The sequence below is a fragment of the Streptomyces sporangiiformans genome (assembly GCF_005768555.2).
In the GTDB taxonomy this organism is placed as follows: Bacteria; Actinomycetota; Actinomycetes; order Streptomycetales; family Streptomycetaceae; genus Streptomyces; species Streptomyces sporangiiformans.
This window is the reverse complement of record NZ_VCHX02000145.1, coordinates 1-57,671: the sequence shown is the minus strand read 5'-3', so window position 1 is coordinate 57,671 and position 57,671 is coordinate 1. Positions and strand designations below refer to the sequence as shown.

At 70.5% G+C, this 57,671-nt stretch carries 49 protein-coding genes and 1 pseudogene (1 of these 50 running past the window's edge); 16 read left to right on the top strand and 34 right to left on the bottom strand.

The features are described 5' to 3' along the window. Together FGD71_RS22035 and FGD71_RS22030 are read right to left on the bottom strand one after the other, a co-directional pair. Nucleotides 1-161, bottom strand: partial view of an L-lactate permease gene (locus tag FGD71_RS22035; RefSeq protein ID WP_119102217.1) — the 5' portion only. 1,456 nt of this gene lie to the left of the window's left edge; only the first 161 of its 1,617 coding nucleotides appear in the window; it begins with the start codon at nt 159-161; its stop codon lies beyond the left edge, outside the window. A gap of 192 nt (nt 162-353) precedes the next feature. Next, a complete protein-coding gene (locus FGD71_RS22030) occupies nt 354-776 on the bottom strand; it encodes a DUF3499 domain-containing protein (RefSeq protein WP_119102216.1) in 423 nt (140 codons plus the stop codon). Nucleotides 777-1,125: 349 nt separating this feature from the next. On the opposite strand from FGD71_RS22030, the gene FGD71_RS22025 reads away from it, so the two are divergent. Continuing rightward, nucleotides 1,126-1,587 carry a metallopeptidase family protein gene (locus FGD71_RS22025; RefSeq protein WP_119102215.1) on the top strand — a complete coding sequence of 154 codons (462 nt, stop codon included), beginning with the start codon at nt 1,126-1,128 and terminating at the stop codon, nt 1,585-1,587. Nucleotides 1,588-1,659: 72 nt separating this feature from the next. On the opposite strand, the gene FGD71_RS22020 is transcribed toward FGD71_RS22025, so the two are convergent. From FGD71_RS22020 to FGD71_RS22010, 3 genes are all read right to left on the bottom strand, one after another. After that, a complete protein-coding gene (locus FGD71_RS22020) occupies nt 1,660-3,159 on the bottom strand; it encodes a DUF5719 family protein (protein ID WP_119102214.1) in 1,500 nt (499 codons plus the stop codon). Then, nucleotides 3,156-6,944, bottom strand: coding sequence for a glycosyltransferase family 2 protein (locus tag FGD71_RS22015; RefSeq protein ID WP_119102213.1), 3,789 nt, complete (start codon nt 6,942-6,944; stop codon nt 3,156-3,158). Before FGD71_RS22015 ends, FGD71_RS22020 begins: the two co-directional genes overlap by 4 nt. Nucleotides 6,945-7,116: 172 nt before the next feature. Further along, on the bottom strand, nt 7,117-7,380 hold the full coding sequence (locus FGD71_RS22010; RefSeq protein ID WP_119102212.1) for a WhiB family transcriptional regulator: 264 nt from the start codon (nt 7,378-7,380) through the stop codon (nt 7,117-7,119). Nucleotides 7,381-8,096: 716 nt separating this feature from the next. Between FGD71_RS22010 and FGD71_RS21995 the strand changes: the two genes are divergently transcribed. From FGD71_RS21995 to FGD71_RS21980, 4 genes are all read left to right on the top strand, one after another. Then, nucleotides 8,097-8,609: a cysteine dioxygenase gene (locus tag FGD71_RS21995; protein WP_119102210.1), complete on the top strand. Its 513-nt coding sequence runs from the start codon at nt 8,097-8,099 to the stop codon at nt 8,607-8,609. 34 nt (nt 8,610-8,643) lie between these two features. Beyond that, the gene (gene cofD, locus FGD71_RS21990) at nt 8,644-9,603 is read left to right on the top strand and encodes a 2-phospho-L-lactate transferase (protein ID WP_119102209.1); all 960 of its coding nucleotides are present in this window, start codon (nt 8,644-8,646) and stop codon (nt 9,601-9,603) included. 194 nt (nt 9,604-9,797) lie between these two features. Next, nucleotides 9,798-11,141 (top strand): coenzyme F420-0:L-glutamate ligase, encoded by a 1,344-nt coding sequence (locus FGD71_RS21985; protein WP_119102234.1) that lies wholly within the window; start codon nt 9,798-9,800, stop codon nt 11,139-11,141. Between the two features lie 77 nt (nt 11,142-11,218). Further along, entirely contained in the window at nt 11,219-12,241 is a 1,023-nt protein-coding gene (locus FGD71_RS21980; protein WP_119102208.1) for a DNA-3-methyladenine glycosylase family protein, read from the top strand. A 93-nt stretch (nt 12,242-12,334) separates the two neighbouring features. Here FGD71_RS21980 and manB read toward each other — a convergent pair whose 3' ends face one another. Beyond that, nucleotides 12,335-13,417 (bottom strand): mannose-1-phosphate guanylyltransferase, encoded by a 1,083-nt coding sequence (gene manB, locus FGD71_RS21975; protein ID WP_119102207.1) that lies wholly within the window; start codon nt 13,415-13,417, stop codon nt 12,335-12,337. Between the two features lie 177 nt (nt 13,418-13,594). Beyond that, complete coding sequence (locus FGD71_RS21970) at nt 13,595-14,944, bottom strand: peptidoglycan recognition protein family protein (RefSeq protein ID WP_240436706.1); 1,350 nt, start codon at nt 14,942-14,944, stop codon at nt 13,595-13,597. A 129-nt stretch (nt 14,945-15,073) separates the two neighbouring features. On the opposite strand from FGD71_RS21970, the gene FGD71_RS21965 reads away from it, so the two are divergent. The 4 genes from FGD71_RS21965 (at nt 15,074) to FGD71_RS21950 (ending at nt 21,168) form a co-directional block, all read left to right on the top strand. Beyond that, nucleotides 15,074-15,829, top strand: coding sequence for a TIGR03089 family protein (locus FGD71_RS21965; protein ID WP_119102233.1), 756 nt, complete (start codon nt 15,074-15,076; stop codon nt 15,827-15,829). Nucleotides 15,830-16,103: 274 nt separating this feature from the next. Beyond that, nucleotides 16,104-17,414 carry an LCP family protein gene (locus tag FGD71_RS21960; protein ID WP_119102205.1) on the top strand — a complete coding sequence of 437 codons (1,311 nt, stop codon included), beginning with the start codon at nt 16,104-16,106 and terminating at the stop codon, nt 17,412-17,414. A gap of 242 nt (nt 17,415-17,656) precedes the next feature. Beyond that, complete coding sequence (locus tag FGD71_RS21955; protein ID WP_119102204.1) at nt 17,657-19,429, top strand: LCP family protein; 1,773 nt, start codon at nt 17,657-17,659, stop codon at nt 19,427-19,429. An 80-nt stretch (nt 19,430-19,509) separates the two neighbouring features. Further along, a complete protein-coding gene (locus FGD71_RS21950) occupies nt 19,510-21,168 on the top strand; it encodes an LCP family protein (protein WP_119102203.1) in 1,659 nt (552 codons plus the stop codon). A 71-nt stretch (nt 21,169-21,239) separates the two neighbouring features. Here the strand turns inward: FGD71_RS21950 and FGD71_RS21945 are convergent, their stop codons facing one another. Next, nucleotides 21,240-22,292 (bottom strand): glycosyltransferase family 2 protein, encoded by a 1,053-nt coding sequence (locus tag FGD71_RS21945; RefSeq protein ID WP_119102202.1) that lies wholly within the window; start codon nt 22,290-22,292, stop codon nt 21,240-21,242. Between the two features lie 200 nt (nt 22,293-22,492). On the opposite strand from FGD71_RS21945, the gene FGD71_RS21940 reads away from it, so the two are divergent. From FGD71_RS21940 to FGD71_RS21930, 3 genes are all read left to right on the top strand, one after another. Then, nucleotides 22,493-23,944 carry an LCP family protein gene (locus FGD71_RS21940; protein WP_478131071.1) on the top strand — a complete coding sequence of 484 codons (1,452 nt, stop codon included), beginning with the start codon at nt 22,493-22,495 and terminating at the stop codon, nt 23,942-23,944. A 250-nt stretch (nt 23,945-24,194) separates the two neighbouring features. Then, the gene (locus FGD71_RS21935; RefSeq protein WP_119102200.1) at nt 24,195-25,493 is read left to right on the top strand and encodes an LCP family protein; all 1,299 of its coding nucleotides are present in this window, start codon (nt 24,195-24,197) and stop codon (nt 25,491-25,493) included. A 135-nt stretch (nt 25,494-25,628) separates the two neighbouring features. Then, a complete protein-coding gene (locus FGD71_RS21930; RefSeq protein ID WP_119102199.1) occupies nt 25,629-26,327 on the top strand; it encodes a hypothetical protein in 699 nt (232 codons plus the stop codon). Nucleotides 26,328-26,433: 106 nt separating this feature from the next. On the opposite strand, the gene FGD71_RS21925 is transcribed toward FGD71_RS21930, so the two are convergent. Then, complete coding sequence (locus FGD71_RS21925; protein ID WP_119102198.1) at nt 26,434-27,591, bottom strand: acyl-CoA dehydrogenase; 1,158 nt, start codon at nt 27,589-27,591, stop codon at nt 26,434-26,436. A gap of 259 nt (nt 27,592-27,850) precedes the next feature. Between FGD71_RS21925 and FGD71_RS21920 the strand changes: the two genes are divergently transcribed. Then, on the top strand, nt 27,851-29,194 hold the full coding sequence (locus FGD71_RS21920) for a UDP-glucose dehydrogenase family protein (protein WP_119102197.1): 1,344 nt from the start codon (nt 27,851-27,853) through the stop codon (nt 29,192-29,194). 247 nt (nt 29,195-29,441) lie between these two features. On the opposite strand, the gene FGD71_RS21915 is transcribed toward FGD71_RS21920, so the two are convergent. Further along, nucleotides 29,442-29,945 carry a CGNR zinc finger domain-containing protein gene (locus FGD71_RS21915; protein ID WP_119102196.1) on the bottom strand — a complete coding sequence of 168 codons (504 nt, stop codon included), beginning with the start codon at nt 29,943-29,945 and terminating at the stop codon, nt 29,442-29,444. Between the two features lie 88 nt (nt 29,946-30,033). Between FGD71_RS21915 and FGD71_RS21910 the strand changes: the two genes are divergently transcribed. Next, complete coding sequence (locus FGD71_RS21910; RefSeq protein ID WP_119102195.1) at nt 30,034-30,393, top strand: VOC family protein; 360 nt, start codon at nt 30,034-30,036, stop codon at nt 30,391-30,393. A gap of 79 nt (nt 30,394-30,472) precedes the next feature. Here FGD71_RS21910 and FGD71_RS21905 read toward each other — a convergent pair whose 3' ends face one another. From FGD71_RS21905 to FGD71_RS21855, 11 genes are all read right to left on the bottom strand, one after another. After that, complete coding sequence (locus FGD71_RS21905; RefSeq protein ID WP_119102194.1) at nt 30,473-31,015, bottom strand: GNAT family N-acetyltransferase; 543 nt, start codon at nt 31,013-31,015, stop codon at nt 30,473-30,475. A gap of 74 nt (nt 31,016-31,089) precedes the next feature. Continuing rightward, nucleotides 31,090-32,394 (bottom strand): RNA polymerase sigma factor, encoded by a 1,305-nt coding sequence (locus FGD71_RS21900; RefSeq protein WP_119102193.1) that lies wholly within the window; start codon nt 32,392-32,394, stop codon nt 31,090-31,092. 76 nt (nt 32,395-32,470) lie between these two features. Beyond that, the gene (locus FGD71_RS21895) at nt 32,471-33,553 is read right to left on the bottom strand and encodes an LCP family protein (RefSeq protein ID WP_119102192.1); all 1,083 of its coding nucleotides are present in this window, start codon (nt 33,551-33,553) and stop codon (nt 32,471-32,473) included. 85 nt (nt 33,554-33,638) lie between these two features. Further along, nucleotides 33,639-34,694 carry a LacI family DNA-binding transcriptional regulator gene (locus FGD71_RS21890; protein WP_240436704.1) on the bottom strand — a complete coding sequence of 352 codons (1,056 nt, stop codon included), beginning with the start codon at nt 34,692-34,694 and terminating at the stop codon, nt 33,639-33,641. A 13-nt stretch (nt 34,695-34,707) separates the two neighbouring features. Further along, on the bottom strand, nt 34,708-36,954 hold the full coding sequence (locus tag FGD71_RS21885) for a beta-xylosidase/alpha-l-arabinosidase (protein WP_119102190.1): 2,247 nt from the start codon (nt 36,952-36,954) through the stop codon (nt 34,708-34,710). 35 nt (nt 36,955-36,989) lie between these two features. Next, nucleotides 36,990-37,754: a carbohydrate ABC transporter permease gene (locus FGD71_RS21880; RefSeq protein WP_240436708.1), complete on the bottom strand. Its 765-nt coding sequence runs from the start codon at nt 37,752-37,754 to the stop codon at nt 36,990-36,992. 134 nt (nt 37,755-37,888) lie between these two features. Then, nucleotides 37,889-38,917, bottom strand: a complete 1,029-nt coding sequence (locus FGD71_RS21875) for a carbohydrate ABC transporter permease (RefSeq protein ID WP_119102189.1) — start codon at nt 38,915-38,917, stop codon at nt 37,889-37,891. A gap of 9 nt (nt 38,918-38,926) precedes the next feature. Further along, nucleotides 38,927-40,219, bottom strand: a complete 1,293-nt coding sequence (locus FGD71_RS21870; RefSeq protein ID WP_119102231.1) for an extracellular solute-binding protein — start codon at nt 40,217-40,219, stop codon at nt 38,927-38,929. 149 nt (nt 40,220-40,368) lie between these two features. Continuing rightward, a complete protein-coding gene (locus FGD71_RS21865; protein WP_119102188.1) occupies nt 40,369-41,397 on the bottom strand; it encodes a LacI family DNA-binding transcriptional regulator in 1,029 nt (342 codons plus the stop codon). A gap of 89 nt (nt 41,398-41,486) precedes the next feature. Further along, a complete protein-coding gene (locus FGD71_RS21860; RefSeq protein ID WP_119102187.1) occupies nt 41,487-41,618 on the bottom strand; it encodes a DUF397 domain-containing protein in 132 nt (43 codons plus the stop codon). A 14-nt stretch (nt 41,619-41,632) separates the two neighbouring features. Beyond that, the gene (locus FGD71_RS21855; protein WP_119102186.1) at nt 41,633-42,463 is read right to left on the bottom strand and encodes a helix-turn-helix domain-containing protein; all 831 of its coding nucleotides are present in this window, start codon (nt 42,461-42,463) and stop codon (nt 41,633-41,635) included. A gap of 116 nt (nt 42,464-42,579) precedes the next feature. On the opposite strand from FGD71_RS21855, the gene FGD71_RS21850 reads away from it, so the two are divergent. After that, nucleotides 42,580-43,026: an ATP-binding protein gene (locus FGD71_RS21850; protein WP_119102185.1), complete on the top strand. Its 447-nt coding sequence runs from the start codon at nt 42,580-42,582 to the stop codon at nt 43,024-43,026. A gap of 279 nt (nt 43,027-43,305) precedes the next feature. Here FGD71_RS21850 and FGD71_RS49715 read toward each other — a convergent pair whose 3' ends face one another. The 8 genes and pseudogenes from FGD71_RS49715 to tsaB all read right to left on the bottom strand — a co-directional run bounded on the left by FGD71_RS49715 (nt 43,306) and on the right by tsaB (nt 51,557). Continuing rightward, nucleotides 43,306-43,431 (bottom strand): hypothetical protein, encoded by a 126-nt coding sequence (locus FGD71_RS49715; protein WP_276147152.1) that lies wholly within the window; start codon nt 43,429-43,431, stop codon nt 43,306-43,308. Between the two features lie 89 nt (nt 43,432-43,520). Further along, nucleotides 43,521-43,976, bottom strand: a complete 456-nt coding sequence (locus FGD71_RS21845) for a hypothetical protein (protein WP_140935927.1) — start codon at nt 43,974-43,976, stop codon at nt 43,521-43,523. A gap of 1 nt (nt 43,977) precedes the next feature. Continuing rightward, nucleotides 43,978-44,319 carry a polymorphic toxin type 43 domain-containing protein gene (locus tag FGD71_RS49010; RefSeq protein WP_240436707.1) on the bottom strand — a complete coding sequence of 114 codons (342 nt, stop codon included), beginning with the start codon at nt 44,317-44,319 and terminating at the stop codon, nt 43,978-43,980. A gap of 34 nt (nt 44,320-44,353) precedes the next feature. Beyond that, nucleotides 44,354-48,439: pseudogene (locus FGD71_RS21840) on the bottom strand (RICIN domain-containing protein); the annotation flags it as partial. Between the two features lie 611 nt (nt 48,440-49,050). Then, nucleotides 49,051-49,308: a hypothetical protein gene (locus FGD71_RS21835; RefSeq protein WP_119102184.1), complete on the bottom strand. Its 258-nt coding sequence runs from the start codon at nt 49,306-49,308 to the stop codon at nt 49,051-49,053. Then, nucleotides 49,305-50,396 carry a tRNA (adenosine(37)-N6)-threonylcarbamoyltransferase complex transferase subunit TsaD gene (gene tsaD / locus FGD71_RS21830; RefSeq protein WP_119102183.1) on the bottom strand — a complete coding sequence of 364 codons (1,092 nt, stop codon included), beginning with the start codon at nt 50,394-50,396 and terminating at the stop codon, nt 49,305-49,307. Before tsaD ends, FGD71_RS21835 begins: the two co-directional genes overlap by 4 nt. After that, nucleotides 50,389-50,886 (bottom strand): ribosomal protein S18-alanine N-acetyltransferase, encoded by a 498-nt coding sequence (gene rimI / locus FGD71_RS21825; RefSeq protein WP_119102230.1) that lies wholly within the window; start codon nt 50,884-50,886, stop codon nt 50,389-50,391. The genes tsaD and rimI overlap by 8 nt, the downstream gene beginning before the upstream one ends. Before the next feature lie 17 nt (nt 50,887-50,903). Then, nucleotides 50,904-51,557 (bottom strand): tRNA (adenosine(37)-N6)-threonylcarbamoyltransferase complex dimerization subunit type 1 TsaB, encoded by a 654-nt coding sequence (tsaB, locus tag FGD71_RS21820; protein WP_119102182.1) that lies wholly within the window; start codon nt 51,555-51,557, stop codon nt 50,904-50,906. A gap of 110 nt (nt 51,558-51,667) precedes the next feature. Here tsaB and FGD71_RS21815 point away from each other — a divergent pair, with 110 nt between their 5' ends. Further along, entirely contained in the window at nt 51,668-52,219 is a 552-nt protein-coding gene (locus tag FGD71_RS21815) for a L,D-transpeptidase (RefSeq protein ID WP_162931195.1), read from the top strand. Nucleotides 52,220-52,266: 47 nt separating this feature from the next. Here the strand turns inward: FGD71_RS21815 and FGD71_RS47465 are convergent, their stop codons facing one another. The 5 genes from FGD71_RS47465 to FGD71_RS21795 form a co-directional block, all read right to left on the bottom strand. Then, nucleotides 52,267-52,440 carry a hypothetical protein gene (locus FGD71_RS47465; RefSeq protein WP_162931194.1) on the bottom strand — a complete coding sequence of 58 codons (174 nt, stop codon included), beginning with the start codon at nt 52,438-52,440 and terminating at the stop codon, nt 52,267-52,269. A 186-nt stretch (nt 52,441-52,626) separates the two neighbouring features. Beyond that, the gene (gene tsaE / locus FGD71_RS21810; protein WP_119102180.1) at nt 52,627-53,154 is read right to left on the bottom strand and encodes a tRNA (adenosine(37)-N6)-threonylcarbamoyltransferase complex ATPase subunit type 1 TsaE; all 528 of its coding nucleotides are present in this window, start codon (nt 53,152-53,154) and stop codon (nt 52,627-52,629) included. Then, nucleotides 53,120-54,352, bottom strand: coding sequence for an alpha/beta fold hydrolase (locus FGD71_RS21805; RefSeq protein WP_119102179.1), 1,233 nt, complete (start codon nt 54,350-54,352; stop codon nt 53,120-53,122). The genes tsaE and FGD71_RS21805 overlap by 35 nt, the downstream gene beginning before the upstream one ends. Continuing rightward, nucleotides 54,349-55,593, bottom strand: a complete 1,245-nt coding sequence (gene alr / locus FGD71_RS21800; protein ID WP_119102178.1) for an alanine racemase — start codon at nt 55,591-55,593, stop codon at nt 54,349-54,351. Before alr ends, FGD71_RS21805 begins: the two co-directional genes overlap by 4 nt. A 309-nt stretch (nt 55,594-55,902) precedes the next feature. Beyond that, entirely contained in the window at nt 55,903-57,369 is a 1,467-nt protein-coding gene (locus FGD71_RS21795) for an NAD(P)H-hydrate dehydratase (RefSeq protein ID WP_119102177.1), read from the bottom strand. Nucleotides 57,370-57,671 lie beyond the last annotated feature (302 nt).

Genomic DNA, 57,671 nt, shown 5'->3' with positions numbered 1-57,671 from the left:
AGGGCGACCAGGGCCGCCGCCGCGAGGCCGATGAGTCCGGCCAGGTGCGCCTTCATGCGGACGCCGCCGAGCAGGACCAGGACGATGACGAGGGGCAGGGTCGCGACGAGGGCGGACAGGCCGAGCGAATCGGCCACGGGCTCCAGTTCCTGGACGTACACAGAACCTCCCCGGGATTCCGCTATGCGGAAAGTGATTTCTCACGGGTGGGGAAAATGGTCGTGTCCGCGCCAAGCGCACGTCAATGCTCGCACAGCACCGAGTGAAATGTGCACAGTACATGCACGGAGACGTACACCGAGTGAAGTTCCCGCCGGGGAAGGGGTGTTCGGAGGGGAGCCCAGAGGGGAGGTTCAGGAGTCGGGCGAGCGCAGCACCCGCAGGTGACCGCGGCGCGCGACCTCCATCGGGTCCGCCCCTCGCGCCTCGCCGGCGGCGCGCGCCGCGCGCTCCTGCGGGCGGGCCGCCTCACGCACGGCGTTGGCGAGCGCCTCCAGGTCGTCTCCGCTGGGGCGGGCCGGACCGGAAGCGTCGGCGAGCCGGACGACCTCCCACCCGCGCGGGGCGGTGAGGCGCTCGGAGTGCTCGGCGCACAGGTCGTAGCAGTGGGGTTCGGCGTAGGTGGCGAGCGGGCCGAGGACCGCGGTCGAGTCGGCGTAGACGTACGTCAGCGTCGCGACGGCGGGACGGCCGCAAGCGGTGCGCGAACAGCGACGTACAGGGCTCACGACGTTGGACGGTACCGCACTCTTGAGCGGGCTGCGACGACTCTCCACGAGGTCACTCCACCGTGTCGTGCTGTGAGGCGGAACACACGGCATTTCGAACCGGCCTTACTGACCTGCGAGTACGACCTTGGTCGAGATACCGGACGGTCACATCCTGGTCACCATCCGACATAAACCCGTTCAATTGCCATGAGTTCGAAGCTCTTGGGGAGAAACGAAATCGAGCCCAAGCTTGGCTGGAATGGTCACCAAGCGGCAAGAGATGTCACCGCCGCAAGCGGTCGCCGGGGCGTCGGCCCTCGGGCCGCGGCGCTGACGGGAGGCGAGGCGGACACTGATCGGCCGGCCGCGTGGAGGCCGGGCAAGGGCACCGCGCGAGGATTACGCTTCGTCAGTGATGGACAATCCCGTACCCCCCGTACCGCCCCGCGCCGCCGACCCCCGGCCCCGCCGCCGCGACCGCCACGGCCGCGGGATGCGTGGACCCGTCGCGCCGCCCCAGGTGCCGCTCTCCGCGAGCCGGGCCGAGGTGTTCGCGGATCTGGTGCAGGACTCCGTGGAGCGGCTCGAGCGGCGCTGGCCGCAGCTCGCCGACATCGAGTTCGTGGTACTGGAGGTGCCGCGCCTGGACCCAGGTCGCGGCGGGGGCTGGGCCGACGAGGCGGTCCCCCTGGGCGGCACGATCGCGGCACAGGAGGGCCGTCCCGCCCGCGTGGTCGTCTACCGCCGCCCGGTCGAGATCCGCACCAAGGCACGCGACGAGCGAGCCGCCCTGGTCCACGAGGTCGTGGTGGAGCAGGTGGCCGAGCTTCTGGGCCTGACACCGGAGACCGTGGACCCCCGATACGGCGAGGACTGACGCGCGGGGAGGCACATCCGCCGAAGCCGCCCTGCTTCCGCGGCGGCGCCCCGCTCCGTACCGTCCCCTACTTCACTTCTGCAGCACCGACAGATCCTGCTGGGCGTCCGGCACGGCCACCGTCCCCCGGTCGTCCGGCAGCGTCTGCACCGTGACCATCGGTACCCCCTCTGCGGAGATCGCGAGGGTCCGCGCGGCGTAGACGGGGCCCCCGGAGACCGGCTCGACGGTCAGCGCGTACGTGCCCTTGAGACCGCTGGGGACGGGCGGCTCGATGTCCTGGGTGGTGCCGCCCTTGACCGTGTACGTCTTGGTCGCGGGCGTCCCTGCCTTGCTGCCCGCGGAGGCGGTGACCTTGACCTTGGCGCTGCGGCCGGGCGCGACCAGGGAGAGCGTGGAGCCCTTGGAGCGGTTGTCGGCGGACGTCGCGCGCGTGCCCACGGGCCTCGTGGCCGGAATGAACGCCGTCTCCTGCTTGTCGCCCTTGCCGCGCACGATCCGCAGCGCGGCCACGACCGGCACGGACTCCTCCGTCGGCGTCAGCATCAAGGAGCCCGCCTCGCCGCGCGTGACGTCGCCGAGGTCGACGGATGCCGTCATGCCCGCCTTCACATGCAGCGTCTCCGCCCCGGCGGGCGTGATCGGCCCGGACGGCGAAGCGAGCCGCACCTTCAGGTCGGCGTCCCTGTCGCCGGGCGCGAAGGCGACCAGGCGCACGGACGTGGCGTCCTTCGGGATACCCGGCAGAACGAGGCTGCCGGCCGGATCGGTGGAGGCGGCGAGCCAGTCGCCGCCGAGCTTGTCGTCGAGAGCCTGGACGGCGGCGGCGACCCGGCCGCTGCGCACGGTCACATGCACGGTCAGGTTGGTCTGCGGCTCGTCCGCGAGCGTGGACAGCAGCACCGGCTCCGTGGAGTGCGGCTGGACCTGAATGCCCTCCCCCACCGTCGACTTGAGGGCACCGTCCTTGCCGTACAGCTCGATGTCCACGACGGCGGCGGAGTCGTCGGGGTTGGTGAGGTGCACGTAGTCGCTGCGCTCCTCGGCGGTGCTGGCGCCCGGGAACCAGAAGTCCGTGTCCGGTGACGTGCAGTTGGTGCCGAGCAGCCCACGGCCGGTGCCCACCGGGACCTCGGTGGTCTGCTGGACGGTCCAGCCGGGCGCGTAGCTGCCCTCGGCGGTTCCGATCAGCGCGGGCGAGTCGGCGCCCGAGGCCTCGCCGGTGACGGGCTTGCCCGGCTCCTTCGGCTCCAGGACGGGCTTCTTGCCCTTTTCGGGCTTGTCGCCCTTCTGGGACCCGCCGTCGGCCGACTTCTCGCCCGCGAAGGCGAGTTCAGCCCGGCCGCTCGTGTCCGCGCCCTTCGTGACGGGCGTGTAGGACGTGTACGCGGTCTCGGCGACGTCCGAGATGCTGGGAGCCGGGCAGAGCAGGCTCGTGCGCTCCACGGGCATTTGGGCGGCCGCTTTCGCCGTGTCCCCACCGGAGGCGTCCGGCTCGGTGAGAGACGCGAATCCGGCGACGGCGGCGAGCGCGGCCACGCCGGCGATCAGGGACACGGTGGTGCGGTTCACTGCTGGCTCCCGTCGGGGCGCTCACTGTCTGTGCCGTGCGGCGGCTGTTGCTGCGGCGGCGGCTGCGGCGGCTGCTGCTGCTCGGGGTCGTACGGCGCGCCGTACCCCTGGGTGTACGTCTGCGCCGCGTCGTACGCCACGGTCCCGGAGTCGTACGCGTACGGGTCGTACTGGCCTGCCTGGTACGGATCCGCCTGGTAGGGCTGCTGCTCGTAGGTGCCCGCCGGGTACTGCTGGGCACCCTGGTACTGCTCGCCGCCGTATGTGCCGTAGTCGCCGCCCGAGTAGGCCGTCGTGTCCCACCCGCCGTACGACGGCTGAGGCGGCACGGGCGCGGAGACCGGGGCTTCCTCCGGAGGAGGGGGCGGTGGAGGGGAGCTCGGCGGCGGAGGGGAGCTCGGCGGGAACTGCCCCGCGGGGTCCGCCTGTGCGGACTGTTCCGCCTGTTCGGCCTCTGCCTGGGCGCGCAGCCTGCGGGCCCTGCGGCCCTCGCCGGAGACGGGCTGGGCGGGGACGACCGGCTCCTCGGGGAGGTCGTCGTCGACATCCCGGCGCCGGCCGGGCAGTGCCAGCACCACGAGGACGACGGCGAGCGAGCCCTGCGTCCACAGCCAGGCCGTGTGGCCCGTGGGTGCGTCGAAGGTGACGTCCAACCGGCCGCCGTCGGTGGGCAGTTCGAAGCCCTGCGCCCAGCCGTCGACCGTGGTCCTGGTCAGCGGCTTGCCGTCCAGCGTGGCGGTCCAGCCCTCGTCGGCGGTGTCGGCGAGACGCAGCACGCGGCTGTCGGCGCCGGAGGGGATCTTGGTGTGCAGCTCGACGGGTCCGGCGGCGATGGGCTGCGGGTCCCCGGAGTCGGGGACGATGGCCGCGCGCGAGACCTGCCGGTCCACGCGCCACAGGGAACTGCCGTCCTGCTGGCTCAGCCGGGTCAGACCGGGCGTGGCGTCCAGGACGCGCGTGACCTCGCGGGGCGCGCCCTTGTAGACCAGTACGTAACGCACGGCGAAGCCGCCGAGCTGCTTGGCCTGGTCGGCGCCGGAGCCTGCTACGAGGTTGGCGACGACGGAGTCGAGCTTCTCGTTCTCGCCGTCCGCGGCGGCCAGTTCGGCGTCGCCGAGCCGGGCACCGGAGCCGCGTACGAGCGTGTAGCCGACCCTGGCGGCCGAGTCGCTGTCGATGACGAGGGTGCGGGCCTGGTCGCGGGTGCTGCTCTCCTCCGCGACGAACGCGGGCACCTGGACGGGATCGCGCCGTTCCAGGGGTCCGTCGGCGCCGCGGATCATCCACCCGGCGGCGACGAGCAGCGGTCCGGCGGCCGCCGCGAACGCGATGAGCACGGCAACCGGCTGACGCCAGCCGAAGCTCTGCTCGGCCACGCGCGAGCGCGCCCCGTCGGCGCCGAGCGCGGCGGCGGCCAGGAGAGCGATGCCGTAGACGAGGGTGGCGGGCCCGGCCCAGGTGGAGCTGTTGGACAGGACGGCGAAGACGAGCGCCACAAAGGCGACAGCCCAGGCCGTCCGGATTCCCCACTGACGCTCCTGGCGCAGCAGCGCGGCCAGCGCGGCGCACACGATGCCGACGAGCATCAGCCCGCTGACCGTGCCGGGGCCGCCGGGGCTGCCACCGAGCAGGTCGAGCGCGGACGCCGCTCCCCCGCCGTACTCCAGACCGGCCTCCTGGAAGAAGCCGAACGGGAGCAGCGAGAGCGACCAGGGCGCCAGGATCAGCAGCGGTGTGCCGAGCTGGGCCAGGACGCGCGGCCCGTAGGCGACGATCTCGCCGCGGCGCACGGCCAGCAGGGCGAGGCCCAGTACCAGCGCGATGGGCCACACGATCGGTGTGAAGGCGGTGGCGAGGGACAGCAGCAGCGCGTACGCCCACGTGGCGCGCCAGCTGCCGCGTCCTGTCGACGAGGCGAGGCCGCTCGCCGCGATGCCCGCGCGCGCGATGAGGGGCAGCAGGACGGCGAGCACGGCGGTGCCGATGCGGCCGCCCGCGAGCGCGCCGGTGGCGGCGGGCAGGAAGGCGTACGCGACGGACGCCCAGGCGCGCAGCAGACGCGACTGGACGAGCGGCCGGGAGGCGAAGTACGCGGCGAAGCCGGCCAGCGGAACGGAGCCGACGAGGACGGCGGTGACAGCGAGTCCGGTGGAGCCGAGCAGCGCGCTCGCCAGCATCGCGAGGACCGCGAGGTAGGGCGGTGCTGACTCGGTGCCGCCGGTGCCGACCGGGTGCCAGCCGTCCAGGTAGCGCGACCAGAGCGCCGTGGCGTCGGACGGGGCCGGCAGCAGCGCGCCGCCCGCGAGCGCTCCGCTGCCGAGCAGCTCACGACAGGCGATGAGCGAGACGAAAAGGAGCACCACCAGGAGCATCGGTCCGGGCTTGCGGGCGATGCGCTTGAGCCGGGCGAACTGCTCGACCTCCAGGAACTCGGCATCGTCCCCGCCGGGCCCGGACTCGACGGCGCCGCCGTGCCGTCCGGCCGCGCTCAGCTCGGGATCGGATCGGCCCACGAGGTTGCTCGCGACCTGTTCGACGGTGGCCCGCACCGTCGCGCCGGGCGGCGGGAACAGCGCGCGCAACTCGCCCTTGTCGACCTGTGGCCGACCGCGCCGACGCCGGCCCGCGATGATCCGCTCGGGCCGCAGCAGCGTCCCCAGCAGACCGCGGATCTCATCGACGGCCTGTCCGGGGACCTTGCCGACGAGATAGGCGACCGTGCGCAGCAGCGTGCCGAGCACGAGTCGCAGCAGGACCCAGGGCAGCACCGAGGTGCGGGCGTTGACGAGCAGGGTGTAGACGGCGCCCGCTTTGTCCACCTTGTGCGGGGACGCGGAGGTGCGGCCCACGCAGTCGACGGTGCGCCGCTCGCGGGAGGCCGCCTCGGCGTGGCGTACGACCGCTTCGGGAGCGATGAGGACGCGGTGGCCTGCGGCCTGGGCGCGCCAGCACAGGTCGACGTCGTCACGCATCAGGGGCAGCCGCCGGTCGAAGCCGCCGAGCTGTTCGAAGACGTCGCGGCGGATCAGCATGCCGGCCGTGGACACGGACAGGACGGGCCGTACGTGGTCGTGCTGGCCCTGGTCCTGCTCGCGCCGGTCCAGGCCGGTCCAGCGGCGGCCGCTGTTGGCGATGGTGACGCCGACCTCGAGGAGTTGTCTGCGGTCGTACCAGCCGCGGAGTTTGGGGCCGACGATCGCGACGTCCCTGCCGAGCTCGTGTTCGTTCTCGACGACGCGGAGGAGTTGGGCCAGGGCGTCGGGCTCGGGGGCGCAGTCGTCGTGCAGGAGCCAGAGCCACTGGACGGGTTCGCCGTGCGGCAGTTCGGGCATGTCGTAGGCGTCGTCGCGCCAGGTGCGGGTGACCGGGTCCCAGCCGCTGGGCCGCTTCAGATACGGCAGGTCGTCCGGGGTGAGGATGCCGGCGGTGCGGGCGGCCTCGTCGACGGCCTGGCCGAAACCGGTGCGCCGGGCGAGGTGCAGGACCCGGTCGGCGCCGAGGGCTTCGGTGACCAGCCGGGCGGAGTCGTCCGCGCTGCCGGTGTCGGCCGCCAGGGCGTTCTGTACGGGGCGTTCCTGACCGAGCAGCCCGGTGAGGGCGTCGGGCAGCCAGCGGGCACCGTCGTGCGAGACGAGCACGGCGGTGACGACGTGCCGCGGCAACTCGGGCGGGCGGGTCGGGTCGGACGCCGCCTGGTGGGTCGGGACGAACGCTGCCGCGCGGGCTGGGTCGAACGCTGCGGTGGCAGCGTCATATTGAGCTGCCGTGTGGCTGTGCACGGACATCGAGGTACGGGCCCCGGTTCGATGGACTGCGGTGGACGCCTGAGCCCTGCGGGGGCACTGAGGCGTCTCGGACGGAGGCCCACACTAACGGCTGGGCACCACAGCGGCCCGCCGCCTGTGGACAACCCACCTGCGACGGGCCGATCGTTATGTGGAGCGCGTGCCGTTCGCGTCAGACGGCGGCCTTCTTCAGGCGGCGCCGTTCCCGTTCGGACAGGCCGCCCCAGATGCCGAAGCGTTCGTCGTTCGCGAGGGCGTACTCGAGGCACTCGGAGCGGACCTCGCAGGCGAGGCAGACCTTCTTGGCCTCGCGGGTGGAGCCGCCCTTCTCGGGGAAAAAGGACTCGGGGTCGGTCTGGGCGCAGAGCGCCCGCTCCTGCCAGCCCAGTTCCTCGTCGGCCTCGTCGACCAGCAGTTCCTGAAACAGCTCGGTCATGCGCGCCCCTCGTCCGTCTCGCGTCCCCGTGATGCTGCCGTTACCGATTCCGGCTGAACGACACGAGTGAAATTACAAGTGTGCAGCTCCGGGCGAGTCAAGCCGAGATCTGCTATTGGGCCCCTTATTCACTCTGCGGAACCAAGGCTTTGCGGAAAGTGTTCAAATCGGCATAAACCCTGACAGCATCAGAAGGCCCGGCCGGGACTCCCGCCCCACGCAGTGCCTACGGGGAAGGACGCCCGGGAGTTCGATCCCAGTTCCGACACGACACCCGAAGCGAACCGGATCACATTCCGATCACAGGATCGCAACGAGGCGCGCGGGCCCGGATGTGCGCCATGTGTCCCGGCGGATACGTGAGCAAACCTTTCACCTCACTGATGAACCGGATGAGGTGAAACATCTCCCACATAGCGGGCATCAGGTTGACAGTGGAGGTGTGAACCGCTGTCCTTGTGGGCATGCTCGCGAACTTGGTGCTCACCCCGACCCGCACTGCCGGGTCCCTCGGTGCTGCCTCCGGTCGCTGTAGCTGTTGCTGTCGCAGCTGTTGAGCTCTTCACGCTCCCGCTGCCGCCGGGTCCACTTCGGGTCTGGCCGCTGAATCCCTTCCGCCCGCACCAGGGCAGTCCCCTGACGCCCGTGCCCGGGCGGACGGTACGCGTCACCTCAGACCTCCAGCACACTCTTCCGCCGAGGAACCACCGCATCCCATGAACAGCGACAGCGACCTTCAGATCGCCGGCGACATCCTCGAAGTCCCGCACCTCCTCCAGGCGCCGCGCGCGCATCCGGCCACCGTGGCCGACTTCGTCGGTCTCGCCCGCTCCATCGCCGCCGACCGCTCCCAGTGGGAGCACCTCGTCCAGTACGACGCGACCTCCCGCTGGTACCACCGGCTGAGCACCGGCCCCGGTTATGAGGTGTGGCTGCTTTCCTGGGTGCCCGGGCAGGGCAGCGGTCTGCACGACCACGGCCGTTCCTCCGGCGTACTCACCGTCCTGGACGGCACGTTGACCGAGCGCACCGAGCGGGGCACGCGCGCGTTGGGGGCCGGAGCGCAACGGGTGTTCGCACCCGGATACGTGCACGAGGTGGTCAACGACGCGCTCGAGCCTGCCGTGAGCCTGCACATCTACTACCCGGGTCTGACCGAGATGCCGATGCACGCGACCAACTGCGCCGCGTCGCACGGTCATGAGGCCGGGGATGCCGTAACCGCGTGACGCGGTGTCGTACCCGCCTGCAAGACTGAACCTCATGCGCATTGTGGTTCTGGCAGGCGGCATCGGCGGTGCCCGGTTCCTGCGTGGTCTGAGGCAGGCCGCGCCGGAAGCGGACGTCACGGTCATCGGGAACACCGGGGACGACATCCACCTCTTCGGGCTGAAGGTCTGCCCGGACCTCGACACGGTGATGTACACGCTCGGCGGCGGCATCAACGAGGAACAGGGCTGGGGCCGGGCCGACGAGACCTTCCATCTCAAGGAGGAGCTCGCGGCGTACGGGGTGGGGCCGGAGTGGTTCGGACTCGGCGACCGGGACTTCGCGACGCACATCGTCCGTACGCAGATGCTGGGCGCCGGGTATCCGCTCAGCGCCGTGACCGAGGCGCTGTGCGACCGGTGGAAGCCGGGTGTCCGGCTGATCCCCATGTCCGACGACCGTGTGGAGACGCATGTGGCCGTCGAGGTCGAGGGCGAGCGCAAGGCCGTTCACTTCCAGGAGTACTGGGTGCGCCTGCGGGCCTCGGTCGACGCGCATGCCGTGGTTCCCGTCGGCGCGGAGCAAGCGAAGCCGGCGCCCGGGGTGCTCGAGGCGATCGCCTCGGCCGATGTGGTGCTCTTCCCGCCGTCCAACCCCGTCGTGTCCATCGGCACGATCCTCGCCGTGCCCGGCATCCGCGAGGCGATCGCCGAGGCCGGGGTGCCGGTGATCGGCCTCTCCCCCATCGTCGGGGACGCGCCCGTGCGCGGCATGGCCGACAAGGTCCTGGCGGCCGTCGGTGTGGAGGCCACCGCCGCCGCCGTCGCCGAGCACTACGGCTCGGGACTGCTCGACGGCTGGCTCGTCGACACGGTCGACGCCGCCACTGTGGACCGCGTGGAAGCCGCCGGCATCCGCTGCCGAGCCATCCCCCTCCTGATGACCGACCTCCCCGCGGCCGCCCGGATGGCCCGCGAGGCGCTGACGTTGGCTGAGGAGGTGCGGGTCGCTTGAGTGTGAGTGCGAGTGACGGGGTTCCTTCGAGACGCACACCTCCGGGCGACGCGGATGCGAGCGGACCGGCGGACGACGGCTCAGCCAGTGGCGGGGCTGTGGGCCGTGAGGGAAGGGGCGGCGGTGTGGTGAGCCGTCAGATTTCCGTGGGGGCGGGGAGCGTGGTCGACGAGGCTGCCGACGCAGACGTGTCAGTGTCGGGGAGCCCGGCCACGGGCCTGGTGCGTGGCGCGCCCGGCTATCAGGTGTGGGCGCTGCCCGGGCTGCCCGAGGTGCGGGAGGGGGACGATCTCGCGAAGTTGATCGCCGCCGTCGAGCCCGGGCTTGCCGACGGGGACGTGGTGCTCGTCACCTCGAAGATCGTGTCGAAGGCCGAGGGACGGATCGTCGAGGCGGTCGATCGTGAGGCCGCCATCGATGCCGAGACCGTGCGGGTCGTGGCCCGCCGCGGGGCGCTGCGGATAGTGGAGAACCGGCTGGGGCTCGTGATGGCCGCGGCCGGGGTGGACGCCTCCAACACGCCGTCCGGGACCGTGCTGTTGCTGCCCGAGGATCCCGACGCGTCCGCGCGCACGATCCGGGACGGGCTGCGGGACGCGCTCGGTGTCGACGTCGGAGTGCTGGTGACCGACACGTTCGGGCGACCGTGGCGCACCGGGCTCACGGATGTCGCCATCGGCGCGGCAGGCGTGCGGGTGCTCGACGACCTGCGGGGCGGCACCGACGCTCACGGGAACCCGCTCAGCGCCACCGTCGTCGCCACGGCCGACGAACTCGCCGCCGCGGGCGACCTGGTCAAGGGCAAGGCCGACGGGCTGCCCGTCGCCGTCGTGCGCGGGCTGCCCCACACGGTCACCACAGCCGCCGACGAGGACGAGGACGAGGGGACGCGGACCATGGTCCGGGGCGCACGCGACGACATGTTCCGGCTGGGCACATCCGAGGCCGTACGGGAGGCCGTCACCCAGCGGCGCACCGTACGGGCCTTCACCGACGAGCCCGTCGATCCCGGGGCGGTGCGACGGGCGGTGGCCGCGGCCGTGACCGCGCCCGCACCGCATCACACGACGCCGTGGCGATTCGTTCTCCTGGAGTCCGAGGAGTCCCGCACGCGGCTGCTCGACGCCATGCGGGACGCCTGGATCGCCGACCTTCGGCGGGACGGGAAGAGCGAGGAGTCCATCGCCAAGCGGGTGCGACGCGGGGACGTGCTGCGCAACGCGCCGTATCTGGTCGTGCCCTGTCTCGTCATGGACGGTTCGCACACGTACGGCGATCCGCGCCGGGACATGGCGGAGCGCGAGATGTTCGTGGTCGCCTCGGGCGCCGGCGTGCAGAACTTCCTGGTCGCGCTGGCCGGGGAGCGGCTCGGGTCCGCGTGGGTGTCGTCGACGATGTTCTGCCGCGATGTCGTCCGAGACGTTCTCGGACTGCCCGAAGCGTGGGATCCCATGGGGGCCGTCGCCGTCGGGCACGCGGCCGAGGAGCCGAAGCCCCGGCCCGAGCGGGATGCGGGGTCCTTCATCGAAGTCCGCTGACGTTCGTCCGTCTGCTCTCGCGTCCCGCGAAGCGCATACGCTCTGAGAACACAAGGAACTCCCTTAGGACCCCACCCGTGGCCGGACGTTTCGATCCCCGCCCCACGCGTACGACCGTACGCGGCGGTGACGTCGCCGCGTCCGGGCGCGTGCCGCGGCCGGCTGCGTCGCCCGAGACGGCCGGGCGTACGCGGGTCTGGACGCCGCCCGGACCGCTCGATCTCGGGCTCGTGCTCGGGCCACTGCGGCGCGGGTCCGGCGATCCGACCTTCGGCGCGACGCCGGACGGGGCCGTGTGGCGGACCAGCCGTACGCCCGTGGGGCCCGGGACGCTGCGTGTCGCGGTACGAGGCGGGGTGGTCGAGGGCCAGGCGTGGGGGCCGGGAGCCGACTGGCTGCTGGACCAACTGCCGCGGATGCTCGGAGAGTCGGACGACCCCGCCGCCTTCGAGCCACGCCATCGGCTCGTGGCGCTCACCCGGCATCGCCGGCCCGGCCTGCGGCTGACGCGTACCGGGCTGGTCATGGAGTCGTTGATTCCGTCGATTCTGGAGCAGAAGGTCACGACGGGCGAGGCGTACCGGGCGTGGCGGCTGCTCGTACGGAAGTACGGCGTGCCGGCTCCCGGGCCCGCTCCCGGGCCCGCTCCCGCGCGGATGTACGTCATGCCGGAGCCGCGGACCTGGGCGCTGATCCCCTCGTGGGAGTGGCATCGGGCCGGGGTCGACAACAAGCGGGCGTCGACCGTTCTCCGGGCGGTCCAGGTGGCTCGGCGGCTGGAGGAGGCCGTGCACTTCGAGCCGCCGCAGGCCCAGGCCCGGCTGGAGCTGGTGTCCGGGATCGGGCCCTGGACGTCGGCGGAGACCGTGCAGCGCAGCCATGGGGCGGCGGACGCGGTGACGGTCGGGGACCTGCACCTTCCCGGGATCGTGGGGTACGCCCTGGCGGGCGACCGGGACGCGGACGACGACGTGATGCTGGAGCTGCTGGAGCCCTACGCGGGGCAGCGGCACCGTGCGGCCCGGCTCATCCTGCTCTCCGGCCGCACGCCGCCGCGCCGTGCACCTCGTATGCCTCGTGGCGACATCGGTCGTTTATAGCGCTACCGGATCCGATCGCTGCTGACCCGACGGAGCGCTACCGATCCGACGGAGCGCTACTGATCCGACGGAGCGCTCTGATCCGACGGAGCGCTACTGATCCGAGGAGAAGCGAACCGCCCCCGCCGGAATCCGGGCGTCGCACCACACCCGTACGCCCTCCCGGAGCTCGTTGTCCGGGCCCACCGACGCGCCGTCGCCCACGACCACCCCCGTGAGAACCGAGCGCGCGCCGACCTGGGCCCTGGCCCCGATCAGGCTGTCGGTGACGACGGCTCCCGGCTCCACGACCGCCCCCGCCAGGACCGCCGAACCCGACAGCCGCGCGCCCGCTCCGATCACCGCGTCCTCGCCCACGACCGTGCCGCCCGTCAGTTTCGCGTCCGGGGCGACCGAGGCCGACGGCAGGACCAGGCTGTCGCCGCGGCGGCCGGGGACGGCCGGGGACGGGGCACGGCCGAGGACGAGGTCCGCGGAACCGCGCACGAAGGCCTGGGGTGTGCCCAGGTCCAGCCAGTAGGTCGAATCCACCATGCCCTGGAGGTGGGCGCCCGCGGCGAGCAACTCGGGGAACGTCTCGCGCTCCACCGAGACCGGCCGCCCGGCCGGAATCGTGTCGATGGTCGAGCGCCGGAAGACGTACGCCCCGGCGTTGATCTGGTCGGTGACGATCTCCTCGGGGGTCTGGGGCTTTTCGAGGAAGGCCTGGACACGGCCCGACGCGTCGGTCGGGACCAGGCCGTACGCCCTGGGGTCCTCGACACACGTCAGATGGAGCGAGACGTCCGCGCCCGACGACTGGTGCGTGGCGACGAGGGCCTTGATGTCCAGCCCGGTGAGGATGTCCCCGTTGAAGATCAGGACGGGGTCGTCGGGAGCGGAGTGCAGACGAGAGGCCACGTTCCGGATGGCGCCGCCCGTGCCGAGGGGTTCGACCTCGGTGACGTATTCGATGTGGAGCCCCAGCGACGATCCGTCGCCGAAGTATGGCTCGAATACCTCGGCCAGATAGGACGTGGCGAGCACGATGTGCTCGACCCCCGCCGCTCTCGCCCGGGCCAGCTGGTGCGTGAGGAACGGTACCCCGGCCGCCGGGACCATGGGCTTCGGCGTGTGCACCGTGAGCGGGCGCAGCCGTGTGCCTTTGCCGCCGACCAGGAGGATCGCTTCTGTCACCTGTCGTCTCTGCTTCCTGCTGGGGCCGGCCGAACTGTCTTTCGGCCGGACAGTGTATGCAGACCGTTCGATGGCCGTGGGGAGCCTCTGGTGGCCGTGGGGAGCCGCCGGGCCAGGGGGTCGGGAAACACCCCCTGGCCCGGTCCACCGGACGTCGTCACCTCCGCTGCCCGGACCTCACCGGCCCTGGTAGCGGGCCGAACTGGTCCTGGCCGTTCCGAGCTTGGCGTACAGCCGACCTCCCGGGCACGTGGTGGCGAAGCCGTCCCGGTGGCCGGAGATCACGTTCAGTCGCACATTCTTGCCTTTGCGGTAGAGGTTGCCACCGCCCGACTTCAGGTATGTCTTGCCGGCTGGATTGGCCCCGTAGATGCCGAGTTTCCACGCCGTGAGCCGGGCGATGGCGTTCACCGCGGCACCGCGCGGACGGCTGTAGCCGAAGGTGCCGAGGACGGCGATCCCCATGCTGTTGGTGTTGAAACCGAGCGTGTGAGCGCCCATGACCGGCTTGGTCACGCCCCCGGCGCGCCCCTCGTAGATGTTTCCGCACTTGTCGACGAGGAAGTTGTAGCCGATGTCACGCCAGCGCATGCTCTTGACGTGGTAGCGGTAGATACTGCGGATGACTGAAGAGGCTTGCGAGCAGCGGTAGGTGTTGCCCGTGGCGGTGTGGTGCACGAAGGCGGCCTTCACGGTCTTGGTGTAGGCGAAGTCCGGCTCACGCAGCTTCTCGTCGGCGCGCCAGCCGCGCCGGGTGACGATTTGCGGACGCGGGCCGATGTACGGCTGCGAGCGCTGGTCGGCCATGTCCTCGCCGCGGGTCGCGAGGAGGGCCTCCATCGTCTGCCGTCGGCTCAGCGCCGGGATCACGGTGGCGCCGAGGGGCGCGAGGTCGGAGTTGACGGCCGAGGACGCGGCGGACGCGGCGGTCAGCGGGCCGAGGCTCTGGGGCGGGGGATCGTCGCCGGGGTCGACCAGTTCGAGGCGGAGTCCGTCAGGCAGCGGCTCGCTCGCGCCGGTCCTCCCGGACCGCACACCTGCCTCGGCTTCCTCGGCCCCCTCGTCCGGGCCTGGTTGTACGCGTACTTCCACGCCGTCCGAATCCCCCACCCACAGCGGTGCCGTGGAACCGCGCACCCTCCCGGTGGTGCGCTCGGCGGCGTCCAGGTCGGCCGAGTGCTCCCGGTTGTGCGTCTCGATGTCCTGCCAGCCGGACCACCGGCTGGAGCCGGTCGCGCGCGTACGCACTTGGACGCGGCCGTGCAGTTCGGCGTCCGGGTCGTCCCAGACCACACCGACCAACGAGAAGCGGCGTACGTCGCGCTGGGGCAGTCCCTGCTCGGCGGCAGGCCCCAGGGTGCGGTCGCCGTCGAGGGGGGCGAGCGGCAGCGACTGGGTGCTGCCGGGGATGGCCGGGCCACCCGCCGCCGCCGGCCGCTCGGCCAGCGCGCCGGAGGGGGAGGCCAGCGGAAGGGCCAGGGCGGCCGCACAGGTCACGGCGATCGAGGAAAAGAGATATCCACGCATAAGGTCGATCTTGAACATATCCATACTTTCCTGTCCATCCGGGACTTGACGGACCGTCGGGTGCACTCGGCCGAACCGGTGGGCCCGCGCTCCTCCGCCCGGACGACCGCCCGCGTACGCTTGCGTCCCGTGAACGCCACCGACCGCACCCCTGCCGACCTGCTGCGATCCGCGCTCTCCGCGGACCCCGCGCGCCCCCTGGTGACCTTCTACGACGACGCCACCGGCGAACGCGTCGAACTGTCCGTGGCGACCTTCGCCAATTGGGTGGCCAAGACCGCCAATCTGCTCCAGGACGAGTGGTCCGCCGAGCCCGGCGAGCGGGTCGCCCTGCTGCTGCCCGCGCACTGGCAGACGGCGGTGTGGCTGCTCGCCTGCTCCTCGGTGGGAGTGATCGCGGATGTCGGGGGCGACGCGGCGGCCGCCGACCATGTCGTCGCCGGGCCGGGCCAGTTCGACGCGGGGCTCGCCTGCTCCGGCGACCGGATCGCCCTGTCCCTCGCACCGCTGGGCCGCCGCTTCCCGACTCCGCCCGCCGGGTACGCCGACTACGCGGTCGAGGTCCCCACCCACGGCGACCACTTCCAGGCGTACGCCCCCGTGGACCCGGAGGCTCCCGCGCTGATCGTGGCCGGGGCGGAGTACACGGGCGCGGAGGTCGTCGAGCGGGCCCGCGCCGACGCCCCCGGGCTCGACCTGACGGGACCCGGATCGCGGCTGCTGTCGGCGCGTCCGTACGACACCTGGGAGGGCCTGAGCGCCGGTCTGTACGCGCCGCTCTCCATCGGCGGCTCCGTGGTCCTGTGCCGCCATCTCGACCAGCTCGGCGAGGAGGCTCTCGCCAAGCGGATCGAGAGTGAACGGGTGACGGCCACGGCTCGCTGAGGCGATCCGTGGAAGTACGGCTGGGGACTGCGGGTCGTTCGCAGGGTGCGGGTCGTTCGTGGCTTGTCGCGCCCGCGCGGCGGAGCCGCATGATGTAACAGCCCCGCGCCCCTGACGGGGCGCCCCTCACCGTCGGCTCGAAGAAGTACCCGCGGCTCGACGAAGTACCCCGTTCGGCCTACCCCGCCCCTTCGCCCACGGGCCCCTCACGTCCGTCCGGGCCATGGTCGTAAGAGCACGACATGCTCGTACGCCATGAGGGGTGGACCCAGACGTGAGCGACACCGCGGGTACGCCCTCCTCGGGGCCCGGGCCGATGGGCGCCGAAGGCGTTCTCGGGCCGGGTGCGGGCGTGTCCCCCACCGGTGCCGGGCGCGCGCGGCGCCGGCGGCGGTGGCTGCGGTACGCGGCGATCGGAGCGGCCGTCGTCGTGCTCGGTGCCGCGGGGGCCGGCTGGGCGGTGTACGAGAAGCTGAACGGCAACATCACCGCGGACGAGGCCGCCGCCGCCGAGCTCGCCCGTTATGAGAAGGAGCGGCCGACCGCTCTGGTCCGGGGCGCCCAGAACATCCTGCTGATCGGGTCGGACTCGCGCTCCGGCGACGGCAACGGCGAGTACGGACGGGACTCCGGCACCGAACGCTCCGACACCGCGATCCTGCTGCACCTCGCGGCGGACCGGCGCAGCGCGACCGCGGTCTCGCTCCCCCGCGATCTGATGGTGGACGTGCCCGGCTGCCGCCGCCCGGACGGCAGCCGCTCGAAGCCGGTGTTCGCGATGTTCAACCACGCCTTCCAGACCGGGGGTTCGGCCTGCACGATCCGCACGGTCGAGAAGCTGACGAACATCCGCGTCGACCACCACGTGGTCGTGGACTTCAGCGGCTTCAAGGACATGGTCGACGCGGTCGACGGCGTCCAGGTCTGCCTCAAGGGGCCGATCGACGACCCCGCGGCCAAACTGCGGCTCCCCGCGGGCAGGGTGAAGCTCGACGGCGAGCAGGCCCTCGGCTACGTACGCGCCCGCAAGAGCATCGGCGACGGCAGCGACACCGAACGGATGGGCCGCCAGCAGCGGTTCCTGGGGGCACTCGTCAACAAGGTCCGCGGCAACGACGTACTGCTGAATCCCGTGAAGCTCTATCCGTTGCTCGACGCGGCGACCTCGTCGCTCACCACGGACCCGGCACTGGCGAACCTGAGGGGCTTGTATGACCTGGTCCGCGGCATGCGCGATATCCCTACCGAACGTGTGCAGTTTCTGACGGTGCCTCGAGAGTCGTACACCCACAACGCCAATCGTGACCAGCTTGTGGAGCCCGAGGCGGAGAAACTCTTCGATCGGCTCCGGAGGGACGCTCCGGTGGAAGTCGCCAAGGAAGTTCCGGAGGATTCCGGAGCAAAACGGAGCGAAGAAGTACCCGGAGGCGATGGGGAATCGCGGGGAAACAACGGCAAGAAGCCGGACGGCCACGGCGACGAGAACGGCAAAACGGGCGGAAAGCGGCCTGACACGCCTTCACGCACGTCGAGCCCGGCGCCGACTTTCCGCGGCAACACCGCGGCCGATGACGCCTGCGGTTAACCGCCGAACGCGCCTGCGAGTAAAGCGCACGTCAAGACGGGGAACATTCGTTCAAAGAAATAGGTCGGATTGCCCGGTTGTAAGACGTGGAATTTGTCACCGGCGTCCCTTGACGCTGAACTGGCCGGATAGTGTGAGCGATCCGGTGCAACCGGCCATGAGGTCGCGCACTGCTTGGAACCAGACCGAGCGCCTTGGAGGGGGAAGGCGCCGCGTGGCCCCGACGGAGGACTCAGACAACCGTGGACGCGCAAGGCCGTGGGCGGGCGGACAACATCGACCCCGCAGACCAATGGGTACTCAATCCGAACACCGGTGACTACGAACTGCGACTGCAGCCTTCCGCAGCGCAGCCATCGGTTCCGGGGCCCCGTTCCCGCAGAACCGCGAAGGCGGGTGTCGCGGCCGCCACCGCGACCGGTGCGGCCGCGCCCACGCGCGGCCGTACGGCGCCGGGGCGCGAGCGCCGCGGCACGACGGAGGACACACTTCTGGAGCCCTCGGTGCCAGGACAGCGCAGGCGGCGCCCGCCGCAGGACCCGCCGCCCAGCCGTCGCAAGGGCCGCCCGAAGAAGTCGAAGGGCAAGAGGATCCTGATCTGGACGGGCGGCACGATGGCCTTCCTCCTGGTCGGAACGAGCGCGGCGGCGTACCTCTACTACGAGCACCTGAACGGCAACATCACGTCCGTCTCCGACGACGGCGCCGGCACCGGCGGCTTCAGCAAGGACCGGGCGATCAACATCCTGCTGGTCGGCACCGACAAGCGCACCGGCAGCGGTAACGACGGCTACGGCGACTCCGGCAGTGCCGGTCACGCCGACACCACGGTCGTCCTGCACGTCTCCAAGGACCGTACGAACGCCACCGCGTTGAGCATCCCGCGTGACCTGATCACGGACATCCCGGACTGCCCGACGACGCAGAAGGACGGCAGCACCAAGGTCATCCGGGGCACCCAGGGCACCCGCTTCAACAACAGCCTCGGCCAGGAAGGGCGGACGCCGAGCTGCACGATGCGGACCGTCACCGAACTGACCGGCATAAAGATGGACCACTTCATGGTGGCCGACTTCAACGCGGTCAAGACGCTGACTTCGGCGGTCGGCGGTGTCGAGGTCTGTCTGGCCAAGGACATCAACGACCCGGACTCCAAGCTCAAGCTGTCCAAGGGCAAGCACACCATCGAGGGTGAGGAGGCGCTGGCCTTCGTCCGCACCCGCCACTCCGTGGGCTTCGGCGGCGACCTGAGCCGGATCGGGCTGCAGCAGCAGTTCCTCAGCGCCCTGATGCGCAAGCTCAAGTCGAACGACACACTCACCAGCCCGACGAAGCTGCTGAAGCTGGCGGAGGCGGGTACCAAGGCGCTGACCGTCGACTCCCAGATCAACGACATCAACAAGCTCCGCGACCTCGGCCTCGAGCTGGGCAAGTTCGACACCAAGAACCTGTCCTTCACCACCGTGCCCGTGATCGACAACCCCGCGGAGAAGGTCAAGACGACGGTCGTCCTGCAGGAGCCCCAATCCGACCAGCTGTTCTCCCTGATCCGCGACGACACATCGCTCACCGCGGTCAAGCAGCAGCAGAAGAAGGAGAAGGCCGCGGTCGCCGCCCGCCTCAAGGGCAGCAAGGCCGACCCTTCGGAGGTACGCGTCCGGGTCCTCAACGGCGGTGCCCCCGCCGGCTCCGCACAGGAAACCCTCAACTGGCTGCAGAACGACGAGGGCGTGACCAAGTCCGAGAACGCGGGCAACGCCGAGGCGACCCTGAAGAAGACGACCCTCGAGTACGCTCCCGATCAGGCCGACCAGGCACGCAGGCTCGCCGACCTCATGGGCCTGCCCGGATCGGCCATGAAGCCGGGCGAAAGCGTGACCAACTCCCAGGGACAGCCCGCGATTACTCTCACCCTGGGGGAGGACTTCAAGGGGGCAGGGGTTTCCCTGACCAATCCGTCGAAGGCGTCGGATGTCCAGAAGTCCACTGCGGACAAGGTTGAGTGCGCCAAGTGACCTAATGGGTCCGTCCCGCGTCTAACAAGGCGCGGGACGGACCCGTGTGCAGGTGGGCGCAAGGGGTGGGAGGCAGGGACATGGCGCACAGCAGCGTGCGTGGGGAGGGGCCCAGATCGCGCGCCCCGCATTCGGCGGACCGAGGCGGGGAGCACAGCCGGTACGAGGCGCGGGGCGAGGACTCCACTCCGGCGCCACGGGGCCGAAGACGTAGCGGCGGCGGAGGGCGGCACGGGGGCGGGCCGCAGATACCTCGGCGCGGTCGGCGGATCCTTCGATGGTTCGCGATCGTGCTCGCCGTCCTGATACTCGGTACCGCCGGCGCGGGATATCTGTACTACGAGCATCTCAACAGCAACATCAAGCAGGACGACCTGAACCTCGGCGACACGAAGATCGCCGAGCCGACACCGAACGCGGCGGGTCAGACCCCCTTGAACATCCTGCTCATCGGGTCGGACGCACGGGACTCGAAGGAGAACCAGAAGCTCGGCGGCGCCAAGGACACCTTCGGCAGCACGCCCCTCGCGGATGTCCAGATGCTGCTGCACCTGTCCGCCGACCGCTCCAACATGTCGGTGATCAGCATGCCGCGCGACACCCTGGTGAAGATTCCCAAGTGCACCGATCCGGAGGACGACAAGGTCTATCCGGCGAGCACGCGGCTGACGATGACCAACCAGTCCCTCGGCCGCGGCGGCCCCGGTTGCAGCGTGGCCACCTGGCAGGAGCTCACCGGGATCCATATCAACCACTTCATGAAGATCGACTTCGCGGGTGTGGTGTCGATGGCGGACGCCATCGGCGGAGTCCCGGTCTGCGTGGACGCCAACATCTACTCCCGCGACAGCGAGGGCCACGGTTCCGGCCTGAAGATGAAGAAGGGCACTCATCCCGTCAAGGGCGAGCAGGCCCTGCAGTGGCTGCGCACCCGCTACGGCTTCGAGGACGGCAGCGACATAGGCCGCGCCAAGGCGCAGCACATGTACATGAACTCCATGGTCCGGGTGCTGCGCGAGAACGCCACCCTCAGCAACCCCAACAAGCTGCGCTCACTCGCCGAGAAGGCCACCGAGGCCATCACCGTGGACCCGGGCCTGGACACCGTCAAGAAGCTCTACGACCTCAGCAACGAGCTGAGGAAGGTACCGCCGAAGCGCATCACCATGACGACGATGCCGTACCAGTACGTCGGCGCGCGGGTGGTGCCCAAGCCGGGTGACGCGGAGAAGCTGTTCCGGCTGGTGCGTGAGGACATCGCCCTGGACGGGAAGAGCGCGAAGAGTCCGGCGAAGGAGAAGGTCTCCAAGGATCCGGCCGCGGCGGATGACGAAATCGGGATCGTGGTGCAGAACGGCACGCGCACGTCCACCCTCGGCCCCGTCTCCGGGCGTGCGGGCGCGGTGAGCGGACTGCTCGTCGGTAAGGGCTTCACCAAGGCGACGGCCGACCACTCGGCACAGTTGGCGGAGGACAAGACCGTCGTCCGCTATCCGAGCGCCGAGCTGGAGGGTGATGCCCAGCAGGTCGCCAAGGCCCTCGGCATTCCCCTGCGTTCGGTGGAGAGGTCGACCGACGTCTCAGGGGTGACCCTGGTCGTGGGCGCGGACTGGCGCGAGGGCACGGTGTACCAGGCCGAGAAGGAGGACGACAAGACTCCGACGTCGGCCGACGCGCTGAACGGCGCGAACGACAAGGCCTGCATGCACGTCGACCCGAACTTCACCTGGAAGTCGTAACGGAGTGTGGGCCGCCTCTCGGCGAGAGGCGGCCCACACCCACACGGCTGAGGCAGGGCTCGGGCAGAGGCTCAGGCCTCGCTCAGCACCGCCGGGCGCCGCGAGGCGATGACCTTCTTGGCCAGGGCCTTCGGGCTGGTCAGGAAGCCCCAGCCCCAGGACATGTGCATGGTGGCGAGGGCGACCGGGACCTGCAGCCGCGCCTTCAGCGGAAGTCCCTTGCCCGCCGGTACGGAACCCGCGGCGATGGCCAGGAGGTAGCCGGCCGGGATCACAAGACCCCACGGAGTCAGCGCCGCGCCCACCACCACGCCCGCCGCGATCGCGCAGACCGCGGTCGGCGGGGCGAGGTAGCGCAGGTTGATGGAGCCCTCGTGGTAGCGGGCGACGACGTGGCGCCAACGGCCGTAGTCCTTGTACTGCTTGGCCAGCGCCTTCACGCTCGGCCGCGGCCGGTAGGAGACCTTCAGCTCGGGCGAGAACCAGATGAGCCCGCCCGCCTCCCGGATACGGAAGTTCAGCTCCCAGTCCTGGGCGCGGATGAACTCCTCGTTGTAGCCGCCCTGTTGCTCAAGGGCCTCCCGCCGGAAGACACCGAGGTAGACCGTCTCGGCGGGACCCGCTTCACCGCCGGTGTGGAACGCCGCGTTCCCCACGCCGATCTTCGACGTCATGGCGGCGGCGACCGCGTGCTCCCAGTCGTTCTCGCCCTCGGCGTGCATGATGCCGCCGACGTTCTGCGCGCCGGTGTCCTCCAGGAGGCGCACGGCGGTCGCGATGTAGTCCGGCGAGAGCATGCCGTGACCGTCGACGCGTACGACGACGGGGTGGCGGGACGCCTTGATCGCGGCGTTCAGCGCGGCCGGGGTGCGCCCGGTCGGGTTCGGGACCGTGTGCACGCGCTTGTTCGGGTGGGCCGCGGTCTCGGCGACGAGTTCCGCGGCGATGTCGTCCGTACGGTCCGTGGAGGGACCGAGTGCGATCACGACCTCCATCTCGCCCGCGTACTCCTGGGCGAGGATCGCTTGAACCGCTCCGCGCAGATGCCGCTCCTCGTTGAGAACGGGCATGATCACGGATACGGCGGGGAGACGCCCGTCGGAATTCACGCGCTGGGGCTCCATCTCGTCTTCTCGGCCGGGGTCCGGGGTCCGGATGGCCGGGGGGCCTGAGGCCGGCCCCCGGGAAAGGCAACAACGGGGGTACGTTACCGCGAACGGGGGACACGGTCGCGCGCCGCCCGGGGCGCTGCGCCGGTAAGCCGATCGTATGGGCCTACGGTGCTCACGGATCACGCACCCGTCCCACGCGGAGGTGTCCCCCCGTGCCCAAGCCGCCCCGCCCCCCTGCCCGGCCTCCGCGGCAGCGCCCGGCGCGTCCGTCCGTACGACGCAAGCAGCCGCGGTGGGCCATGCGCGCGACGACCTCGGTCTCCGTGGTGGTGCTCGCGGCGGCCGGCATCGGGCACGCGGTGGTCACCGGCGTCGATACCGAAATCAAACGGGTCGACCCCTTCAAGGACATGAAGAACCGGCCCGTGAAGGGCCACGGCATGAACGTCCTGTTGGTCGGCACAGACGAACGGAACAAGATCACACAGGCGGAGAAGAACGAGTACCGGCTCGGCGGCGCCCCCTGCCACTGCACGGACACCATGATGATCGTGCACATCTCGGCGGACCGGAAACGGGCCAGCGTCGTGAGCCTGCCGCGCGACTCGTACGCCAAGATGCCCGCACACATCGACCAAACCACCGGAGAACATCACAAATCGCACCCGGTCAAGCTCAACGCCGCGTACGCGGAGGGCGGTCCGCAACTGACCGTACGCACCGTCGAGGACATGACCCGGCTGAAGATCGACCACTACCTGGAGGTCGACTTCACCAGCTTCATGAAGACGGTGGACGTGCTCAACGGGGTGCGGATCTGTACGGTGCGGCCGCTGAAGGACTCGCACACCGGGCTCAACCTGCAGGCGGGGACGCACGAGCTGAACGGCGGCCAGGCACTCCAGTACGTGCGCTCGCGGCACGTCGACGGAGCCTCCGACCTCGGCCGGATGCAGCGCCAGCAGCGCTTCCTGGCCGCGCTGGTCGAGCGGGCCACCTCGTCCGGAGTGCTGCTGAACCCGGTGAAGTTCCGTGAGCTGACACAGGCCGCGCTGGGATCGGTGCGGGCGGACGAAGGGTTCGGGGCGGACGACATGATCGCTCTGGGGCGGGCGATGCGGAACTTCTCGCCCTCCTCGTCGGAGTTCACGACGGTCCCGCTCGGGCGGATGGGGTACGTCGTGAAGGGCATCGGCTCGACGCTGAAGTGGAACGAGAAGAAGGCGGAACGTCTCTTCCGCGCGATGCGCGAGGACAAGCCGCTCGCCGCGCACCAGGTCCGGTCGCCGAAGACGGTGACCGTCGATGTCGCCCCGCAGCAGATCAGGGTCCAGGTCGAGAACGGCACGACGATCGCCGGTCTCGGCAAACGCCTCGACAGCGAGCTGCGGGCGACCGGGTTCCGTACGACGCGTACGCCGGTGAACGCCCGCGAACGTGGCGCGCACCGCACCGTCGTCACGTACGACCCCCGCTGGGACCGCTCGGCGAATTCCCTCGCGGCGGCACTGCCGGGCAGCGAGCTGCGGGCGGTCCAGGGGCAGGGGCAGACCCTGAAGGTGATCGCGGGCTTGGACTTCCGGGAGGTGCGGAAGGTGCGGGCGGAGGCGCCGGTGCAGCGGGAGTCAGCGGTGGTGAGGGGCGACCAGGTGGTGTGTCCGTAGGTCATGACGGACCGCGAGCCGTGACAAACCGCAGGCCATGACGGGGAGTGGCTGAAAACGGTCGGGGGGCCTCGGCGGCCGAACCGGCTTGCCCGGTATATCGGACTCGGGGCCGAGGCCTGTTCTGTCAGGGCCTCCACCTTATGCCGGGGCAAGCCGTGCAGTTTGTGCATCAGGTTTGCAACAGGCGTGGTGTGATTTTCCGCCGACTCTTGTAAGGCACACACTCGGGCACTGCACACTGGGGCGCATGAACTTTAGGCCCGAGGGATGGTCCGGAGACAACGGCGGCGACCGTTATGGCCGCGGCAGCGCGAGCGCCGAGCCCGAGGGCGCGCGCGTAATGCGGCAGGTGCGGCGTGGCCAGGGCTCCGGCCCGCGCCCGTCGGCGCCGCCCTACGGCGGGGTACCGCGACAGCCGACCTACAACGACGGTTACGGCTATGACGACGAGCCCGGCGGCGACCGCTACGACAGCGGCTACAACACGGGCCAGGTGTACGGCTCTCCGGGCGGCGGCGGTCCGGACGACCCCGGCTTCCGCGGCCGGCGTGCGCGGTCCGCGCCGAACTGGGGCCGCCGCATCAAGTGGACCACGATCACGTTGGTCACCTTGCTGGTCGTGGTCTCCGTCAGTACGTACTTCTGGGCCGACTCGAAGCTGAAGCGCGAGATCGACCTGTCGAAGGTGATCGACCGGCCCGAGGCGGGCGAGGGCACCAACTACCTGATCGTCGGCTCCGACAGCCGCGAGGGCCTGTCCGCCGAGGAGAAGAAGAAGCTCCGTACGGGCTCGGCCGAGGGCAAGCGCACGGACTCGATGATGATCCTGCACGTCGGCGACAACGGGAACACGATGATCTCGCTGCCGCGCGACTCGAATGTCACGATTCCGTCCTTCAAGGGCTCGGACTCGGGCAAGGTCTACCAGGGCACCGGCCGCCAGGTGAAGCTGAACGCGGCCTACGCGGAGGACGGGCCCGAGCTGCTCGTACGGACCGTCGAGGCGAACACGGGCCTGCACATCGACCACTACGCGGAGATAGGCTTCGCCGGCTTCGCCAAGATCGTCGACTCGGTCGGCGGCGTGGAGATCGACATCCCCAAGGGCGGCATGAAGGACTCCAAGTCCGGCGCCGACTTCGAGGCGGGCAAGCAGACGCTCAACGGCGAGCAGGCGCTGGCCTTCGTCCGTACGCGGTACGCGCTGGCGGGCAGCGACCTGGACCGTACGAAGAACCAGCAGAAGTTCCTCTCGGCCCTCGCCAACCAGACCGCGACGCCGTCCACGGTCCTCAACCCCTTCAAGCTCTACCCGACCATGGGCGCGGGCCTCGACACCCTCACCGTCGACAAGGACATGTCCCTCTTTGACCTCGCCTCCATGTTCTGGGCCATGAAGGGCATCACCGGCGGCGACGGCAAGTCCATGAACATGCCCATCTCCGGCAACTCCCCCAACGGCAACCTCCAGTGGGACACCGCCAAGGTCAAGACCCTGGTGAGCCAGCTGAAGAACGACGAGAAGGTAACGGTCTCGGGCAACTGAGCCACCTCCGCACACGTCCGTCGAAGGGCCCCGCCGGGAGGACCGGCGGGGCCCTTCTTCGTCCGATTCGCCGCACCTCGCCTGCCCAGTCAGTCGGACTTGCGGGCAAGACTCGAAACGCTAAGGTGCGTCGGCATGATCTCGCTGAAGCGTTCCATTGACGACATGCCGGGCGATCCGCGGCGATTAGTCATGGACTATCACCTTTCGCATCATGTGAGCTGCGAGGGGGACCAAGACGGCCTCGACGAGTGGACGGTTTCCCTACGGGTGGAGCGGTTCAAGAACAGGACCGCCGGCGGCGTCATCGGCTCGATGACTCTGTTCCGTTTGCGCCTGGACGACCGGTACAGCCCCTTCCCGTTCGCCGACGCGGAGAGCTACGACTCGGACCTTTTCAACCTCGTCCTCGGCATCTACGACCTCGGCAACGGCGGCTACCGGCAGGCGTTCCGGGACGCCGTGACGTCCTCCGACGGAGACCTGCTGGTCCTCTACAACATCCAACTGGACGAAACATGGCGGGGTTTCGGCCTCGGGCCCATCCTCGCGTCCCAGGCGATCTGGACCCTGGCGGACGGCTGCAGCGCCGTCACCACCGCGACAAGCATCACCGAGTATCCCGAGGACCAGCATGCGCTGACCCATGAACAGTGGACGCGTGCCAACGAGAAGATCACGGCACTGTGGGAAAGCATCGGATTCCGGCGGCACACAGCCCCGCTCGGTCATCTCTTGGACCCGAGGACGACGGAAGCGCGCGACCTGCGGAACGCGCGGCGCCAGGACTTCGACCAGCTCGTCGATGCGTACCGCGCAGCCCTCCACCGCTGACTCGACAGCCGATGCCAGGTCCGAGTAGTACCGCTCGGTGAAACTCACAAGCGTGAAGGGCGCCCCAGTGGTCGGGCGCCCTTCGACGGTCAGCTGACCAGAGCCGTTACGGCAGGTTGCGGGCCATCACGATCCGCTGGACCTGGTTCGTTCCTTCGTAGATCTGGGTGATCTTGGCGTCGCGCATCATGCGCTCGACCGGGTAGTCGCGGGTGTAGCCGTAGCCGCCGAGGAGTTGGACCGCGTCCGTGGTGACCTCCATGGCCACGTCCGAGGCGAAGCACTTGGCGGCGGCGCCCTGGAACGTGAGGTCGCGGTCGCCGCGCTCCGACTTGGCGGCGGCCGCATACGTCAGCTGGCGGGCGGCCTCGATCTTCATGGCCATGTCGGCGAGCATGAACTGGATGCCCTGGAAGTCGGCGATCGCCTTGCCGAACTGCTTGCGCTCCTGGACGTAGCCCTTGGCGTAGTCGAGGGCGCCCTGTGCGATGCCGAGCGCCTGTGCGGCGATCGTGATGCGGGTGTGGTCCAGGGTCTTCATGGCCGTCGCGAAGCCCGTGCCCTCCTCGCCGATCATGCGGTCGGCGGGGATGCGGACGTTGTCCAGGTACACCTCGCGCGTCGGCGAGCCCTTGATGCCCAGCTTCTTCTCCGGGGCGCCGAAGGAGACCCCTTCGTCCGACTTCTCGACGACGAAGGCACTGATGCCCTTCGAGCGCTTCGTGGGGTCCGTCACGGCCATGACCGTGTAGTACTCGCTCACGCCCGCGTTCGTGATCCAGCGCTTCACGCCGTTGAGGACGTACGAGTCCCCGTCGCGGACCGCCTTCGTCTTCATGCCCGCCGCGTCCGAGCCCGCGTCCGGCTCGGAGAGGCAGTACGAGAACATCCCGTCGCCCTTGGCCAGCGGGGACAGGTACTTCTTCTTCAGGTCCTCCGAGCCGGAGAGGATCACCGGGAGCGAGCCCAGCTTGTTCACCGCCGGTATCAGGGAGGAGGACGCGCAGGCGCGGGCCACCTCCTCGATCACGATCACCGTCGCCAGCGCGTCCGCGCCGGCACCGCCGTACGACTCCGGTACGTGCACCGCGTGCAGGTCGTTGGCGACCAGCGCGTCGAGCGCCTCCTGCGGGAAGCGGGCCTCTTCGTCCACGATCGCTGCGTATGGCGCGATCTTCGCCTCGGCGAGCGAGCGTATGGCGTCACGGAGCATGTCGTGCTCCTCGGACGGGCGGTACAGGTCGAAATCAGCCGATCCGGCCAAGGTCTCTCACGCTCCAAAGACGCTGCGATGCTGACGCTAACTACCGTTAAGTAACTCGAATTTTAGGGGTCCGGCCACGCGAGTGATACGTGAGCTTGACGACAAGTGCCAGGTGAGCTTGGCGACAAGTGCCAGGGAACGGCGGCAGGAACGGCAGCGGGCAGGACACGGGAAAGTTGCCCCGTGAAGGGGCGGACCACGCCCCGACTATGCTCGCTCGGGCAGCGCACTCACGCCGGACACCTACTGGAGCGGACCCATGGCCTTGAAGATCACCGTGATCGGCACCGGCTATCTCGGCGCCACGCACGCCGCGGCCATGGCCGAACTCGGTTTCGAGGTACTGGGTCTCGACGTCGTTCCCGAGAAGATCGAGATGCTCCAGCGGGGCGAGGTCCCGATGTACGAGCCGGGGCTGGAAGAGCTGCTGCGCAAGCACGTCGCGGGCATCGAAGGCGCCAGCGGGCGGCTGCGGTTCACCATGGACTGGGCGGAGGTCGCGGACTTCGGCGACGTCCACTTCGTCTGCGTGAACACCCCGCAGAAGCACGGCGAGTACGCGTGCGACATGTCGTACGTCGACGCCGCCTTCGAGTCGCTCGCCCCGCATCTGACGGGCCCCGCCCTCGTCGTCGGAAAGTCGACCGTGCCCGTCGGTTCGGCGGACCGGCTGGCGGCCCGCCTCGCGGAACTGGCGCCCGCGGGCGAGGACGTCGAACTGGCCTGGAACCCGGAGTTCCTCCGCGAGGGCCTCGCCGTCCAGGACACGCTGCACCCCGACCGGATCGTCGTGGGCGTGCGCGGCGACCGCGGCGAGAAGCTGCTGCGCGAGGTCTACGCGACGCCGATGGCCGAGGGCTCGCCCTTCGTGGTGACCGACTTCCCGACCGCCGAGCTGGTGAAGACCTCGGCGAACTCCTTCCTCGCGACCAAGATCTCCTTCATCAACGCCATGGCCGAGGTGTGCGAGGCCGCGGGCGGCGATGTCGCCAAGCTGGCGGAGGCGATCGGGTACGACGAGCGGATCGGGAAGAAGTTCCTGCGTGCCGGGATCGGCTTCGGCGGCGGCTGTCTGCCGAAGGACATCCGCGCGTTCATGGCCCGGGCCGGCGAGCTGGGCGCCGACCAGGCACTGACCTTCCTGCGCGAGATCGACTCCATCAACATGCGCCAGCGCGGCCAGATGGTGGAACTGGCCCGCGAGGCGCTCGGCGGCGGGGCGTTCCTCGGCAAGCGGGTCGCGGTGCTCGGCGCGACGTTCAAGCCGGACTCGGACGACGTACGGGATTCGCCCGCCCTGAACGTGGCGGGGCAGATTCATCTCCAGGGCGGTCAGGTCACGGTGTATGACCCCAAGGGAATGGTGAACGCGCGGCGGCTCTTTCCGACGCTGGGGTATGCCGATTCCGCGATCGAGGCCGTACGGGGCGCCGATGTCGTCCTGCATCTCACCGAGTGGCGCGAATTCCGCGAGCTGGATCCGGCGCAGCTCGGCGAGGCCGCCGCGCAGCGGATTGTGCTGGACGGCCGAAATGCCCTGGACCCGTCGGTATGGCGCGCGGCGGGCTGGACCTACCGGGCCATGGGGCGCCCCTCGGCCTGACGGGCCGGCAAGCAGCCGTCGGCGCCTGTCGGCAGCCGTCGCCCCATCGGCCTTGTGGCGATTCGGTATTCGCCCGACATGTATTCAACACGGCGCCCCCTCAATGGTTTCGAATTGCATTCGAGCATTGTGTCGGAATTGCTGTGGTCCGTGCTGTGCCTGCTCCTGGTGGGCTCGCGGTCGGCGGCCCGGCGAGACGAGGAGCAGCCTGCCGAACCCTGAGCGAGCGGCGTCTCGGACGAGACGCCTACTTCGCGCGATAGCGGCGCATCTTCGCCCGTGCCCCGCACACCGCCATCGAGCACCAGCGACCGCGGCCCGCCGGGCTGCGGTCGTAGTACGCCCAGTGGCAGTCGGGAGCCTCGCAGGCCTTCAGCCGGAGCCAGGTGCCGGCCGTGACGGCCTCCGCGACGGCCTGGGCCACACGGGAAGCGAGCGGGGCGGGGTCGCCGGCCGGGCGCAGGGCCGCGGAGCCGTCGGCCGGGGAGACGGTGACGACGAGCGGGGCCGAGGCGAGCAGCTCGTCCAGGGGGCGCACCGTGCGGTGGGGCAGGTGGCCCGCGTGCGCCAGGAGCGCGGCACGCAGTGATTCGCGCAGTTCGCGCGCGCTCGGTACGCCGGCCTCCGTCAGGTCCAGTGCCGCGCGCCCCTCGGCCGTGTCCAGGGAATCGACGCCCGACTCGATGTCCAGGGTGTTCACCAGGGACTGGATCAGGAGCAGGCCGCCGGGAGCGGGTGCTCGGTCATTCATGGTTGCGACGTTACCTCTGATGCGGCAGCATGCAGTAACGGTTACCAGTTAGAGCCGCATAGAGGTAACCACAACCGAGGAGGAACTCATGGCTCTCGCCAAGCTGGGCGTGGTTGTCCTGGACTGTCCCGATCCGCGTGCCCTCGCCGAGTTCTACGCCGGGGTTCTGGGCGGTGACATCGAGGAGGACGACGGCTGGGTCGACCTGCGCGTCCCCGGTGGGCATTCGCTGGCGTTCCAGGCCGCGCCCGGCCACGTACCGCCGAAGTGGCCCGCGCTCGACGGCTCGCAGCAGTTCCATCTGGACCTGACGGTCGAGGACATGGACGCGGCGGAGAAGGAGGTCCTGGCGCTGGGCGCGAAGGTGCTCGACGCGGAGGACCGGAAGCGGACCTGGCGGGTGTACGCGGACCCGGCCGGCCACCCATTCTGCCTCTGCGCCTGCTGACCTGCCCAGGGCCGGTCCGGCCTGTCCGACCCGATCTCATGTCTGCTCCGCGGCCCGCCCTTGACCGTCGGGCGGCGGCCTAAGGCTTCGAGTCCGGCTTCCAGTCCTGGACGAGGAGTCCGAGCAGCACCTCGTCCAGGAACTCGCCCATCACCCAGGCCGAGGAGCGCAGCACGCCCTCGCGGACGAAGCCGTTGCGCTCGGCTGAGCGCAGCATCGCGGCGTTGTCCGACAGCGTCTCGATCTGCAGCCGCTGCAGGCCGCGCACGACGAAACCGTAGTGGCACAGCACCGCGACGACGTCGGTGCCGTAGCCCTTGCCGCGAGAGGACGGCAGCAGTCCAAGGCCGATGTGCGCGGACCGGTTGTGGTTGTCGATGCTCCACAGCACCGCGGTGCCGACCAGCGTGCCGCCGTCCAGCTCCACTACAGAGAACGGGACGCGCCCTTGCTCCTCGTCGTCCACCACGAGCCGCGAGTCCTTCGTGCCGGGCGTGATCGGCCGCCACGGCCGGCTTTCGGCCCGCGAGGAGTTGACCACGTCGTCGTAGAGCTCGGCCCGCAGGATCGGGATGTCGTCCTCGTGCCGGGCCCTGAGCCCGATCTTGCTGCCCTTTAGCATGCAGGCTTCCTATCCGACCGGGCCGGCCGGCGGCAAACCAATTAGCTCTGCGCCGCAGCCCATCGAGACACCGTTCAAGCCCCGTCGCACTCCTCGGCCCGCGCCAGCAGCAGCTCGCGTTCGCGCTCGTTGCGGGTGAGTGAGGCCGCGCGTGCGAACTCCGCCCGTGCCTCCGACGTACGCCCCAGGCGTGCCAGCAGATCGCCGCGCACGCTGGGCAGCAAGTGGTAGTCGCGCAGGGCGGGTTCGGCGGCGAGCGCGTCGACGAGGACGAGGGCCGGGCCGGGGCCCTCGTTCATGGAGACGGCGACGGCGCGGTTCAACTCGACGACGGGGGACGGGGTGCGGGCGGCCAGGAACCCGTACAGCGTGGCGATCCGGCCCCAGTCCGTCTCCTCGTACGTGTACGCGTGGGCGTGGCACGCGGCGATGGCGGCCTGGAGGACGTACGGTCCCGGGCCGCCGGTGGAGACGGCCTCCGCGCGGGCGAGGGCGGCGAAACCGCGGCGGATCAGCATGCGGTTCCAGCGGGACCGGTTCTGGTCCTTGAGCAGGACCAACTCCCCCGACGGCCCGGTTCGCGCCGCCGAGCGCGACGCCTGCAGCTCCAACAGGGCCGCCAGACCGTGCACTTCCGGCTCCTTGGGCATCAACTCGGCCAGCACGCGGGCGAGCCGGAGCGCGTCCTCGCAGAGCGCCGGCCGCAACCAGTCGTCCCCGGCGGTGGCCGCGTACCCCTCGTTGAAGATCAGGTAGATGACCTCGAGCACGGAACCGAGCCGGGCTTCGCGCTCCGGCCCGTACGGCACCTCGAAGGCGACTCCCTTCGCGGCGAGCGTCCGCTTGGCGCGCACGATGCGCTGCGCGACGGTCGCCTCCGGGGAGAGGTAGGCGCGGGCGATCTCGGCGGTGGTCAGTCCGCCGAGCAGCCGCAGCGTGAGGGCGATGCGGGCGTCGGCGGAGAGCACGGGGTGGCAGGCCATGAAGACCAGCCGCAGCAGGTCGTCGTCGATGTCGTCGGGGTCGGACGGTTCGTCGACGTACTCGGAGGCGGACGCGGACGTCTCCAGGTCGCGGCCCATCTCCTCCAGCTTGCGCGCGTACCGTTCCCGCCGCCGTACGAGATCGATCGCCCGGTGCTTGGCCGTGGCCATGAGCCAGGCGCCGGGGTTGTCCGGGACGCCGTCCCTGGGCCACTGCTCCAGGGCGGCCACCAGCGCGTCCTGCGCGAGTTCCTCGGCGATGCCGACGTCGCGCACGATGCGTGCGACGCCCGCGATGATGCGGGGCGACTCGATGCGGAAGACGGTCTCGGTGGCGCTTTGAGCGGCATCCCTGTCCGCGGGGTCTGTCGGCTGATCCGGCGGCTCTGCTCTCACGCCACCATCAGACACCTCCGGGGCCGGGTGGCCAAGCTGGTTCAGAGCCGAAGCTCGCCCCCGACGTGTGGTCAGGTCACTTCAGCGACGCCCACAGCTCCCGGGCCTCCGGCTCGTCCGCGACCACCCGGTTGGGGTCGGACGGGGCCGTGACCACCGGCATCGTCACCGTCTTGGTGTCGGCCGAGGTGAGGCCCTTCAGGCTCTGGCCGAGGCGCATCAGCTCGGTCAGGGAGTCGAGGCCCGTGTCCGTGGTGAGGCTGCCGGTGACGGTGTCGGCGACGGTGTAGAGCTGGGCGGGACGGGTGAGCAGGTCGGTGGCGGAGATCTGGTCCAGCAGGGCCTTCACCAGGGTCTGCTGGAGGCCTATGCGGCCGAGGTCGCTGCCGTCGCCTATGCCGTGGCGGGTGCGGGCGAGGGCCAGGGCCTCAGTGCCGTCCAGGTCGTGGGTGCCCGCCTTCAGGTTCAGGTGGCTCTGCTCGTCGGAGATGTCCTCGTCCGTCGTCACCGTCACGCCGCCCAGCGCGTCCACCAGGTCCGCGAAGCCGGCGAAGTCGATCTCCATGTAGTGGTCCATGCGGACGTTCGTCAGGGACTCCACCGTCTTGACCGCGCAGACCGGACCGCCCACCGAGTACGCGCTGTTGAACATCACGTTGTACGCCACCGGCGTCGAGCCTCCGGACTCCCGGGGGCACGCCGGGCGGGTGACGAGCGTGTCGCGCGGGATGCTCACGATCGTCGCCTCCGTGCGGCCCTCGTCGACGTGAACGACCATCGCCGTGTCGGAGCGGGCGCCGGAGCTCGCACCACCGCCACCGAGCGAGGCGTTCCGCTTGCCGCTGCGCGAGTCCGAGCCGAGGACGAGGATGTTCATCGCACCGCTCGGCAGCGACTCGGCCGCGGCGGAGTCGACGCCGGAGCCGCCCGGGGCCGGCGTCACCATCGCCCTCGCCGGACGGTCGTCGCCCAGTGCGCTGTCGATGTCGACGCTCTGGATGTTGCGGTTCAGCTGCCAGTACGCCCATCCCACTCCGGCGGCCGAGACGACGAGGGCGCAACCGAGCGCGATTCCGGTGATCTTCAGCAGTCGTGACCGCCGGTCACCGCGTCGCGTGACACCCCCGTTGTCGTCCTCGTGCTCGTCTTCTCCGCTCACACAGAGGAACGTAAGTCCGAATTGTTACGAGCAGGAACCCCTTACCGCCTTTCCTGAGGAAACTCTCATCTTTCGTTGAGTTTCCTCAGACACCTCCGGCTTCTGTGAAATTTTCGGCATCCCACCGACAGCAACTGCTGCGCACCACCAGACTCGTCGCCACCTCCACCTGGGTCACCGTCGGCGGCCGCTCCCCGCGTCCGAGGTCGAGGACGAGCCGGGCCGCCGCCTCGGCCATCTCCGTGAGCGGCTGCCGCACGGTGGTCAGCGGCGGTCCCGCCCAGCGGGCCACGGGGAGGTCGTCGAAGCCGACGACGCTGAGATCCTCGGGGATGCGAAGCCCCAGCTCACGGGCCGCCTCATACAGCCCGAGGGCCTGTAGGTCGTTGCCCGCGAAGACCGCGGACGGGCGGTTGGGCAGCCGCAGCAGCTCCAGCCCGGCCCGGTGGCCGGCCTCGTGGTGGAAGTCGCCCGCACGGATCAGCGAGGCGTCGACGGGCAGCCCGGCCGTTTCGAGCGCGGCCCGGTAGCCGTCGAGACGCGCCCGGCTGCACATCATCTGCGAGGGCCCGCTGATCACGCCGATCCGCCGGTGACCGAGGTACACGAGATACCGGGTCGCGGCCAGCCCGCCCTGCCAGTTGGTGGCGCCGACGGACGGCACGTCGTCGCCGGGGTCGCCCGCCGGATCCATCACCACGAACGGAATGGAACGGCTGGTCAGCAGCGCCCGATGGGACTCGCCGAGCCCGCTCAGGACGAGCACGACACCGTGCGGCCGCCGGGCCGCGACCTGGTCGGCCCAGGTACGCCCGGGGGTGGGCCGGCCCGCGCTCTCGGAGAGCACCACGCTCAGGCCCTGGTCCCGCGCGACATTCTCGACGCCCCGGATGACCTCCAACGCCCAGGCGCTCTCCAGCTCGTGGAAGACCAGGTCGATCAGGGGCGAACGGGACGCCTCGGCCCGGCGGCGCCGATAGCCGTGCCGGCGCAGGAGCTCCTCGACCCGGGTCCGGGTCGCCGGTGCCACATCGGCACGACCGTTGAGCACCTTCGAAACAGTCGGAGCCGAGACTCCCGCCGCTCTGGCGATCTCGGCGAGCGTCGCGGGCTGGGACACGGCGGGAGTCGGGCGCTTCATGACCACGCCCATCTCATTTCACCCGTACTTCGCACCGCATCCGCCGCTCCCGGCCCACGACCCGCTCCGGCCCGGTCAGCGTCACCGGCACCGCATACCGCACATCTCCCTCGGCGCAGGACGCGGCCAACCGCAGCTCCAGCTCTCCGGGTTCGACGATCCGGTCACCGTCCGGGCCCGTGTACGCGGCCATGTCCGCCGGAAACGTGAAGTGGACCTCCGCCGACTCCCCCGCCTCCAGCGGCACTCGCGCATAGCCCACCAGTCGGGCCACCGGGCGGGCCACCTTGCCGACCGGGTCGTGGAGATAGAGCTGGACGACCTCCGCGCCGGGCCGCGTCCCGCTGTTGCGCACCGTCAGGCGCAGCGTGGTCTCGCCGTCCGTCGGGAACGAGTCGTCGTCGACCGACGGTGTCTGCCAGTCGTACGTCGTGTAGGACATCCCGTGGCCGAACGGGAACAGCGGGGTGGGGTCGAGGTTGCTCGCCTCTCCTCGTTGTCCGAGCGGCGGCGCGAGATACGTCCACGGCTGCCCGGCGGGGTCGCGCGGCACACTCACCGGAAGCCGCCCCGACGGATCGACCCGCCCCGACAGGACTCCCGCCACCGCGGGGCCTCCCTCCTCGCCGGGGAAGAACGCCTGCACCACCGCCGCGACCCGGTCCGCCCAGCGTCCGAGCGCGTACGGACGGCCCGACAGCACGACCAGCACGACCGGCGTTCCCGACGCCAGCGCTTCGTCCACCAACTCACCCTGGCCATCGGGCAGTTCGAGGTCCGCCGCGTCGCACCCCTCCCCCGACGTGCCGCGCCCGAACAGCCCCGACCTGTCGCCGACCGCGACCACGCAGACGTCGGCCACCGCCGGATCGGCCACGAAGTCCGCGTCCGGCAGCTCCGCGCCCAGCGCTTCGAGCAGCGTCGGCACGGCGACGCCCATCGGCACCTCGGGGTGGTCCAGGAGGACATGGCGGGGGAACGTGTAGCAGCCGAGCATGGCCGCCGTGTCGTCGGCGTGCGGGCCGAGGACCGCGATACGCCGTACCGCGGAGGCGGCGAGCGGCAGGATGCCGTCGTTGGCCAGCAGGACGACCGACTCCTGGGCCAACTGCCCTGCCAGGGCCCGCATGGCGGGCGGGTCGAGATCCACCGGGTCGGACGAGATCAGATCGGACGACGGACCGGGCGGCGCCCAGTCCGGATCCAGCAGACCCACCTCGCACTTCTGCGTCAGGACCCGCAGGACCGCCCGGTCCACCAGTTCCTCGTCGAGCGGTCCCGCTCCGAAGCACCGCACCGCCGGCAGTTCCACGTCCACGCCCGCCGCGAGCGCGAGCGACGCCGCCCCCGCCGGGGAGTCCGTGAGCTGGTGCGCAGACTCCAGGAAGGACACGCCGAAGTAGTCGGAGACGACCGTGCCGGTGAACTCCCACTGTTCCCGCAGGAGTTCGGTGAGCAGTCGGTGGTGCGCGTGCGCGGGCAGCCCGTCGACGTCGTTGTACGCCGCCATCACCGACCGCGCGCCGCCCTCCCGTACGGCCATCTCGAACGGCGGCAGGATGACGTCCGCCAGTTCGCGCGGGCCGATCGAGGCGGGCGCGTGGTTGCGGGCGCCGCGTGAGGCCGAGTAGCCCGCGAAGTGCTTGAGCGTGGCGACGATGCCCGCCGCCTCCAGCCCCTGGACGTAGGCGGTGCCGACCGTCGCCACGAGGTAGGGGTCCTCGCTGATCGACTCCTCCGTACGGCCCCAGCGCGGATCCCGTACGACATCGAGGACGGGCGCAAGCCCCTGGTGGATGCCGACCGACCGCATGGAGGAGCCGATCGCCGACGCCATCTCCTGCACCAGCGCCGGGTCGAAGCTGGCGCCCCAGGCGAGCGGCGTGGGAAAGACCGTCGCCTGCCAGGCGGTGAAGCCGGTGAGGCACTCCTCGTGCGCGAGGGCGGGCAGCCGGAAGCGGTTCGCGGCACGGACGCGCTCCTGGAGGGACGCCAGCCGGGCGGCGCCCTTGGCGGGATCGACCGGCGCCGTGCCGAAGGGCCGGGTCAGCTGGCCGAGGCCGTGCGGCAGCAGCTCGGTGAGGTCCACGTCCTCGGACATCGCGTGCTGCAGCGGGGCCATGTCGCCGCCCGGGGTCGAGTTCGAGCCGGGCCAGACGCCGTAGAGCTGGGCGATCTTCTCCTGCGCGGTCATGCGGGCGAGCAGGTCGGCGGCGCGGACTCCGGCGGGCAGAGCCGGGTCCTGCCAGGGCTCGGTCATGTGACTCCTCACATCCAGAGGGGAATTCGGCAAGGTCAGCCCTTGGTCGCGCCGAGCGTGATGCCACCGATCAACTGACGCTCGGCGACCGCGTAGAAGGCCAGGGCGGGTGCCATGGCAAGGACCAGATACGCGAAGATGCGGGCCACATCGGAGGCGTACTGGCCTTGGAACTGCTGGATGCCGACCGGGATCGTCCACCAGGTGGGTTCGCTGAAGACGAGCAGCGGCAGCAGGAAGTTGTTCCAGCTCCCCACGATGGCGAGGACGGAGACCGTGCCGAGGGCCGGGCGCGCCAGCGGCAGCAGGATGCGCCAGAAGAAACCGAAGGTCGAGCAGCCGTCGAGTGTCGCGGCCTCCTCCAGTTCCCCGGGTATCTCCCGGAAGAAGCCGCGCAGGATGACGATCGTCATGGGCAGGCCGAAGGCCGCCTGGGGCAGGATCACGCCCCACGGGTTGTCCAGGAGCCCGAAGGTGCGCAGCAGGATGAACAGCGGCAGGATCGCCACCGCGAACGGGAACATCAGCCCCATCGTGAAGACGGTGAACAGCAACTCCCGCCCCCGGAAGGCGAACCGGGCCAGCGCGTACGCGGCGAGCGCCGCCGCCCCCACCGTCAGCACGGCGGTGGCCAGGGCGATCACGGTGCTGCTGCCGATGGACCGCCAGAACGCGCCCGAGCCGAGCAGCGACGTGTAGTTGGAGGTCACCCACGGGTCCGGAAGGCCGAAGGTGTTGCCGGACAGCTGGTCGGTCGACTTGAAGCCGGAGACAAGGGCGTACAGGAGCGGGGTGACCATGAAGACGCCGACCGCCCAGAGGATCACGTACACGGGGACGGTGCGCAGCCTCCGGCGCCGCCGCACGCTCTTCGGCACGTTGGCCGGGGCGCGCGGCGGCAGGCTCTCGGCCCGGGTCACGCTCGTCGACGCGCTCATCGGTTGGCTCGCATGGTGGTGATGGCTCCTTCGGTGTCGCGGCGCAGCACGAAGCGCTGGTAGGCGAGGGCGAAGACGAGGCTGATCAGGAACATCGCCACGCTGATGGCACTGGCGTAGCCCATCTGGTAGCGCTTGAAGCCGTACTGGAAGAGGCTGATGACCATGGTCTCGGAGGCGTGGTCGGGGCCGCCCGAAGTGATCACCCACACCAGGTCGAAGAGCTGGATGGCGCCGATCACGGACAGGAAGACACTGATCCGGAGGGTCGGCGCGAGCAGCGGCAGCGTGATGTGGCGGAAGCGCTGCCAGGCGCCGGCGCCGTCGATGCGCGCCGCCTCGTGCAACTCGGCCGGGATGCCCTGCAGACCCGCCAGGTACAGCATCATGTGGAAGCCGAAGTACTTCCAGGTCATGACGAGGAAGAGCGTGGGCAGGACGGTGTCCTGGCCGGCGAACCAGTCCCCGCCCAGAGCGCCGAACCCGATCGCGTCGAGGGATTTGTCGGCGAGCCCTTCGCCCGGCGCGAAGATCATGCTGAACAGCACACCGGTGATGACCTCGGACAGGATGTACGGCGCGAAGAACAGCATCCGGTAGACGGCCCGGCCGCGCAGCCTCTGGTTCAGCAGCACGGCCATCGCGAGCGCGAACGGCAGCTGGAGGACGATGGAGAAAACGATGAGCAGGAAGCCGCGCCACAGGTCGCCCAGGAACACCGGGTCGTCGAAGAGCCGGGTGTAGTTGTCGAACCCCACGCTGTCCGAAGGCGTTCCGAATCCACCCCAGTTGAAGAAGCTGATGTAGAACGCGTAGCCCATCGGCACAAGGACGAGCAGGCCGAACAGGACCAGAGCCGGGACGGTGAAGACGAAGGCCGACAGCCAGTCACGCACCCGGCGCGGGGCGGGCCGCCGGGCCGCCGGGCCGGGTGAATCGGGCGCCGGGCGGGGAGACTTGCCGGCGTCCGGCGCGTAGGTCGACGAGGAAGTGATCGAGGCCGGGGTGGAGGTCGGATGCGTCATCGGCCGCCGCTAGCCCTCGCTCTTGGCGACCTGCGTGACCGAACGCGTCACCTGCTCGGGCGACTTGGAGCCCGCGATGAGCGCGGCGACGCTGTCGTTGATCTCCTGGCCGACCGCGGGAGCGTAGGCCTGGTCGAGGTAGAGCTGGAAGCCCGTGGACTTGTTCAGCGCGTCCGAGACGGCGGTGAGGTTGGGATCCGTCAGCGCGCCCTGGGCGGCCTTGGACACCGGTACCAGCCCGGTCTCCTTGACGAGCTTCTCGGCGAACTCCTTCTCCGCGAAGAACTTCAGGAACTCCACCGCCGCCTCCGGCGCGCCCTTGCGCACCGCGTGGCCGCCGCCCCCGCCGAACACCTCGGTGAGCGCTCCCTTGCCGCCCTCCACGGCAGGGAAGGAGAAGAAGCCGAGGTCCTCGCCGAGGCCCTTGCCCGCATCCGCCTGTACGACCGGCGCCCACTGGCCCATCAGCTCCATGGCCGCCTTGCCGTTGGCCATCGTGGCCGCCTCTCCGGTGGGCGTTGAGTAGGCCGCGCCGAGGAACCCCTTCTGGAAGGGCTTGAGGGCGACGAGTTCCTTGAGGTGCTCGCCGGCCTTGACGAAGTCCTCACCGGTGAAGTCGGCGTCGTCGGAGGCCTTCTGCATCGCCTCCAGGCCCGCGACACGCATCGAGAGGTACGCCCAGTAGTACATGCCGGGCCACTTCTCCTTGCCGGCCAGGGCGATGGGCGTGATCCCCTCGTCCTTGAGGGCCTGGACGGCGTCGAGGTAGCCGGACCAGGTGGTGGGCGGGGTGTCGATGCCGGCCTTCTTGAAGAGCGCCTTGTTGTACCAGAAGCCGACCATGCCGATGTCGAAGGGGACGGCGTACGCCCTGTCCTCGAACCGGTAGGCCTCGAGAGCGGCGGGCATGAAGTCCTTCGTCCAGGACGAGACCTTGTCCGTCAGGTCCTCGACCAGACCCGCGTCGACCTGCTGCTTGAGGACGCCGCCGCCCCACGTGTGGTAGATGTCCGGCAGCTTCCCGGAGGCGGTCTGCGCGGTCATCTTGGACTTGTACGCCTCGTTCTCCAGCGTCACGATCTTGATCTTGACGTCGGGATGCGCGGCCTCGAACTCCTTGGCCCGCTGGGCCCACAGCTTCTTCGCGGGCTGGGTGGTGGTGATGTTCCACCACTCGATCTCGGTCTTGCCCGAGGTGTTGCCGCTGTCGGAGGAGCCGCAGGCGCTCAAGGCGGCCGCCCCCAGGCCGGTCGCCGCTGAGGCCGCCAGGAACCCGCGGCGGGAGAGTGAGGTGTTGCCCAACGCTCGCATCGCACACCTTCCGGAAGGTTGCCCGAAAATTATCGGTTGAGTGCGCACGGAAGTTACGGGCGTCCGACAGGTATGTCAACGCTCCTGACAAATATCGGAGGTATCGGGATCGGGACGGACCGGCAGGCGCGCGGAACCTGTCAGGAACGCCCGGCAAGCGGTGCCGTACTCGCCCTCACGACGAGCTCGGTGGCGAGCTCGACCCGAGGGGACGCCGGCTCCTCGCCCTCCGCGAGCCGCAGCACCGTGCGGGTCGCCAACTTGCCCATGTCCGCGAGGGGCTGGCGAACCGTCGTCAACGGCGGAGCCGACCACCGGACCTCGGGCAGATCGTCGAACCCCACGACGCTCATGTCCTCCGGCACGCGAAGCCCGCGGCGCCTGAGGGCCTCGATCGCGCCGAGGGCCATCTGGTCGCTCGCGGCGAACAGCGCGGTCGGCGGCTCGTCCAGGTCGAGCAGGACGTTGCAGCCGTCGAAGCCCGCCGCGTGATAGAAGTCGCCCGGCACGATCAGCGCGTCATCGACCGCGACGTCCGCGCCCTCCAGGGCCGCGCGATAGCCGTCGAGCCGTGCCCGCGAGCACAGCAGCCGCTGTGGCCCGGCGATGAAGCCGATCCTGCGGTGGCCGAGGCCCAGCAGGTGTTCCGTCGCGGCCATGCCGCCCGCCCAGTTGGTCGCGCCGACGGTCGGCATGTCCAGGGAGGGCGAGCCCGCCGGGTCGACGACGACGAGCGGGACGCCGAGGCGCCGCAACTCCTCGTGCAGACGGGGTTCGAGGACGGAGGTCACCAGGATCACCCCGTCCGACGCGCGCGTCCGCAGATTGGTCATCCACTGCCGCGCCGAGCCCGAGGCGTTGTGGATGGCGGACACCACGGTGCCCACGCCGGACGCGTGCGCGATCTCCTCCACACCGCGGATGATCTCCACAGCCCAAGGGCTGTCGAGGTCGTTGAAGACCAGGTCGATGAGGACGGCCCGGTCGCGCTGAGCGGCGGACTTGCGCTGGTAGCCGTGATGCCGCAGCAGATCCTCGATCCGGGCCCGGGTTTCCGGCGACACGTCGGAGCGGCCGTTGACGACACGCGACACGGTGGGGACCGAGACCCCGGCCTGCCGGGCGATCTCGGTGATGGTCACCTTGTTCTTGATGCTCTCCCGGGCCACTGCGCCCACCTCCGTTGCCGCAACCTTGCAGAAGTCTTCCGGAAAACCGGGGTCGGCGTGAAGGCTACAGGGGGCCCAGGCGGCCTGGGTCAGTCCACCCGGGCGGCGGCCTGTGCGACGAAAGTGGTCCAGGCGGAGGGGGTGAGGCCCAGGTGGGGGCGGCTCGGGTCGCCCTGAGGGCTGCTGTAGCTACTCTTGAACCACGTGAGGTCGGTGCTCATAGCGCTCCTCGGATTTACTTGAGCAGGTCCTTGGAGTCCCCGGGCGGCAGGGCCTGCGAGCGCAGTGTTGCATAACGCTGGCCAACGATGACGACCTCTTTCACGTCCGTGATCAGCCAACCGTGCTGTTGGCCTTCCGCGTAGGCGAACCGTCTCCCGTCCCCTGTTTCCAGGAGTTGGAGCGGGCCCGCGAGGCACGCGTGCTCCTTGTAGTTCGTCGGCATGATCTGCAGGTGCACGTTGCGTGCGCTCGCGCTGGCCAGAAGGTGGTCCAGCGCGCCCCTCATGACCTCTGGACCGCCGAGATGGCTCCGCAACACCCCCTCGTCGATGATGAAGCTGAACGAGGTGTTAGGGCGCTCACGCAACAGACGCTGCCGCTCCACGCGCGCTTGGACCTGCGTCTCCATCTCTTCTTCGTCGAGCAACGGGATGTTGTTGCCGAACGCAGCGCGGGCGTACGCCTCCGACTGCAACAGCCCAGGCAGAATGCGGCACTCGTACGTGTCGAGACTCACCGCTTCCCGCTCCAGCCTTGCCCACATCCGGAACCAGGACGCCAGCCCCGGCTGGCGCGCCATATGCCGAAACGCTCTGCGCAACGCCCCCGTGTTCCCCAGCGCACCCTCCGCCAGCCCCACGAACCGCTCATCCGCGAGCCGCCGCCCCAGCTCGATCGATTCCACCGAGTGCTTGGACAGATGAACCAGCGCCCCGAACTCCTCCCGACTCAACCCCGCATGTTCCCGCAGCCCCTGGACGAATCCGCCGAACGTCCTCATGCTGTCCGACGACTCCGGCTCACCGCCCTGCCCCTGCGCCGTCCAGCCAATGTCGTGTGCCATGCACCCAGAGTCACCGAACGATCACCGTACTGTCCACACGGCGACCCCGTACTCCACCCGCAGTACGGACGTACAGCCTGGTAAGAGCACCCGCCGGCCCGCCACCGTGGACCACCATGAACCACCCCGACACCCAAGTCCCGGTTACCGTACGCGTGTTCACCCAGCGCTTCTCGGCCACTCCCCGAGCCACCCGCCTGGCACGACTGCTGGCCCTCGGCCAACTCGACGCATGGGACGTCCCGTACGGCAGCGGGGCCTCGGACGCCGCAGCCGTGATCGTCGCCGAACTGACGGCGAACGCCGTCCTGCACGCCCGCGTCCCGGGCCGCGGCTTCGAACTGCGCCTGCTCCTCACGGGAGTTCACACTCTGCGGATCGAGGTCACGGACACCCGCGCCGACCGCCGCCCGGAGCAGTCACCAACCCCTGCCCCAGACGCCGAATCAGGTCGTGGCCTCACCCTCGTCGAGGCCCTGGCGACCAGCTGGGGCGTGACGGACGGCCCGGCACCGCGCAAGACGGTATGGGCGGAGCTGACGCTGCGACCAGGCCCGACGTGACCTGTGCACCAGCGCGACACAGCCCGGCACCAGAGGCAGCGAGGCGAAACCCCAGCCGTCCGGCAACACCAGGACCGAGAGGCCACCGAACACGATCAGCACGGCGACGAACACGGCGTTGTCCCTGTTCACGGGGTTACGCGGGCCGGCAGACACAGCACGAGTCTGTCGGCCTTCATGTGAATGCAGGCCCCTGGAAAGGCAAAGTTCGGGAAACTCGAGGTCGTGCGGCCCGCAGGAGCTCCCGGCGCAGGTGTCGCGCGGAGAGCTCCTGCATACTCACCGCGAGTCCACCATCCGGTACTCCCGGGCGATCACCTTGGGCTTCCCCGACGGGGTCAGCGTCGCGAAGGCCTGGCCCTGATGCTCGTCGGTGATGATGGCCCGGCTCGTGCTGTCGCACACCGCCTCCCTCTTGCTGGGGTTGATCTGGCCCCCGGTGCCCGAGGGGCCCCACCGGAAATCAATCCGATGGGGACCTTCAATTCCATGCGTCAGTCTCGGTCCTCAAGCGAGTCGCTCAGCATCGAAGAAAAGCGCCGGAGCCTCTCCCGCATCTCCGGTTCCACGATCTCCGAATCAAGCATCTCCCCAAGAAGATTCCCCATGGCCTCGCTGTCGAATTCCGAGCGCTGAACCATCTCGATCGCCCATGGAACAGCGAGTCGCATCCAATAGGGGCGACCAGATTTCCAGGCTGATCCCACGGTCAGCTCGATCAGCTTCTCAGGGGGTGGCGTGCCACCTCTCGCGGGGGATTCCCCTAGGCGGGAAAATTCACTGAGGCATTCGGAGAAATCCCGCTCCAAGAAGGGCCACATCGGAATGAAGCGCGAACCTTCGAGAGTTGCACGCCCCTCCACTTCGGTACCTACGCCGATCTCGCCGCTGGGCATGACGCCAATCCACGCCCCGTCGCCGCGATAGACCACAGGAGTCCATTCTCCCATGTCACCCCCACGGCCTGTAGTCGAAGTCAACGCCATAGCCCTTCAGGAAATCCTGGAACTTCTCGCGTGTGGCGTCCGTCCACCTGTGCCCGTAGTGTCCGCTGTTCTCGGTGAATACTAGGCGGCCGTTGTCGCGGAAGATAGTGCCCCCCCAGCACCGTCTTCTCGTCGGCGTCGATGGATCGCGCCAACTGCTCGTGCGGGCTGCCTTCCAGGCCCAGATGTGCCGGGTCTCCCGTGATGAACCTTCCGGTACGCGGTTCGAAGACGAACTCGATTTCAGGCGCAGAAGGATTGAACGCCTTGAGTGCGTCGGCCGACTTGACCCCCGGTCCGAGCTCAATCAGGACACAGCTCGGGCCGACGTTCTGCGCCGTCGCCCTCAGAGAACCCGCCGTTATGAGCGCTCTGGCGGTGCCAGGCTTGGTTTTGCAGGCAGTGATCGCATCCTCGTAGATGTTGACCTGTCGCTCGATCTTGGCGAGCGTCGCCGGGTCCAGGTTCAGGACCTTCAGTGCGTTGAATGCATCGCGAACCCCCACCCCCGTGTGCAGCGCGGCGTCCAGGGCGCGGATCGCATCGGCGACCCTGCTGAACGCCTTGCTGGGGATGAAGTTGCTCGCGGCCCAGGCGCAGCCGCTGGCGCTGCCGTGCCAGCAGTCGACGAAGTCCTGGACCAGGACCGCCTTCAGGATCTTGTAGGTAAGGGTCTGCTGAATGAGATCCAGCTTGCTGAAGTACTCGGTGACTTCCTTCGTCAGGCCCTTGAAGGGCTCGGCGCGGAGAAACACCGTGTCCCGCGACGGGCAGCCGGAAGCCGTGGCCGGCACGTCGGGGTTGGTGCACAGGTAGAAGTCGACCGTCACATCGAACGTCACCGTGAACGTGACGGTGCAGCCTTCGAAGCCGACCTCTATGACGCAGGGGTTCTCCTGCTTGGCGTCGGTGATCTTGAGGCTGTCCTCGTCGACGACGTACCACGTGTCCCCGATCCCAGTACCCGCGCCACTGGCAACCTGCTTGTTGGCCTCCTTGCGTGCGGCCGACTCTGCGGCTCGCTGCGCTTCCTCGGCGTACTTGTCGGCGTCTTTCGCGGCCTGTTCGGCTTCGGTCGCCGCGGCGTCAGCGCGGTCGGCCGCTGCCCGTGCGTCCTTGGCGTCCTGTTCGGCCTGGGCCGCGGCCGCGCGGGCGGCGGAGGCGTCGAGGGCCGCCTGGTCGGCGGAGTCACGGGCTTCCTTGGCGTAGCCTTCAGCGCGCCCGGCAGCCTTGTCGGCTGCTGCGGCATCCTCGGTGGCCTGTCGGCCGTATTCGATGGTGCGGGCCAGTGACGCAGCTGCCTTGGACGCGGCAGTGGCCGCAGCGGCCGCGTAGCCGAGGGCCTCGTTCGCATAGGTGCGAGCGTCCCCCGCGTGCGCGGCGGCGTTGGCCGCGTGCTGGTAGGCGGCCTTCGCATCCCCCTGCGCCTGGTCGGCGAGGGCCTTGGCTGCCGCGGCCTCCTCCTTCGCGTTCTTGGCGTGGGCGTCGGCGACTGCCTTCTGCTGATCGGCGATCGTCTTCGACGCCTGCCCCGTCAGCACAACCAGGCTCGCGGCCGAGTCCGTGGTGACGTATGGGGAGCCGAGCTGGATCGCGTCATTGGCCGGCTTGGCGACCTGCGAGGCGGCGTTCCCGGCGTCCACCGCGGCCTGAGCGGTGACATGGGCGAAGCCCGCAGCCTTCGCCGACGCCGCCAGGGCCTTGACGGCCTCCTTCTTCGCCTCGTTCGCATGGCCCTTGGCAGTCTTGGCCTTCGCTTCCGCTTCGCCGGCCAGCTTTACGGCCGTCTTCGCCTCCGAGGCGGCGTGGGCGGCAGCCTTAATGGCGTCCGCCGCGGCGCTGGTCGCGGTCTTCACCGCGGCGTCGGCCTTCAGCTCCGCCGCCTGCGCCCCGTCGGCGTGCGCCCGGGCGCGCTTCGCCGCCGCCTCGGCGCGGGTGGCTGCGGCGTCCGCGTCGGCTGCGGCCTTCGTCGCGACGTCGGCCTCCGAACGCGCCTTCGTGGCAGCCGCCTCGGCGTCGCCCGCGTGCTTGTCCGCCGCGTTGGCGGCCGCCCTGGACTCCTTGGCATTGGTGTCCGAGATGTGGGCCTGAGCGTAGGCGGCTTTCGCATCCGCCTTGGCGCGGGCGGCGTCGGCCTTCTGCTCCGCGTCCCATGCGTCGTCCCGCTTGGCCTTGGCGTTGTCGCGGGCCTTGACCGCGGCGTTCTTCTTCTCAACCGCGGTGCCCTCGGCGGTTTCGGCCTTCTCCTTGGCGTCTTTCGCCTTCGTCGCTTCGGCTTCGGCGTTCTTCTTGTGTTGCGCTGCCTCGGCCTGCTTGGCTGCGGCGGTCTCCTTCTCCGCCTTCGCCGTCTTCTCCTCGGCTTCCGCCGCGAGCCGCTTGGCGTGGGCGTCGGCGGCGGCCGCCTTCGCGTCACCCTCGGCCTTCAAGGTCTCGGCGAGTTTGGCCTCGGCGGTCTCCTTGTCCTTCTTCGCGTTGTCGCGGTGCACCTTCGCGGCGTCGGCGGCGGCCTTCGCCTGCAACTCCGCGGTGTGCGCGGCTTCCTTACGGAACTCCGCCTTCACCTGTGCGGCCTGCGCCAGCGCTCGCTGCGCGATGGTCTGGCTGTCGCCACCGGAGGCGCGGGTGGCGGCCTCGGCGGTCTCGCCCGCCTTCACCATCGCCTCAAGGGCGGCAGCCGCACCCTGGGTGACCTGCGCCTTCTGCTGACCCACCAGCAGACCACGGCCCCGAGGAGCGCCGTTGGCGTCCGCGACGGTGTACGCGGACTGCTCGGCGGTGCCCGAGTCCGTCGCGGCCTTCTTCGCGGCGGCGGCCTGCGACTTGAGGACGGCGAGCTGCTGCTTCGCCGCCGTCTGAGCGCTGATGATGCCGGTCTTGGCCTTGTCGAACTGCGCCTTCGGCGGAACGGTGCCGTTGTGGCCGGACGGCTTGATGTCGAACTGCTGCGGGCCAGTGCCGTTGCACGCCCACAGCCACGAGTTGTAGCCGTTGGTGTACTCGTGCAGGTCCAGACACTTGCCCGTGCCGACGTTCTCCAGGCTCGTCGTCGCGCGCAGGTTGTACTTCCACGTCTGCGCCGGGGAGCTGTTGCACGTCCAGATCAGGATCTTCGTGCCGTTCGCCGAGTCGTTGTTGTAAACGTCGAGGCACTTCAGGGAGTTGACGTTCTGCAGGTGCAGGCCCTTGTCGTCGCCGTAGACCTGCCACTTCTGCGCCGCCGAGCCATTGCACGTGTACAGCTGGACCGGTGTGCCGTCGGCCTTCTTGCCACCCTCGGCTTCGAGACACTTGCCCTGCGCCGCGTGCACCTCGATCACCGTTGGCGCGTCACCGACCCACCCGGCCCCGCCGGCGGGCCAGTAGTCCTGCCAGCGGGCCAGGCGGTCGGCGGTCCACGACTGGCCGAGCAGGTCTCCCAGAGCCTTGGCGCCGGTGGCCAGGGCCTTGGTGGCGTCCTTGTTCGCGTTCAGGATCTGGTTGCGCTGAACCTGCTGGGAGGCGATCTCCTGCTGCCACTCCTGGGCGGCCGTGGCAGAAACCTCGTTCAGCGCCTTGTTCGGGTCGACGGGGTCACGCCACGCGCACGACGCGAACCGGGTCTTCAGGTCCTCGACCGCGATGCGGTACTCCGCGGTGTCCGGCTGCGGGGCGGTGCGGGGAAAGCCCCCGGACGCGAGGAAGATACGGGCGTTGTCCGCGCCAGCGTTCTCCCCCGTGGCCCCGCGCAGCCACTTGAACGCGTCCCGCTCGGCGAGCGCACGTTCCCGCTCGTCCTGGGGAAGATTCGGGTCCGGGTCCTTCCCGTAGAGGGGGGTGCCCAGGTCGTCAACGGCCTTGAGGGTCTTCTCGTCCGCCTTGGGGGTGGTGTCCTGGTAGAAGTCGTCTTCTTCCTCCCAGAACCGGTCGGCAGTCCACTTCGTCAGACCGGTCTGGCCGTAGAAATCGTCCTTGCCGTCACCCGGCGATCCCGGGGGCCAGTGGAAGTCGGCGCTGGTGAAACCGGCCGGGGTTGTCAGACCGTCGACGGGCTTCTGCCAGCCGCCGCGGAGGGCGTGGAGGGCGTCCAGTTCCTTGGCCGCCGCGTCCTTGTCCTTCTGGTACGCCTGGGCGAGCGGGGTGCTCTGCCAGTGCTCCCGGTCGGCCAGAACGTGGAGCTTGTCCGGGGTCTGGTTGAGGCCGTCCTGCGCGGTCGTGGCCATGGACGGGCCGCCCAGGCGCAGGACATCGGCCATCAGGCACTGGTCCTGCCGTAACTGCTCGGCAGCCGAGTCCTCGTGCCAGTCGTAGGAGTCGCCCGCCTACTCGGCTCCCCCTCTGGTGTCCCGGTTGAGCAGGTCGGGCTGGACGGCCAGGCCACCGAGGACGGCCAGGGCAGCGACAGATGTGATGACGGGGGTGAGGATTCCGGATCTTCGGAATCCGGGCATGAGGAACCGCGTTCTGGGGCGCAACAAGGTGCCCTTTCTTCGTCAAAGGGGGGTGCGGGCCGGGCCCGGTCGAAGAGGTGAGGGTGCTGTGAGGCGGTCGTGCTGCCTCAGCGCGGTGCCGGGAACTCCCAGCAGGCGTGCGCGAGTGGCCGCCTTGACGGCATGACGATGTACCTCTCCCCGTGGGCGCCGGTGTTCCCGGCCGCCGGAATGGCTGGTGCGCCCGGATGCGGGTTGGTCAAGACCCGCCGGGCGCGCGGCGATCACCATAGCCACGGGTCAGCGGCATGTAACAAGGGGTAACTTCGGCCGCCCGCGTCCCGCTTGGCGCGTGGCCCCAGACCCGGGCCGCACTCCGGAATGAGTAAATCCCGTGAACAGAACGTGCGTTAACTGTGTTCATCCTGTGAAGAAGGGATGGGTTTACGGGCTGCGCAGCGTCCGAAGTTGACCAAAAACCAGCCCACCAGACCAGGACATGACAAGCAGCCCGGGAGGACCACGCCCAAGGAGGTCACAGCCGAGTCGCCCTCCCGACGACTGAACCCGACGGCTGTCCCGACAGTGATCCCGACGGCTGCCCCGACGACGGTTGGACGATTACCGTCCGGTCAGCCCTCCGCCACCGGCTCGAACCGCCACCTGTGCACCGTCCGCGTCACCAACTCGCCGTCCGGGTCGGGCAGTTCGGGAAGGTCGGCGTCGTACGGAGCGTCCCACCAGGTGATGACCAGGACGCGGTCCTGAGGTGCCCGGAAGGTCTCCCGGCGCAGGGGCCTCACGGCGAGGTCCTGCGCCCGGACCCAGGCCAGCAGTTCCTCGCCCCGGCCCGCCACCGCCCGCGCCTCCCACATCAAGGCGACCGTCACGAGTACAGGTTCTCCTTGCTCACCTCGTGCACGTGATCATGCGTGCGCCCAGGGACGTGCGGATCCGTCACCGGAAGCGAGGAGTCCGCCGAGAGGTCCCAGTCCGAGGCCGCGCGCCCGCGCGCCACCATCTCCGCGCCGAGCGCCGCCACCATCGCGCCGTTGTCGGTGCACAACTTGGGCCGGGGGACCCGCAGTCGGATCCCGGCGGCCTCGCAGCGCTCCTGGGCGAGGACCCGCAGCCTGGAGTTGGCGGCCACCCCGCCGCCGATCATGAGGTGGTCGACACCCTGGTCACGACACGCGCGTACGGCCTTCCGGGTCAGCACGTCCACGACCGCCTCCTGGAAGGACGCGGCCACATCGCGCACCGGCACCTCCTCCCCCGCCGCCCGCTTCGCCTCGATCCAGCGGGCCACGGCGGTCTTCAGACCGGAGAAGGAGAAGTCGTACGCCGGGTCGCGCGGCCCGGTCAGCCCGCGCGGGAACGCGATCGCCTCCGGGTCGCCCTCACGCGCGTACCGGTCGATGACCGGACCGCCCGGGAAACCCAGGTCCAGCACGCGCGCGATCTTGTCGAACGCCTCTCCCGCCGCGTCGTCGATGCTCGCGCCCATCGGCCGTACGTCGGAGGTGATGTCCGTGGAGAGCAGCAGCGAGGAGTGGCCGCCGGAGACCAGCAGCGCCATCGTCGGCTCCGGCAGCGCGCCGTGCTCCAGCTGGTCCACGCAGATGTGCGAGGCCAAGTGGTTGACGCCGTACAGCGGCTTGCCCAGCGCGTACGCGTACGCCTTCGCCGCCGAGACGCCGACGAGCAGGGCGCCCGCGAGCCCGGGGCCGGCCGTGACCGCGATCCCGTCGAGATCGCGCGCGCTCACCCCCGCCTCCTTCAGGGCCCGCTCGATGGTCGGCACCATCGCTTCCAGATGCGCGCGGCTCGCGACCTCCGGTACGACGCCGCCGAAGCGCGCGTGCTCGTCGACGCTCGACGCGATCGCGTCCGCGAGCAGCGTGGAGCCGCGGACGATGCCGACGCCGGTCTCGTCGCAGGAGGTCTCGATGCCGAGGACGAGAGGTTCGTCAGTCATGGGTATCTGTTCCTTGTGCAGAGGGGGAACCCGCGGTGGAGCCACTGTCGGACGCCGTGCCGAGGCGCATCACGAGCGCGTCGATGTTGCCCGGCTGGTAGTAGCCGCGCCGGAAACCGATGGGCTCGAAGCCGAAGCGCTCGTACAGCTTCTGGGCGCGGATGTTGTCGATCCGGCATTCGAGCAGCACCTCGGCGCACTCGAAGGCGGTCGCGGCCCGCAGCAGCTCGGTCAGGATCAGCGCGCCGAGCCCGGTGCCCCACTGGTCACGGGCGACGGCGATGGTCTGTACGTCCCCCACGTCGCCCTGGGCGGCGAGGCCCCCGTACCCGACGAGCCGCTCACCGTCCTTGGCCACGACATACCGTCGTGTCGCGGCCGGCCCTCGCGAATGGGCCAGCTCCGACCAGAACATGCCCCGCGACCAGGCATCCTCGGGGAAGAGGTCCTTCTCCAGCGCCAGTACGGGGTCGATGTCCCACCAGCGCATCTCGCGCAGCACCGCCGTCACTTGGGGGTGACCACCTTGTAGTTCTTGGGTACCTGGGCGTCGGGGCGGCGCAGGTACATCGGGCGGGGGGCCGGGAGTTCCTCGCCGCGCGCCAGCTTCTCCGCCGCGAGGGACGCGAGTGCCGCCGCGGAGACGTTCTCGGGTTCGTGCGCGTCGGGGAACGTGTCGGGGTAGAGCCGCGCGCCCGCGCCGACCGCGGGCAGACCGGCTACGGCCTCGGCGATCTCGGCGGGCCGGTCCACGGCGGGCTCGGTGTCCCGCGTACGGGAATCGGAGTAACGCGCCCAGTAGACCTCCTTGCGCCGGGCGTCGGTCGCCACGACGAAGGGGGTCCCGATGTCGGCCGCGTACGCGAGGCCGTCGAGGGTGCAGAGGCCGTACACGGGCACGCCCAGCGCGAGCCCGAGGGTGTCGGCGGTCATCAGGCCGACCCGCAGCCCGGTGTACGGGCCGGGGCCCACGCCGACGACGATGCCGGTGACGGCGTCGAGCCGCAGCCCGGCCTCGGCCAGCAGCCGGTCGACGGCGGGCAGCAGCAGTTCCCCGTGCCGACGGGCGTCCACCTGACTCGACGAGGCGACGACGGACGTCCCGTCGTGCAGCGCGACGGTGACGGCGGAAGTGGCGGTATCCAGAGCGAGCAAGAGCACGCGAACAGCCTACGGCGCCCGAGGCCTGGGCACGGCCGCCATGGCCCGGCCACCACCTGGTGCTACCGTCACCGAAAAGACGTATGCGGTACGAGAGGTGGGCACACAAGGTGGCTAGGAGCAGCTCGGGATTCGTGGCCGGGCTCACCACGGCGGCGATCGTCGCAGTCGGCTTCCTCGCCTACCGGGCGTCGGCCAATGTGCCGGAGGACCTGGGCAAACCGCAGCCCACCAAGTCCCCGACGACCAACGCGTCGAAGGCGCCGGGCGCCGAGGACCTGGCCGCGCTCCCCGCCCGGTCGGGCACGGGCGACCGGGTCGTCTACTCGCTGGACGACGACCGCGTCTGGCTCGTCGGAGCGAACGACCGGGTCCGGCGCACTTTCGAGGTCACGCCGGGCACGGTGGACCCGGCGCCCACCTCGTACAAGGTCACCTCTCGCTCCGGCGCGGTCACCGGTTCCGACGGCGTCGCCATCGAGCATGTCGTCCGCTTCGCGACCGTGGACGGCGTCGCGATCGGCTTCAGCGCAGCGGTCGACGGCTCGACCGCCGCACCGGACGCCTCGCAGAAGCTCGGCGGCATCCGCCAGTCACGCGAGGACGGCGCCGCGATGTGGAAGTTCGCCACGGTCGGCACGAAGGTCGTCGTCGTCGAGTAGGCGCAAGGCCGGGCGCCCTGTTCAGGGTGGCCCTGCCGGCGGAGCGCTCAGGCGGCCTCGCGGTGGCGCTCCTCGGGCGCGGGGGCCTGTGGGGCGGGAGCGCGTGGGGGCGTGGACACGGCGTGGGCTGCGGCGCTTGCCGCGAGCAGCTCACGCATCGACACCCCGGCGGGCTTCGCAGGAACACGCGGCCGCGCCACATCACGTTCCGAAGTCGACATGGCCGCCTCCTGGGGCTCCGGGCGCAGACGAAGTTAGGTAGACCTAACCAACACCGGTAACCATGTGAACACGGCGAAGGCGCGGTACGCAACATCTTGCCGACGACTTGTCGGAACCTTAGGGCGAACGTACGAAGGCCTGGGGCACCCGGCCCGTGGGCGACCGCCCGTGACGACTGTCCGTGATCAGACCGCGAGCACGCCGAGGTCGACCGTGGCCCACCGCTGTCCGACTCCGGTGAGGGTGACGTGCCGTACCTCGTCGGTGGTGTCCCCCACCGCCCGGTGGATCAGCACATGCAGCCGGTCCTCGGTGAGCTCCTCGACCTTGCCCTCGCCCCACTCCACGACGATCACCGAGTCGGGCAGCGAGACGTCGAGATCGAGGTCCTCCATCTCGTCGAGCCCCCCGCCGAGGCGGTACGCGTCCACGTGGACGAGCGGCGGCCCGTCACCGAGGGACGGGTGCACGCGGGCGATCACGAAGGTCGGCGACGTGACCGCGCCCCGCACACCGAGCCCCTCGCCGAGCCCGCGAGCCAGCGTCGTCTTGCCCGCGCCGAGCTCCCCGGTGAGCATCACGAGATCACCGGCCCGCAGCAGCTTGGCCAGACGGCGGCCCAACTCCTGCATCTGTTCGGGGGATTCGACGGTGAGCCGGGCGGTGACGGGCATGGTGTCAGCCGGGTTGTGCGGTGCTGCTGGTGCTTCCATAACCACCCACGGTAGCCCCTGCCGGGACGGCTCCCGCGCGGGTGAGGAGGTCGGCGAGGCGGTCGGTGACGACCTCCGGGTGCTCCAGCATCACCAGGTGCCCGGCGTCCGGCACGAGCACCAGCTCCGCGTCCGGCAGCAGGTCCGCGATCGCCTCGCTGTGCTCGCTCGGGGTCACCAGGTCCTTGACTCCGGCCAGCACGAGCACGGGCAGTTCGTCGAAGGACGCCAGTGCCTCGGTCTTGTCGTGGTCGGCGAAGGCCGGGTAGAACTCCGCGACCACGTCGATCGGCGTGCCCTCGATCAGCCGCTCCGCGAACCGCGCGACCGCCGGGTCGATGTCCCGGGTCGCGAACGAGTACCGCTTGACGATCCCCGCGAACAGATCGGCCGTGGCGCGCCGCCCGCGCTCCACCAGCTCGGCCTGCTGCCCCATCGCCTTCAGTATCCCGGGCAGGACACGCCGCACCGCGTTGACGCCCGCCACGGGCAGCCCGAAGTTGACCTCACCCAGGTTCCCCGACGACGTACCGACGAGCGCCACCCCGACCACGCGCTCGCGCACGAGGTCCGGGTACTGGTCGGCGAGCGCCATCACCGTCATGCCGCCCATCGAGTGACCGACGAGCACGAGCGGGCCCTCGGGTGCGGCCGCGTCGATGACCGCCTTCAGGTCACGGCCGAGCTGGTCGATGTCGACCGGCACGCCGTCCCGCGTCTGGGCGACGCCGCGACCCGAGCGGCCGTGGCTGCGCTGGTCCCAGTGGACGGTCCGCACCACACCGCGCAGCGCGGCGCGCTGGAAGTGCCAGGAGTCCTGGCTGAGGCAGTAGCCGTGGCTGAAGACGACGGTGACCGGGGCCGGGGCCTTGCGCCCGAAGAGTCTGCGGCGGCGGGGCGTGAGCGTGGTGTCCTGCTCCACGTCGTCGACCTCGTAGTACAGCTCCGTGCCGTCGTCCGCGGTCGCTGTGCCGGGCATGCCGCGCAGCGCGCCGTACGGACCGGCCGAGTCGAGCGCCAGCCGGGCCTTTCTGCGCATGCCGCGGCCGACCGTGAGCCGCTCGATCGCGACGCCGGCGGCAGCGCCCGCCGCGATGACGCCTATCGCCGCGCCCGCGAGGCCCGCCTTGCGCCAGTTCCCGGCGTTCCCCGCGGCGGAGACTACCGAGGCGGCGGCCTCCGCACTGCTCTCGCTCACGTACCGCTCCTCTTCACCGCAGTGTCGTCTGGTGCTGCTGGTTCCCTCTGTCCTGTGCCGGAGGTCCGGGGGCCGCCTCCGGAAAGGGCGTACCCGTCTTGTTCTTCATTCACGTAGACGCGCGGCACGCGGGTTCCGATCCGGGTGACGATTTCGTAAGCGATCGTGCCCGCGGCCTGAGCCCAGTCCTCCGCGGTCGGCTCGCCCCCGTCACCGGGCCCGAACAGCACCGCCCGCTCGCCCACCGGCGGTGTGTCCCCGCCGAGGTCGACCGCGAACTGGTCCATCGCGACCCGGCCGGCGACCGTCCGCCATTTGCCGCCGACCAGGACGGGGCCGGTGCCGGAGGCGTGGCGCGGGATGCCGTCCGCGTACCCGACGGGCACGAGGCCGAGGGTCGTGTCGCCCGATGTGACGTACTGATGCCCGTAACTGACGCCGTGCCCCGCCGGAACGCGCTTCACCAGCGCGAGTGACGCCCACAGTGTCATCACCGGGCGCAGTCCGAGATCGGCCGCGGTGCCGAGCTCGGGGCCGGGCGAGATGCCGTACGTCGCGATTCCCGTGCGTACGAGATCGAAGTGGGCCTCGGGGAGGGTGAGCGTGGCGGGCGAGTTGGCGATGTGCCGCACCTCCGGCCGTACGCCCCGCTCCTCGGCGTACCCGACCATCTCGCGGAAACGGGCGAGCTGGGCGTCGATGGAGGGGTGCCCCGGCTCGTCGGCACACGCGAAGTGCGACCAGAGCCCGGTGACCCGGACGAGTCCCTCCGCCTCGGCGCGCAGCGCCTCGCCGACGAGCTCCTCCCAGTCGCCGGGCTGACAGCCGCCCCGCCCCAGACCGGTGTCGGCCTTGAGCTGGATGCGGGCGGCGCGGCCCGCCGTGCGCGCGGCCCGCGCGACCTCCCGCAGCGCCCAGAGCCCGCTGACGCCCAGGTCCAGGTCGGCCTCGACGGCCTCGCGCCAGGGGCCGCCCGGTGCCCACAGCCAGCACATGATCCGGCCCGGCAGGCCCGCCGCGCGCAGGGCCAGCGCCTCCTCGGGCGTGGCCGTGCCCAGCCAGGTGGCGCCCGCGGCGAGGGCCGCCCGGGCACACGGGACCGCCCCGTGCCCGTAAGCGTCCGACTTGACCACCGCCATGAGGGCGGCGGCGGGTGCGTGGGCACGCAGGGTCCGCACATTGGCCCTCAGGGCGGCCAGGTCGATCTCGGCGCGAGCACGCGCGACTGCTGTCTCACTCATCGCGCCCAGTGTCGCAGAGTGCTCGGACAGGCCCGTCGGACACCGTCCCCGCGCCCCTAAAGGGGGCGCCCCTTTAGGGGCGCGAGGCTGTGACATCATGCGGCTCCGCCGCGCGGGCGCGACCAGCCACGACCGTCCCGCAGCCGACACACGACCCGGGGGCTCGGGGGCGCAGCCCCCAGCCAGGGGCGCGAGGAACTGCGCGACCAGCCACGAACGGCCCGCAGCCGAAGTGCGAGCGATGGGGGGGCTGGGGGCGGAGCCCCCAGTTTCGGGAAGGGGCGGGGTCGGGGAAGAGCCCTCACCACCTCAGCCCACGACATCCCGCCACGCGGAGCGAATCTCCTCGGCCACGTCATGCGCCCCCATCGGCGCCCCATCCGCCGCGAACCGCCCCGCAAGCCCGTGCAGATACGCCCCGGCACTCCCCGCATCCAGCGCCCCGAGCCCCGCGGCGAGCAGCGACCCGGTGAGCCCCGACAGCACGTCCCCGCTCCCCGCGGTGGCGAGCCAGGACGTACCCGTCGGATTGACCCGGACCACCCCACCCGCGGCCGAAGCCACCAGCGTGGTCGACCCCTTCAACAACACCGTCGCCCCATACCGGCCCGCGAGCTCCCGCACGGAGTGCAGCCGCGCTCCCTCGACCTCGTCCCGCGAGACGCCGAGCAACGCCGCGGCCTCGCCCGCGTGCGGCGTCAGCAGCGTGGGCGCCCTCCGCGCCCGTACGAGATCACGGTCCGCGAGCCGCAACCCGTCCGCGTCCACGAGAACGGGCACGTCCGCCCGCAGCACCGCCGCCACGGCCTCCGCGTCGTCCCCGGCCCCGGGCCCGACGACCCACGCCTGCACCCGCCCGGCCCGCTCGGGCGATCCGGAGGACACCAGCGTCTCCGGGAACCGCGCGATCACGGCGTCCCCGGCGGGCCCGACGTACCGAACGGCTCCCGCCCCGCCCCGCAGGGCCCCGGCCACGGCGAGTACGGCCGCGCCGGGGTACCGCGCGGACCCGGCGGCGATCCCTACGACCCCCCGCCGGTACTTGTCGCTCTCGGCCCTCGGCACCGGCAGCAACGCCGCCACGTCGGCATGCTGCAAGGCCTCCAGCTCGGCCTCGTCGGGCATCGAGAGGCCGATGTCGATCAGCCTCACCGACCCGGCGTACTCCCGTGCGGGATCGATCAGCAGCCCCGGCTTGTGGGTCCCGAAGGTCACCGTCAGATCGGCGCGCACCGCCGCGCCCCGTACCTCTCCGGTGTCGGCCTCGACACCGCTTGGCAGATCCACGGCGACCACGGCGGCGCGGGAGGCCGCGGTGACCTCGGCCAGCGCGGCGGCGTCCGGCCGGAGCCCCCCTTTGCCACCGATTCCGACGATGCCGTCGACCACGAGATCGGCCGCGAGAATCACCCGCTCGGCGGCGGCCAGGTCGGCGGGGCCCTGGCCTGCGTCGTCCCGCCGGCCCGGAGCCACGCTGCCGCCGGCGCGCCGGAGCGCGGCCAGGCCGCCGGCATGCGTCCGGTCGGGTGCGAGCAGTACCGCCGTGACGCCGGCGCCGCGGCGGGCGAGGCGGGCTCCCGCGTACAGGGCGTCTCCGCCGTTGTCGCCGCTGCCGACCAGCAGGACGACACGGGCGCCGTACACCCGGCCCAGCAACTCCGCGCAGGCGGCGGCCAGTCCAGCGGCTGCCCGCTGCATGAGCGCCCCCTCCGGGAGCCGCGCCATCAGTTCCCGCTCGGCCGCCCTCACCGTTTCCACTCCGTACGCACTACGCATACGCCGAGTCTCCCCCACGCCTGCGCCCGCAGGCGCGTGGCAGAGGGTTTCCTTTCCCCAACCCCACCCCTTCCCGAAACAGGGGGCTGCGCCCCCAGGCCCCCCATCGCTCGCACCTCGGCTGCGGGCCGGTCGTGGCTGGTCGCGCAGTTCCCCGCGCCCCTAAAAACGGGGCGCGCGCCCCCAACCGTCCCGCAGTCGGTCACCGGCGGGAGGGGCCGTGTGCCGGTGCGTCATCGCCCGTCGCGTAGGGCTTGTCTCAGGAAACCCGCACGCTGTACCAACACCGGGCCGTACGCCCC

Excerpts from the sequence above, each read along its gene's own strand:
- FGD71_RS22025 (WP_119102215.1), top strand. The coding sequence starts at position 1,126 with ATGGACAATCCCGTACCCCCCGTACCGCCCCGCGCCGCCGACCCCCGG.
- FGD71_RS22015 (WP_119102213.1), bottom strand. The coding sequence starts at position 6,944 with ATGTCCGTGCACAGCCACACGGCAGCTCAATATGACGCTGCCACCGCA.
- FGD71_RS22010 (WP_119102212.1), bottom strand. The coding sequence starts at position 7,380 with ATGACCGAGCTGTTTCAGGAACTGCTGGTCGACGAGGCCGACGAGGAA.
- FGD71_RS21995 (WP_119102210.1), top strand. The coding sequence starts at position 8,097 with ATGAACAGCGACAGCGACCTTCAGATCGCCGGCGACATCCTCGAAGTC.
- cofD (WP_119102209.1), top strand. The coding sequence starts at position 8,644 with ATGCGCATTGTGGTTCTGGCAGGCGGCATCGGCGGTGCCCGGTTCCTG.
- FGD71_RS21970 (WP_240436706.1), bottom strand. The coding sequence starts at position 14,944 with ATGCGTGGATATCTCTTTTCCTCGATCGCCGTGACCTGTGCGGCCGCC.
- FGD71_RS21950 (WP_119102203.1), top strand. The coding sequence starts at position 19,510 with ATGGCGCACAGCAGCGTGCGTGGGGAGGGGCCCAGATCGCGCGCCCCG.
- FGD71_RS21945 (WP_119102202.1), bottom strand. The coding sequence starts at position 22,292 with ATGGAGCCCCAGCGCGTGAATTCCGACGGGCGTCTCCCCGCCGTATCC.
- FGD71_RS21935 (WP_119102200.1), top strand. The coding sequence starts at position 24,195 with ATGAACTTTAGGCCCGAGGGATGGTCCGGAGACAACGGCGGCGACCGT.
- FGD71_RS21930 (WP_119102199.1), top strand. The coding sequence starts at position 25,629 with ATGATCTCGCTGAAGCGTTCCATTGACGACATGCCGGGCGATCCGCGG.
- FGD71_RS21920 (WP_119102197.1), top strand. The coding sequence starts at position 27,851 with ATGGCCTTGAAGATCACCGTGATCGGCACCGGCTATCTCGGCGCCACG.
- FGD71_RS21915 (WP_119102196.1), bottom strand. The coding sequence starts at position 29,945 with ATGAATGACCGAGCACCCGCTCCCGGCGGCCTGCTCCTGATCCAGTCC.
- FGD71_RS21910 (WP_119102195.1), top strand. The coding sequence starts at position 30,034 with ATGGCTCTCGCCAAGCTGGGCGTGGTTGTCCTGGACTGTCCCGATCCG.
- FGD71_RS21905 (WP_119102194.1), bottom strand. The coding sequence starts at position 31,015 with ATGCTAAAGGGCAGCAAGATCGGGCTCAGGGCCCGGCACGAGGACGAC.
- FGD71_RS21890 (WP_240436704.1), bottom strand. The coding sequence starts at position 34,694 with ATGAAGCGCCCGACTCCCGCCGTGTCCCAGCCCGCGACGCTCGCCGAG.
- FGD71_RS21885 (WP_119102190.1), bottom strand. The coding sequence starts at position 36,954 with ATGACCGAGCCCTGGCAGGACCCGGCTCTGCCCGCCGGAGTCCGCGCC.
- FGD71_RS21880 (WP_240436708.1), bottom strand. The coding sequence starts at position 37,754 with ATGGTCACCCCGCTCCTGTACGCCCTTGTCTCCGGCTTCAAGTCGACC.
- FGD71_RS21875 (WP_119102189.1), bottom strand. The coding sequence starts at position 38,917 with ATGACGCATCCGACCTCCACCCCGGCCTCGATCACTTCCTCGTCGACC.
- FGD71_RS21860 (WP_119102187.1), bottom strand. The coding sequence starts at position 41,618 with ATGAGCACCGACCTCACGTGGTTCAAGAGTAGCTACAGCAGCCCTCAG.
- FGD71_RS21855 (WP_119102186.1), bottom strand. The coding sequence starts at position 42,463 with ATGGCACACGACATTGGCTGGACGGCGCAGGGGCAGGGCGGTGAGCCG.
- FGD71_RS21850 (WP_119102185.1), top strand. The coding sequence starts at position 42,580 with ATGAACCACCCCGACACCCAAGTCCCGGTTACCGTACGCGTGTTCACC.
- FGD71_RS21845 (WP_140935927.1), bottom strand. The coding sequence starts at position 43,976 with ATGGGAGAATGGACTCCTGTGGTCTATCGCGGCGACGGGGCGTGGATT.
- tsaD (WP_119102183.1), bottom strand. The coding sequence starts at position 50,396 with ATGACTGACGAACCTCTCGTCCTCGGCATCGAGACCTCCTGCGACGAG.
- rimI (WP_119102230.1), bottom strand. The coding sequence starts at position 50,886 with ATGCGCTGGTGGGACATCGACCCCGTACTGGCGCTGGAGAAGGACCTC.
- FGD71_RS47465 (WP_162931194.1), bottom strand. The coding sequence starts at position 52,440 with ATGTCGACTTCGGAACGTGATGTGGCGCGGCCGCGTGTTCCTGCGAAG.
- tsaE (WP_119102180.1), bottom strand. The coding sequence starts at position 53,154 with ATGGAAGCACCAGCAGCACCGCACAACCCGGCTGACACCATGCCCGTC.
- alr (WP_119102178.1), bottom strand. The coding sequence starts at position 55,593 with ATGAGTGAGACAGCAGTCGCGCGTGCTCGCGCCGAGATCGACCTGGCC.
- FGD71_RS21795 (WP_119102177.1), bottom strand. The coding sequence starts at position 57,369 with ATGCGTAGTGCGTACGGAGTGGAAACGGTGAGGGCGGCCGAGCGGGAA.